The sequence below is a fragment of the Streptomyces sp. A3M-1-3 genome, from assembly GCF_024213665.1.
Classification (GTDB): domain Bacteria; phylum Actinomycetota; class Actinomycetes; order Streptomycetales; family Streptomycetaceae; genus Streptomyces.
On record NZ_JANAVP010000009.1, the window covers coordinates 1 to 57,480 of the forward strand.

Below are 57,480 nucleotides of genomic sequence, written 5' to 3' on the forward strand. Positions count from 1 at the left end.
GACCCAGAAACCTCCCTTTCAGTTCCTCCCGGTTGAACCGGGGATACAACAGAGCGCCTCATGGCGCACCGGCGTTGGTGACCAGCTCCGAGAGGAGCAGTACTGCCGTCTCCGCCGGCTCCTCGGGGATCTTCCAGTCGGTCAGCTGCTGCCGTAAGACAGCGCGTGCACGGCCGACGCTTCGGCGGTGTCGGGGGAACAGGTGACCGGCTTCGCCTGTAGCGGGGGAGTCTTCGGCGGGGTGGGCGGTTTGGTGGGCAGGGGGCATTGGGCCCTCCTTGGCGTGCGGCGGGCATGACCGAACTGGGCGAACCTGTAGTGGTGTTGCTACATGGAGTCGCCTGCTTCGCTAGCATGGCTCTGTCGCTGGACTACTGCAATCGCTTCGGCGGAATGCAATTGCACTTTCACTGTTAGGGGTGAGGCATGGCAGCGAGCCCAACCGTTCGTAGGCGGATCCTCGGCATGGAGCTGCGCAAGCTCCGGGAGGGCCGGGAGCTGACATCGGAGGCCGCCGCGGCGGAAATGGGCTGGCATCCCTCGAAGATGAGTCGGCTCGAGGGTGGACGGAGCGGCCTGCGCGGGCCGGACGTTGGCCGGCTCCTCGACCTGTACGGCATCAGCGATGCCGGTGAGCGGGAGGCGCTGGCCGATCTGGCGCGTGAGGGTCGCAGGCGTGTGTGGTGGCAGCCGTACAACGACGTGCTTGCGAAGCACTACGCGAGCTTTATCAGCTTCGAGGTCGAAGCCTCGGCGATCCGCAACTACCAGGTCAGCGCGGTGCCCGGACTGTTGCAAACCGCTGACTACGCACGGGTGCTGACCCGGTCATCCAACCCTGAATACTCGCCGGAGGATGTCAACGCCCTGGTCGAGGTGAGGTTGGCACGGCAGAACGCGGCCTGGGAGCGGGAAGAGCCTCTGAAGCTTTGGGCGATCTTGGACGAGGCCGTAGTCCATCGAGCCGTCGGGGGGCCTGCCGCGATGGCCAAGCAGTTGCAGCGTCTGATTGCGGCCTCGGAGATGCCCAACATCACTCTGCAGATCTTGCCGTTCACGGCGGGCGCCCATGCGGGCATGCCGGCGCCCTTCCTGATCCTTGGCTTCCCGGTACGTGACGACCTCGATGTGGTGTACCTGGAGAGCCATACCAGTAGCCTCTACCTCGAACGCGAGGAAGACTTGGAGCACTACGGTCGTGCGTTCGACCTGATGCGCGCTGCGGCGCTGGACATCGGACCTTCACGCGACCTCATGGCTCGACTGGTGAGGAAACTCGATTGAAGAATCAGGTCGGTTCGAGGTTGGACGGCGCAGGCGTGGTCTGGCGCAAGAGCAGCTACAGCGGGGCGCAGGGCGACTGCGTCGACGTCGCGCGCTTCGATGATGTCGCCGCGATCCGGGACTCGAAGGACCCCCGTGGTCCCGTCCTCGCCTTCGAGGCCACCACCTGGGACGTGTTCGTCGCCGACGTGAAGCGGGGCGGATTCCCCTCTGTATGACCGTGTACAGGAACAAAGCCCCCGGAGTTCAATGGGGGCTTTCGTGCCACCGGGGTGATCTTTCCACACCACCTGGAGCACAATGGAGCTTCGGATCAAGCCGGAGACGCCGACGCCCCGCACACGGTCGCGAACCTGACGCGCCGCGACGGCACGGGGAGGGGTGCGGACCGTGGCGCGCAGCGAGGTGGAGCGGGACGAGGTCGAGACGCCGTTCGTCCAGCAGCTCAAGGCGATGGGCTGGCAGCACGTCCATGGGCCGGACCTCAAGAGGGAGGGCCGCGCTTACGAGGACGTATTACTCAAGCAGCGGCTGACGACGGCGGTCAAGAAGATCAACCGGCTGCACGGCGGCAACTCCCCGTGGATGACCGACGACCACGCCGCCCGCGCGATCGCCGAACTGCAGGCCGTCTCCGCCGGCAGCGACGGCCGGCGTCTGCTCGACGCCAACTTCACGTCGACCGCACGGCTGTTGAGCGGCACGCAGATGCCCGGCGTCAAGGCGCACCGGGGGCAGGACCCGCACGTCGAGTACATCGACTACCGGCCCGACGAGGAGGCCGGCGGCCGGGAGATCACCGAGCGGAACGACTTCCTCGCCGTCACCCAGCTCGAAGTACGTACGTCCGGCGGGGAGAAGTCCGTCCTGGACATCGTCCTCTTCGTCAACGGCATTCCGCTGGTCGTCGTCGAATGCAAGAGCCCCGACCTCGCCAACCCGATAGGTGACGCGGTCCGGGACCTGCGCGCGTACTCCGGGAACCCCCTCGCGTACGACGAGCGCAAGGACAGACGGGGGGCCGTGCCACCCGGCGTGCCCCCGCTGTTCAAGACGGTGCAGCTAGTGATCGCCGCCGATGGGCGGACCGCCCAGCTCGGCACCATCTCCTCCGACGAGGAGCACTACGCGGCCTGGCGCAGCGTCTCGCCCGAGAGGGACTCGGTGCTGCGGCGCGAACTGCGGGCCGCCGGGCTGCTGAAGGTTCCCAGCGATGACGCGGACAAGGCCCAGCCTGACGGCCGCGTCCCGGCCATCCGCAAGGCGCTGCCCGAGCTGACCGAGCAGCAGAAGCTCATCGGGGTCGTACTGCGCCCGGCCCATCTGCTGAACATCGTCCGCCACTACGTCATAGCTCTGCCGGTCAAGGGCAGCACGAGCGGCGCTCGCCGGATCAAGGTGGTCTGCCGCCACCAGCAGTACCGGGCCGTGGAGAAGATGCTGCTCAAGCTCCGCACCGGCCGTACCCGGCTCGACCTGGGCGCCGTGCGTGATGAGCGCGGTGGTGTCATCTGGCATACGCAGGGCTCCGGCAAGAGCCTGTCGATGGCGTTTCTGACCCGGCGGCTGCACATGCATCCGGACCCGGAGCTCAACCAGTTCACCGTCGTCGTCGTCACGGACCGCACCCAGCTCCAGGACCAGCTGTCCGGCGCGCTGCGCGTCAGCGGCAGCGAGGTGGACATCGCGAAGACGCAGGCTGATGTCGAGGGGATGCTGAAGCGCGGGCGGCGTGGGGTCGTCTTCGCGATGATCCAGAAGTACGGCGGGCGCTTTGCCTTCGAGGGCGATGCGGACGGCGGGGGCGGGGACGACCGGGACCTGGCGGAGGAGTTCCAGGACGAGCAGGCCCGTATCGATGCGGGAGAAGATCCGGCCCGCTTGGGCGAGAAGCCGGAGGAGAAGGGCGAGGGGAACGAGACCGGGGAGAAGTTCCGGCGTCCGACATTCCCGGAGTGCAGCACATCACCCCGGTACCTGGTGATGGTCGATGAGGCGCACCGCTCGCACACGTCCGTACTACACGCCTGCCTGCGCAAGGCGGTGCCGAACGCGGCATACGTCGGCTTCACCGGTACGCCGATCACGAAGGGCAGACTGACGGACACCTTCCGGATCTTTGGCGGCGAGCCCGCCCAGCCCTACATCGACCGCTACTCGATGGACGAGGCCGAGACCGACGGCGTGGTGGTGCGCGTCCGCTACGAAGGGCGTGCCGGGGAAGGGAAGGTCAAGGACGGCAAGAAGCTCGACGCCAAGTTCGACGACCTCATCAAACACCGCAGCGCCGAGGAGAAGCAGGCGTTGGCGCGGCGATGGAGCAACCCCACCGAGCGGGACATCGCCGAGTCGGCGCCGATGATCCGCAAGAAGGCCTTGGACATGCTGGAGCACTACGTGACATCCGTGCTCACGGCGGGATTCAAGGCTCAGGTGGCCGCCGTCAGCCGGGTGGCAACCGTGCGGTACCGGGCGGCGCTCAGGGATGCCCGTGATGAACTCCTTGCGAGGGTTGCGCACTTCACCAGCCAGCCGTTCCCCGGTCGGGGTGTCGAGACGCTGGAGTACGCCGAACTGGTGCTGCTGCGGACCTGGCAGTACCGGAGCCTGCTGCGGCGGATCGCTTTCGTGCCGGTCATCTCGGCCGGCGCGGAGCGCAAGGAACGGCGCTGGCTGGAGTGGACGGATCCCACCCGTCGCGACAGGCACATCGAGCGCTTCCTGCAGGACCTGCCCCAGCTCCGGCCCGCCAAGGCGCCTTATCTGGAGGGCGCACCGGCCAATCCCCGCGTGACCGCGGCCGCCAAGCCTTCGCTCTCGCAGTCCAGCGCGCTGCCGTGGAGCCCGCCGAGCCCGCGCATGGGACAGACCGGGCGAGTCGACCACGGGGACGAGGAGGACACACCCATCGCGTTCCTCATCGTGAAGTCGATGCTGCTGACCGGCTTTGACGCGCCTATCGAACAGGTGCTGTACCTGGACCGGCCGATCCGGGACGCGGAGCTGCTGCAGGCCGTGGCCCGGGTCAACCGGCCGGCTTCCGGGAAGGACGCCGGCTTTGTCGTCGACTATTACGGGGTGTTCGCGAATCTCGCGCAGACGCTGGCCGCGTACCGCGAGGACACCTACGTGATGGGCTCGCTGCTCGACATCGAGGCCGAGCTGCCCGGTCTCCGAGAGGCGGCCGAGAACGTTCAGGAGTGCCTCGACGACCTGGGCATCACCGACCTGGACGCCCCGGGCGGTCTGCCGCGCGCCGTGCTCCTGCTCAACGACGAGAGCGACCGGCACGGCTTCGACGAGGTGTTGGGGACGTTTCTGCGGTCCGTCGACCGGGTGCTGCCGCACGAGGACGCGCTGGACCACATCCCGGACGCCCGCCGGTGGGCCATGCTGCAGAAACGCGTACGCCGCCATTATCGGGACGCGCCCGGCGGCACCTTCACCCTGCGTGCGTACGGGCGCAAGGTGCGCGAAATGATCGCTGACCATCTGGAGCTGGAGTCGGTCGAGCAGAGGATTCCGCCCGTGTCGATCACCGACGCGGCCTTCGACCTGGCGGTCCGTGAGGTCCAGGAGCACTCGCCGCGGGAAGCCGCCGCCGAGATGCAGCATGCTCTGCGCTTCCACCTGGAGGAGCGGGTACGGCGTGAGGATCCTGCCCGGTACAACACGCTCTCCCAGGCTCTTGCGGACGTACTGGAGAGTCTGCGCGACCGCTGGGAAGACCAGATCGAAGAACTCGGCGACCTCATCGAGCAGGCGCGCAGCGAGGTGGCTGATGATCCGCGGCTGGTCGGTCTGAGCCGTATGGAACGACGCGTGTACGGAATTCTGGAGGAGCGGTTTACGGCGGATCCGGCGTTCGACAACCCTGGGGCGGAGCAGCTGAGGGGCTTGGCGACGGGTGTCTGCGAGGTCATCGACGTTGTCGTGGGCCGGGTTTCCTACCGGGGCCGGTCGCAGGACGTCAGCTATCTCGCGGCGCACATCGTGGAGCGGCTGCGGGACGTGGTGCCGATGCCGCACGGTGTGAACTTCGACGCCCTCGAGCGGCTGGGGGAGTACATCGCCGCTTTCGCGGGGGACACGCACGGCTCACGCTGAGCGTGACGGGCAGAATGGCCGCCGTGCCAGTGACCGAGACCGTGCCCGTGACATCCGCCGACCTGCTTCCGGACGGCGGGCTGCTTCAGGTGGACGGGCTCGTCCTGATGGTGCGGATCAGCCCACGCCGTACCCGGCTCGGTCTCACCATTGAGCGGGACGGGTCGGTTGTCGTACGCGCCCCCGAGGGGTGCGTTGCGGCGCGTGCCGAGGAGTTTGTGCGCGGGCACCGTCAGTGGATCGAGAGCAAGCTTCGGCTGCGCGGATCCATGCAGCCTTTGCACACCCCACGGGCACTCGTCGACGGTGAGGTGTTCCGTTATCTCGGGCGGGCTCACAGGCTGCTGCTGGTGGACGAGCCCGGCATGCCGGTGCGGATGGTGGCTGGCCGGCTGAGGCTGGACCGGACCGAGGCGGTGGACCCGGTGCGCGGCGGACGAGCGGTTGTCGACTGGTACACGCGCGTGGGACGGGCTTGGGCGAGCGGGAGGTTCCAGCCGTGGGCAGCGCGGATGGATGTACCCGAACCCGAGCTCAAGGTGAGCGATCTCGGGCTTCGCTGGGGCGCGTTCACCCCCGCGGAAGCCACGCCAGGCGGACGTATGGCACTGAACTGGGCCGTCTTCCAGTTGCCAATGCATCTGGTCGATTACGTCATCGCGCATGAGCTGGCCCATGTGCGCGTCGCCGGGCATGGCGCCGAATATTGGCGTCTGCTGCGCAGGGCCATCCCCGAATGCGAGGAGCTCAAGGCGGAACTCGACGATCTGGGGCGGAGAGTCTGGCTGGGGACCGTTGCGGTCCGTAGAGAGCATTGAGAGGGCGAACGAGAGCTACCTACTGGGCTGGTCTGGCCGAAACGAACACCACAGCTGGTTGGGATTTGCAGCTGCCACCCCTGTGATCCGTGTTGTTAGAGTGGCTGGAGGGATCAAGCCAGCCTGGACGCAGCGGACTTCAAGGGGGGCGGGATGGATCACGCCGATCTCGACGTGTCGGAAGGACAGTTGGCGAAGCTCGTCGATGACCTCGACGAAATGCAGGGCTACCTCGAGCGCCAGACCAAACACATGGACCAGATTGTCGACAGCGTCGCGGCCGGCTGGCGCGGAACGACCGCCTCCGTGTACCGGGAGCTGCACAAGGGTGTCGCCGAGGACGCGGTGCGGATCCGGCAGGTGCTGATCCTGATCGAGGAGGCAACCCGGCTGGGCAAGGACGGCTTCAGCGAGCAGGAGCTGGACACTTTGCAGCGGCTCAGGAAGATGCAGGACTCCGAGGATGTCGCGACCGAGGCACGGGCGATGTCGGAGTCCGGCCCGCCGACGGGAGCCGAGTCGCCGCGCAGCCGCATTCTGGACGTGTGAGTACGGGGGGGAATCATGCCGGACGACGACCACATAACCGTCGACTTCGCCACGCTGCGGAGGCTGTCGGGAGAGCTCGAGGACATCCTCAAGACACTCAACGAGAAGCTGGACGGGCTCTACGACCGGACTGAGAAGGTGGTCCTGAGCTGGGAGGGCGAGGCGCGCGAGGCGTTCGTCGACCAGCTCGACAAGTGGGACAGGTCCGCCCAGGACCTCCAGGCCGCGCAGGCCTGGCTCCATGAGGTGGTGGTCAAGGGCCACCTGAACTACGCGGCCGCGCACCGGTCCGTACTGCACGGCTGGGGCGGAGCCTGATGGGTACGCCCGTTCAGCCGCCGTCCCAGAACGGCACCATCGACGTCAAGCCGTCCGACCTGCACCGGGTCTCAGGAGGTGTGGCCGGCCAGCAGTCGTTCCTGGACCGGGGAGCCAAGGAGCTGATGAAGGCGCTGGGCGAGTACCCCGACGCCGGCGGGTACGGAACGGCTCCGCAGGCCTTCTCCAAGGCGTACATGAAGGTCGGCAGCCGGTTCCTGGAGGTCTGGGCCAAGAGTGTGGTGAGCGTCGGAGGTGCCGCGGTCGGATTCACCACGACGGCCAACAACTACGCGAAGGCGGAGGCCGCCGCCCACCCGACGGGCAAGCAGCAGGCCGTTACCCAGCCTCTGCCGGCTGTGATCGACCAAGCCCCGAACTACGGCTCGGTGCCGGATCTCAAGTGGGGTGACGACGACGGCGGCGACGGCTTCATCCGCTCGCTGCTTGAATGGGTTCCGGAGCCGGTACGGGACGTCCTCCGCCCGGTCGTGAAGCATGCCTTCCGCATGGGGAAAGTGGCGGATGTCTATCCGTATCCGCAGCAGCATTATCTGAATGATGCACACGGTGTGAACGCCGCGGCGGGCGACACGAGATCGGTGCGGGTGGCGCTGAAGTACAAGGAGGGCATCGACCCGCCGTTCGTCGTCGTCACCTCCATGCCGATCCCCTAGTAGCAAAGGGCAGTTGCCACGTGCAGTCATACACAGCGGCCGTATTCAACAGTGGCCCGGTGGTAAGGCTCATCGACCTCGCGATCAGAGTCCAGGAGTCCACAGGAGCGCTGTCCCTGGATGAGGAGATCCGGCGGTACATCCGGGTGGTAAGGAAGTCGGACACAGCGGAGTGGTCCTGCTCCGCTCACGCGGCCGCAGCTCTGCTGGACTTTGTCGGCGACTTCCTTGCGGCCGGCGGACTGGATTCAGCTCCGCCAGAATTCAGACAGAAGTTGGCCCAGGCTTCGGAAGGGATCGAGCCCGCAGAATATCTGCAGACGCTCGCCGGAATTGTCCGAATCCTGGACCGCGATCTTCCGCCCGAATACAGCGAGCTTCCCATGAACACCTGGGAGGTGGGCCTGACCTTTCCTCTGCTCAGAGGTTTCACCGCCGCCCTGACCGACGATCTCGAATCCGTGACTCTTTCGGATTCGGTGCGTGCCTACATTGCTACCGAGCATCCATTCTGTCCTGAATCACTTGCCCCTTGGGCAGCCGAGGCGCACCGCGCGCTGGTTCTTTTCCCGGATGCGGAGTCGCTGCAGGCGAATCTTCTGCAGCCCATTCCGTGGATCTCCGCCGACGCCCTGCGTGAACTGCTCCGAACGGTCGACGAACACATGATGCGGGAGCATCGATGAACATGGAGGGCAGAGCGATGGCCCGGAACCGATCCGCAACGTACCCCGACCGGGAGACCGCCCAGTGGGCTACCCAGCAGGTCGTGACCGGCAATGAGCAGGTCATCCACCGGTGGCTCGCCCAGGGCACCCGGCAGCGGCTCGTCATCGAGGCCGCCTGGCCGTCGTGTCCCGAGCCCGTTGGGCGCGTGTTGTTGCAGGCGATGATGCTCGCCGGGCGGGAGCCCGTCGACGTACGGGCCGCGCGTGTGATCCTCAGGCGCGATGACGCGAGCCCGCACGGTTTCGTCGTGCACGCCACCTTCCCGATCTACCTGTAGAGGCCGACCCACCGTGTCCATGAAGCCGCTCGAACACGACCGCAGATACGGCGAGTTGGATCAGGTGATCCGCGCGTACCTGGGGCAGACCGCAGGCGACGAGGCCGAGGAGCGCAGCGCCGCCCTGGAGGCGTACCTGCGGCACACCTGGCACAGCCGGCCATGGGCGCTTGCCGTGGCCGAGCAGCAAGTGCGTGAGTACGCCCGCAACCCACCCGGCCGGCTCAGGCTGAGACTGGGCGAGTTCTACGCCGTACCGGATGTGGGTCTGACCGACTCCGAGATCCAGGGCTGGCTGCTGAGCATCGCCGACCACCTCAAGCACAGCATCGAGACGGGCGAGGTCCCGCCGCCCGCCGTCCCGGGGACCCACTGGGAGTGGCATGCCCGCTTCCCCGAACTGGGGCAGTTTCTCAGCGGCTGGTTCTCGCAGGACATGCCGGACGAATTCGACGACCACGAAGCGGCGGTCCAGGACTACGTAGACTCGACGGCCCCGAGTCTCGTGGCCCGCCTCGTCGGTGAGCTGTACGAACTGCTGGCCCTGTCCCTGGAGGAGTCGGACTACGCGCTCGCCGTCGCCGAGCTGGGCATGGAAGTCGACCCGCCGGCCCCGTACTCACCCAGCGGCTGGCTCGCCGTGGTGGCCGACCGGCTCGGGTAGTCGCGATGCCTCCCTGAGGCAGGTCATTGCGCAACCGGGCAACCCCGGCACGGCATTCTTCATCTCAGCTCACGTGATGAGTCTGACCGGTACGTCCTTCTTCGTGACCTCGATCGTCCTCGTGTGATCGCCCTGGTGCTGCCGCTCGCGCTGTCGCGACCGTCGACCTCGGGCCCGACGGGACCGGCGGGCGGCAGGCCGCCCTCGAACCGAAGGTGAAGGCGCGCTTCACGCCGGTCCGCGACCCCCGGCTGGGGGAAGGGCTGCAGAAGACCGACCTCCAGGGGCGGATATCGGGTGTGCGGGGCGAGGTGTACGTGTGGCTGCCGCCGCAGTACGACGATCCCGCGTACAAGTACAAGAAGTTCCCCGTGGTCAAGCTGCTGCCCGGCTACCCCGGCTCGGCGAAGACCTGGTTCGGCACGCTCAAGGTGCAGAGGCAGCTGCGGCCGATGATGGAGCAGGGCACGGTCGCGCCGTTCATCCTCGTCTCGCCGCGCACGCACTTGCTCGGTGACACCGACACCGGCTGCGCGAACGTACCGGGCAAGGTCAACGCCGAGACCTGGATCAGCGTTGACGTACGCAAGATGGTCACCGACAACTTCCGCGCCTCGGAGAAGCCGGACGGCTGGGCGGTGGCCGGGTTTTCGGCAGGTGCGCACTGCGCAGTCAAGCTGGCCGTCGCCCACCCGGACCGCTACCGCGCGGCGGTCGGCCTGTCCGGTTACAACGCCCCGGCCGCCGAGCGCACGTCGCTCACCGGACGGGACCCCGAGCTGCGGCGCGCCAACACCCGCTGCTGATGCTCCGGGCGGCCAGGACGCCGCCCCGCACCGCGCTGTTCGTCTCGGGCGAGGGCGCCGACGGATACGCGCCGGGCCTGGCGCTGCGGGACGCGGCCAAGCCGCCGACCACGGTGTACGTGAAGAAGACCCGGGGCGGTCACACCAGCCGGGTGTGGCGCACGGCCCTGCCCGAGGTCTTCACCCGGCTGAGCGGGCAGCTGCGGCCCGGGCAGCTGCGCCCCTGAGGACGGGCCGGGCGGGCCGGGCGGGACTCTGACGACACCCCCCAGCCGGGCCCAGCGAGGCGTTACAAGGGCCGGGTCGCGCCCGCGAACGGCATCTGGTCGATCGGCGCGACCCGCACCGGTGCGCCGGGACGCGGGGCGTGGATCATCTGGCCGCCGCCGATGTAGAGGCCCACATGGCTGATGCCCGAGTAGAAGAAGACCAGGTCGCCGGGTGCGAGCTGGGAGCGGGAGATGCGTTGCCCGGCGTTGATCTGCGTGTATGTGGTCCGAGGAAGCGAGACGCCCGCCGCCCGCCAGGCCGCCTGCGTGAGGCCGGAGCAGTCGAAGGCCGAGGGGCCGGTGGCACCCCAGACGTACGGCTTGCCGAGCGCTCCGTAAGCGAACGAGACGGCCTGCGCGGCACGTGCGTTGGGTGCGCGGACCGCGCCGCGCGGCGTGCCGCGGTCGCTGCGCCCCGCGTCCGCGGCGGTGGCCGAGCCACCCCGGCGGGCGTCTGCCTCGTACGCCGCACGCTGCTGCGCGGTGAGCCGGGTGAGGAGCTGTTCGGCGGTGCCGAGCTTCTTCTGCACGATGGCTTTGTGCTTCGCCAGGTCGGCCTGGTGGGTCCGGAGATCGGCCAGCCGCCCGTCCGCGGTCGCGCGCAGCCGCTTGAGCTCGCCGAGTTGCTTCTCGACGGAGGCGATCTCGACCGCCTGCCGGCTGCCCGCCCGGTCGACGATCGCGGCGCGCTCCAGGTACTGGTCGGGGTCGGACGACAGCGCCAGCTGTACGGCGGGGTCGATCCCCCCGGCGCGGTACTGGGAGGTCGCGAGCGAACCGAGCGCATTGCGGGAGGCGTTCAGCCGGTCGGTCTTGCGCGCCGCCTCGTCGCGCAGTGCGGTCAGGGACCGCTGGGCCTCGCCCGACTTCTCCTTCGCCCCGTTGTACCGCTCGGTGGCGGCCTCCGCCTCCTGGTACAGCTTGTCGACCTTGGCCTTCAGCTGGGCCGGGGTGAGGCGGGGCTCCGCGTGACCGGATCCTTCAAAGGCGGTGGCGGTAGCAGCGCCCGCGAGGGCGAGGGTGGCGGCAGTCCGTGCGGTGTTGCCGGCGAGCGGGCGCTGCTTGGGCTTTCGGTGTGCAGCCACGAGGGCCATCACGTCCTTCCGTCGTCCGGCGGCGGCCCGCACAGGGGGAGCAGGGCCGCCGCCGGATCTCTTGGCGTCAGTGGCCGGCTGCCGCCCGGTACGAGGCGACGGTGGGGACTCGGCCACCTGGGGGAGGACGCTAAACCTGGGTCACGGGAAAGAGTCCCAATGAACGGAACTGGTGCCAATCGGTGCATTGATGACCGTATGGGACCGGCTGATGAGGCACACCTGACTGCGAAGGGGTGGCAAAGGGGTGGTTAGGCTCCGGCCTCATGGACGTACTCATCAATGTCTTCGTCGGCCTGCACATCATCGGCATCGCCTCTCTGCTCGGCGGGTTCCTCACCCAGATGAAGGCGATGAGCGCGGGCACGGCCCGGTTCAACCCGGCGATGCTGCACGGCGCGCTGACGATGCTGGTCACGGGAGTCGCGCTGGTGGGCCTGAACCAGGCCGACGACCAGAGCGTGAACAACCTCAAGGTCGGCATCAAGCTGGCGGTTCTGATCGTGATCCTCGGCCTGGTGTACGTGAAGCGCGACGAGGAGACGGTGGAGAAGGCGTTCTTCGGGGCGGTGGGCGGTCTCACGATCGCGAACATCTTCATCGCGGTCCTCTGGACCTGACCTGACCTGACCTGACCCGACCTGCCCCCACCTGACCTGCTCTCTGCTCGACCTCCTCAGCGGACCTCGGTGAGGCGGGCGAAGGCGACGACGTTGCCGGCGTACCCCGTCTTCCCGGAGAAGCCGCCGCCGCAGGTGATGACGCGCAGCTCCGGCCGGCCCCTGGTCCGGTAGACGCGGTCGGCCGGGAAGTCCTTCTTGGCCACGACCTCGACGGCGTACACGGAGAAGGCGGCCGTACGTCCGTCCTGGCGCGCCACCTCGATGCGCGCGCCCTTCCGGAGAGAGCCGAGGCGGTAGAAGACCGCGGGGCCGTTGGCGTTGTCGACATGGCCGACGACGACGGAGGTGCCCTGTTCGCCGGGGGAGGCGGCGCCCGTGAACCAGCCGGCCACGTCCCTGTGCGCGGCGGGCGGGGTGTCGATCCAGCCGTCGGACGTGAGATCGACTCCGGTGAACGGGGCGTCGACGCCGATCGAGGGAATGACGACGCGGACGGGTGCGGAGTACGGCAGGGACGGCGGCGGGTGCGGGGCGAGTCCGGAAGTGGCTGGGGTGGCTGAGGTGGCTGAGGTGGGCTGCGGGGGTCCTGCGCGGTCCTCCGTGCCGTAGCGCACCAGGAACACGCCGATGAGCAGGACGACGGCGATCGTGCCCCAGGCCCCGCGCGTCTGCGGTTGCTGGGGCATGCCTCCGCTCAGCCCCTGCGGTGCCGGCGCATCAGCTGTACGCCCGCCCCGGCGGCACCTGCGATCAGCGTCGCCCCGGCCGCTGTCGGGACCGGGGCGATGCCGGTGAGGCTGCCGCCGACCCCGGCCTTGACGCCATGCCGGGCACCGGCGGGGATGTCGGGTTCGGGGTGCGTTCCGGCTTCGGGGTGTGTACCGGATTCGGGGTGTGTACCGGCGTCGGCGTGCGTTCCGGCGCCAGGGTGCGTTCCGGTCTCCGCGTACGGTTCGGTCTCCGCGTACGGTTCGGTTTCGGCGTCCGCTTCAGGGTCGGTTTCGACTTCGCTGTGCGTTCCGGTGGGTGCGGCTGTCGGGCTGTCGGCGACGCCGAGTGCGGTCGTCCCCTCCTGGTTGAGCGTGACCGTGCCGCCGCCCGGGGGGTCCGCGGCCGTCGCGGTCGCTGTCGTCGCCGTGGTCGCACCGAGGCAGAGCGCGGCGGCGGCAGCGACACGTATCCCTCGCATGGTGGCTCCTCCGGATCCTCGAGGAGCACCTGTGGACCTTTGTCCGTACATCGCAGGGAATGCGCCTCGACGCAGGAGACGCTAGGCGGGCCTTGCCCCGCCCGCTAGCCGAGGCGTGCGAACGGGGCAAGGGTGTGCGTCGGACTATGCGGGGCGCACGCTGCCGTAGATCGGCATGTAGTAGATCGACTCCTCGCGGACGTTCGTCCCGGGCTTCGGGGCGTGGATCATCTTGCCGTCGCCGATGTAGATGCCGACGTGGCTGATGTCGTCGTAGAAGAAGACGAGGTCACCGGGGAGCAGGTCGTCGGTCGCGACGCGCGTGCCGACCTTCACCTGGTCCCAGGTGGTGCGCGGCAGGTCGACGCCCGCGGTCTTCCAGGCGGCCTGGGTCAGGCCCGAGCAGTCGTACGAACTGGGTCCCGTCGCCCCCCAGACGTACGGCTTGCCGATCTGGCCGCGGGCGAAGGAGAGCACCTTCTCCGCCTGGGCGGCGTACGTACCGGTGCCGGTGCCGGTGCCCGAGCCCGTACCGGTACCAGTGCCCGTACCGGAGTCGGACCCGGAGCCCGTGCCGGGGGCCGGCTGCTGGTCCTGTCGCGCTTCCTCCTGGCGCTGCTTCTCCGCGGCCGCCTGCTTGCGCGCCAGCTCCTCCGCCTTCCGCCTGGCCTCTTCCTCCTTCTTCCGCTCGATCGCGGCGAGCCGCGCCTTCTCCTGCGCCGTCAGCTTCGACAGCAGCTCGCGCGCCTCGGCCAGCTTCCGCTGGACCTCCTGCTTTCCGGCGCTGAGGCCGGCCTGTGACGTGGTGAGCGACTCCAGGCTCTTGGCCGCCTCCGCCCGCTTCTTGGATGCCTCGGCCTGCTGGGCCCGGTAGTCGCTGAGGATCTCCTGCTCGCGGCCGCCGAGCCGGTCCATCAGATGGTCCTGGGCGAAGTAGCCCTGCGGGTCGTCGGCGAGCAGGAGGGTGGCGGTGGGGCTCATGCCGCCCGTGCGGTACTGCGCGGCGGCATAGGTGCCGAGCTCGCGCCGGGTCTCGTTCAGCTTCTCGGTGTTCTGCGCCACCTGGTCGAGCAGGCCGTCGACCTTCTTGCGCTGGGTGTCGGTGCGCTCCTTGGCGGCGTTGTACTTCTGGGTGGCCGTTCCGGCCTGGCGGTACAGCTCGTCGACCTTCTTCTGTACGTCCTCGACGCTCGGCTTCGGCTCGGCCGGCGCACCGGGCGCGGCGCTCGCGCTCTGCGCGAGGATGCTGACGGAGGCGAGTGCTGCGGTTGCTGCGGTCGTGATCCCGACTGCGGGAGCGGTGGTTCGTATCCGGGTGCGCGGCTTGCGATGCGACGCCAAGGCCGGCATCTCCTTCCGTGGACCGCCTACCGGGTTAGCTGTCGGGTTCGGGCGGATGAGGGTCCCCCCGGCCGGAGGCTGGGGGAGGAAGGTCGCCCTACGGTCCGGCGGGGCCGGTCCGATTCACCCCGGTTGTGCATGGTGGGTCCCCGGCTCCGAACTGCCGTACGACAGGCCGGACTCGGCGCGGGGCCATCCGTTCTGGCGCGGTTCGCCGGTGGGGCACGGAGGGCCTTGGCGGAGCACGCTAGCCAATCTGTGTGGCTGGGGGGAAGCCTGATGTTCGATATGTCCGATACATTTTCGTTACCTTCCCCGAACTCGTCGCCGGGCTGTCAGTGCGGCGGCCTAGACTCGGGAGGCGATGAGCAGCCTCTTTGACGACAGTTTCCTGGCGGACCTCCAGCCCTCCGGCGAGGAGCACCCGCCGCCGCCCGAGGAGCACGCCCCGGAAGCGGGCGCGGACGACCTCTTCGGGGGCAGATTCGACGCGCCCGCCGACCGGGACGCGTATTACCGGAACGGGGCCGCCCGGCCCGTGATCGACCCGGCCGTCCTGCTCGACGGGCTGAACGAGCAGCAGCGGGCCGCGGTGGTGCACTCCGGATCGCCGCTGCTCATCGTGGCCGGCGCGGGCTCCGGCAAGACGCGCGTACTGACGCACCGGATCGGGCACCTGCTGTCCGCGCGCAGGGCGCACCCCGGCGAGATCCTGGCGATCACCTTCACCAACAAGGCCGCCGGTGAGATGAAGGAGCGCGTCGAGAGCCTGGTCGGGCCGCGTGCCCATGCGATGTGGGTCATGACCTTCCACAGCGCGTGCGTCCGTATCCTGCGGCGCGAATCGAAGAGGCTCGGCTTCACGTCGTCGTTCTCGATCTACGACGCCGCCGACTCCAAGCGGCTCATGGCTCTGGTCTGCCGTGACCTGGACCTCGACCCGAAGAAGTTCCCGCCGAAGTCCTTCAGCGCGAAGATCTCGAACCTGAAGAACGAGCTGATCGACGAGGAGACCTTCGCGTCGCAGGCTGCCGATGGTTTCGAGAAGACGCTCGCCGAGGCGTACGCGATGTACCAGTCGCGGCTGCGCGAGGCGAACGCGCTCGACTTTGACGACATCATCATGACGACGGTGCACCTGCTCCAGGCGTTCCCGGACGTCGCCGAGCACTACCGGCGCCGGTTCCGGCACGTCCTGGTCGACGAGTACCAGGACACCAACCACGCTCAGTACACGCTCGTACGCGAGCTGGTGGGGCCGGGTACGGAGGAGGTGCCGCCCGCCGAGCTGTGTGTGGTGGGTGACGCCGACCAGTCGATCTACGCGTTCCGCGGGGCCACCATCCGCAACATCCTCCAGTTCGAGGAGGACTACCCGAACGCGACGACGATCCTGCTGGAGCAGAACTACCGCTCGACGCAGACCATCCTCAGCGCTGCGAACGCGGTCATCGAGCGCAACGAGAGCCGTCGCCCCAAGAACCTGTGGACGAATGCGGGGTCGGGCGCGCGGATCACCGGCTATGTCGCGGACACCGAGCACGACGAGGCGCAGTTCGTCGCCGACGAGATCGACCGGCTGACGGACGCGGGTGACGCCAAGGCCGGGGATGTCGCCATCTTCTACCGGACCAACGCCCAGTCCCGTGTCTTCGAAGAGATCTTCATCCGGGTCGGTCTGCCCTACAAGGTCGTCGGCGGCGTGCGCTTCTACGAGCGCAAGGAGGTCCGCGATGTGCTGGCCTACCTGCGGATACTGGCGAACCCGGAGGACGCGGTCCCGCTCCGGCGCATTCTGAACGTACCGAAGCGCGGTATCGGCGACCGCGCCGAAGCCATGATCGAAGCGCTGGCGCTGCGCGAGAAGATCACCTTCCCGCAGGCGCTGAAGCGGGTCGACGAGGCGTACGGGATGGCCTCCCGCTCGACGAACGCGGTCAAGCGATTCAACGTCCTGATGGACGACCTGCGCACGATCGTCGAATCGGGGGCGGGGCCCGCCACCGTGCTCGAAGCGGTACTGGAGCGCACCGGATATCTGGCGGAGCTCCAGGCGTCCACCGACCCGCAGGACGAGACGCGCATCGAGAACCTCCAGGAACTGGCCGCCGTCGCCCTGGAGTTCGAGCAGGAGCGGGACGAGGAGAATCCGGGCACGCTGGCCGATTTCCTGGAGCGGGTGGCGCTCGTCGCCGACTCCGACCAGATCCCGGACGAGGACACGGAGGGCTCGGGCGTCATCACGCTGATGACGCTGCACACCGCAAAGGGCCTCGAGTTCCCGGTGGTCTTCCTGACCGGCATGGAGGACGGGGTCTTCCCGCACATGCGCGCGCTCGGGCAGACCAAGGAGCTGGAGGAGGAGCGGCGGTTGGCGTATGTCGGTATCACCCGTGCCCGCGAGCGGCTCTACCTCACGCGCTCCTCCATGCGCAGTGCGTGGGGGCAGCCGGCGTACAACCCGCCGTCGCGGTTCCTGGAGGAGATTCCGGAGCAGCACCTGGAGTGGAAGCGGAAGGGCGCGCAGCTCCCGGCCGGCCCGACGTCGGGGATTACGTCCTCGCTGACGTCGTCGCTGTCCGCGGCGCGGTCGCGGTCCGGGCCTTCCGGGTTCGCCACGCGGCGGGCGACGGACAAGCCGGTGATCGCGCTGGCGGTCGGCGACCGGGTCACGCACGACCAGTTCGGGCTGGGAACTGTGCAGGAAGTGACCGGGAGCGGCGGGGACGCGCAGGCGACGATCGACTTCGGAGACGCCAAGCCGAAGCGGCTGCTGCTGCGGTACGCGCCGGTGCAGAAGCTGTAGGGGGGACGGGACGGGCTGGGCCTTCGGCTCTGGCCGGCCTTCGGCTCGGGCTCGGGCCGGTTACGTCGGGTCGAGGCCGTGGTTGCGCAGCCACGCCAGCGGGTCGATCGCGGATCCGCCGCCGGGCCGTACCTCGAAGTGCAGGTGCGGGCCGGTGGAGTTGCCCGAGTTGCCGGAGTACGCGATGACGTCGCCGGCCTTGACCGTGCCCGAGCGGAACTTGATGCTGCTGAGGTGGCAGTACCAGGTCTCGGTGCCGTCGCGGGCGGTCACTATCGCCATGTTGCCGTAGGCGCTGTTCCACTGGGTGCGGACGGTGCCGTCGGTCGCGGCCATGACCGGGGTGCCGTACGCGACGGGGAAGTCGATGCCGGTGTGCACCGACATCCAGTTGACGCCGGCCTGACCGTACTGCGCGCTCAGCCCGTTCTGCTTCACCGGCAGCGCGAACTTGGGGCGCAGGAGCTCCTTGCGGCGCGCCTCCTCCTCGCGCTTCTTCTTCTCGGCGGCCTGCCGCTCCTTGAGGTCGATCCGCTCCTGGGTACGGCTGGCGCGGTCGGCGAAGTCGTCGGCGTCGGCGCTGAGCGCGGCGAGCTGCGTGTCCAGCTTGCTGTTCGCGGCGACCGGCTTGACCGAGGCCGGGTCAGGGGCGGCCTGCGTGGTGGTGTCGTCCTGCTTCACGTCGCCGAGTCCGCTGACGGAGGCGGCGGCGATACCGGCGACGCCCATGACGCAGGCGGACGGAACGGCGACGGTGAGGAGTGCGGAGCGCTTCGCGGGCGTACGGCGGCGGGTGCGGTTTCCGGCGGCGCGGCGGGCGGGGCGGGGCGGGGTGGGCGCGGCGGGCGCGGTGGCGAGTTCCGCTTCGAGCAGCGGCTCGGCGTGGTGGTCATCGGGGACAGGCCCGGTCTCGGGTTCGGACTCGGGCTCGTACGTGAAGGCCGCGGTCTCGAACTCGGCGGCGGTGAACTCTGCCGCGGGGGGCGCTTCTTGCTCCGGAATCTCGGCTTCGCCCGAGTTCCATGCTGTCGCGTCGTACGTACCGGTTTCGAAGCCCGGCGCTGTCCACTGCCCCGTGGTGTCGTACCCATACGTGACGTTCTCGAACTGGCCTTTCTCGAACTGGCCCGTCTGGTTCCAGGCGTTGGCGTCCCACTGGCCCGTGGTGTCGTAGCTGACCTGGGCCGGGATCTCCACAGCCGACGGATAACCCTCGGCGGACCACGCGGTGGTGTCGTAACTGCCGCTGTCGTACAGACCGGTTTCGTGCGTGGCCTGCTGCGTGCCGTAGCCGTAGCCGTATCCGCTGTAATCCGCCGACGTGTAGGCGTCGGTGTTCCACTGCGTGCTGTCGTACTGGCCGCTGTGGCCGCCGTCGTAGTCGCTCGGAAGCGCACCGAAGAGGGGGTCGCCGGCGAAGGTTCCCTGGTGCTCGTACGACGCGTATTGCGTGTATGAGGCGTCGGGAGCCGGGGCCGGGGGGGGAGAGAACCCCGACGGGTGACGGTCGTTCACCAACTTCTCTTTCGCCTCGGCAACGGGGGCCTGGGGTCTGGGGTGGGGGTACCCCAGAGGGAGAGCAGTGGCGTGACTGTACCCGGCGGTACGCGACGGCGACAATCTTCGGCAGGTTTCGGGCGCTCAAGAACCGGGCATTCGACCGCCTTTCGGCCGACTGTGGGCAGAGCCTTGGCCCTGTGTTCGATGAACGTTCGATGTCGTGGGGGTGTCCTCAGGCCACCGAGACCGTTCCCGAGGTGTCTGCCGGGGCTTCCGCGGCCTCCAGCGCCTGGCGGATCCCGGCCGCGACCGCCGGATGCACGGGAAGTGCGAGGTGGCCGATGCCGCTGACCCGCACGTTCTGTGCGATCAGGTCGGGGTGGTCGATACAGGCGGTCTCGAGCGGAAGCATCAGCTGGTCGAGGTCGCTCCAGAAGCTGACGAATCGGGTGAGGCAATTCGGGGCCGGCTCGCGCAGCTCCTCGATCACATCGGAGTGGGGGCGCATCTGCCGCACGATGGGGTGCGCGCTCATCAGCGGGGCGATCCGGGTCCCCGCGTGCGGCGTGCCGAGCGTGACCAGGGTGCGGACGTGAGTGTCGCCGCCGAGCCGCTGTACGTAGTAACGGGCGATCAGCCCGCCGAGGCTGTGCCCCACGATGTCGATCTGCGGGTGGCCGGTGCGGGCGCAGATCTCCTCGATGTGCCTGCCGAGCAGGTCGGCAGCGGCCCGTATGTCGCAGGTGAGCGGGGAGTAGTTGAGCGACTCCACATGGTGCCGGCCGTGCGCGGTCAGGGAGCGCCGGAGCAGGACGAAGACGGACCGGTTGTCGACGAATCCGTGCAGCAGGACCACCGGCGTACCGGACGAGCGGTCGGCCGGGAGCTGCACGGCCTCGGTGGCGCCGGCGGGTCCGGTGGCCCCGGTGGATACGGTGGGACTCGGGGGACTCGGGGGACCGGCGGACGACAGGGGACCGGGGGAGCCTTGGCGGCGCTCCTGGCTGATGCCGGTGGGGTAGAGCAGGAGGTGGCCGGCGAGGATCGCCAGCTCAAGGGTGGTGGCCCGGACCAGTGCGGCCGACAGGCGTATATGGCGGAGGCAAGGGGGTAGCAGGAGCTGGATCCTCATGGCCGACCTCCCGAATGGCATGAGGGAGGACGCCTCTGTCCCCCGTATGCCCTCATGGGGCTCCGCGGCGGAGGAGGCCGGCGGGCGGGGTGTGGTCGGTCGAGCGCGCATGCTGCCGTGCCGTGCCCTGCCGTATCAATGCCGGTATGCCGCCCCACCGTGCCGTGCGGCTGCCGGCACGGTGGGGCGGCGCCTTCGTTGCGGCTCCCCTTGCGACCGTCCCCTGCTGGCGGCTCCTGAGCCGGGTGATGCGGGCGCGGCGCAAAGCGAACATGTCCCATGTGTGATTTCCCCCTCGCTATCCCCCGCGAAACGGGGGGTTGCGGGATGCTGTAGATAACGTTCGTTCACATCCCCGGCCCTCGCGGCACCGGGGACCCGTGCCAATGACGGCGCAGTCGGTACATGGAGGCAGTGATGGGTGTGACCGGTCCGATCCGCGTGGTGGTGGCCAAGCCGGGTCTCGACGGGCACGATCGCGGGGCCAAGGTCATCGCGCGGGCCCTGCGCGACGCCGGTATGGAGGTCATCTACACCGGCCTGCACCAGACGCCCGAGCAGATCGTGGACACCGCCATCCAGGAGGACGCCGACGCGATCGGTCTGTCGATCCTTTCGGGCGCGCACAACACGCTCTTCGCGAAGGTGCTCGAGCTGCTGACGGAGCGCGACGCGGAGGACATCAAGGTCTTCGGCGGCGGCATCATTCCGGAGGCGGACATCGCCCCGCTCAAGGAGAAGGGCGTGGCCGAGATCTTCACCCCGGGCGCGACGACCGCGTCGATCGTGGACTGGGTGCGCGCGAACGTGCGCCAGCCCGCCGAGGCCTGACCGCCCCGACCTGCTCCGACCCGCTCAGACCGGCCCCGACCTGCCCCTGTCAGGCGCCGGGGCGGTCCTGGCCGTGGTCCGTCGGGCGTCCAGCTCCGCCAGCATCGCCGCGCGTAGGCGCAGGGTGGAGACCAGCCGCTGGAAGGCCTCCGACCAGTAGCCGCCCGCGCCCGGTGACGCACCCTCCGCCTCGTCCGGTATCGCCGTCAGGATTTCGAGCCGGCTCGCCTCCGCCGGGTCCAGGCAGCGTTCCGCCAGGCCCATCACTCCGCTGAAGCTCCAGGGATAGCTCCCGGCGTCCCGCGCGATGTCGAGCGCGTCGACCACCGCCCGGCCGAGCGGCTCGGCCCACGGGACGGCGCACACCCCGAGCAGCTGGAACGCCTCGGACAGGCCGTGCGCGTCGATGAACTCAGCCACCCAGACGGCACGTTCGTGCCCCGGCAGCGTGGCAAGCAGCTTCGCGCGCTCGGCGAGGGAGGCGGTGCCGGGACCGGCGTCGAGGGGCAGCGCGGGCGCACCGAGCAGGGCCCGCGACCAATCCGCGTCCCGTTGCCGTACCGCCGCCCGGCACCAGGCGGCGTGCAGCTCCTCCTGCCAGCCGTCGGTCACCGGCAGCGCCACGATCTGCTCGGGCGTCCGGCCGCCGAGCCGGCCCGGCCAGCCGGACAGCGGGGCCGCCTCCACCAGCTGGCCCAGCCACCAGGACCGCTCGCCGCGCCCGGCCGGGGGCTTGGGCACCACGCCGTCCCGCTGCATGGCGGCGTCGCACTCGTGCGGTGCCTCCACCCAGATACGTACGTCCCCTTCCGTACGGTCCAGGCTCACGCAGGACTCCGAACGGGCGGCCATCCGCGCGGCCAGGGCGGATCGCGGCAGCGCGGAGAGCAGCTCCGCGGCGGTGGCGCGGACATTGCGGCTGCGGTCCGCGAGGGCCTGTTCGAGGAACGGCTCATCGGCATCGGAGAGCCCGGTGCGCAGGGAGTCGAGGAACATCAGCCGGTCCTCGGCCCGCTCGGTCGCCCAGGTGGTCGCCAGCAGAGCCGGCGCGGCGGCCGGGTCCTGGGCCCGTACGGCGGTGAGCAGGGCGACGCGCTCCGCGAACAGGCCCTCCCGCCACAGGAGTGCCACCTGATCGGTGTCAGCGGGGTCGGGGAGCGCGGAACTGCCGGCCGCGCCGCGCAGCGCGAACTTCCAGTCCGGATTGAGGCGCGCCAGCCAGAGCGCCCTCGGTCCGGCCAGGGTGAGCGCCTGCGGCCGCAGATCGGTCCGGGCGCGGGCCGCGTCCAGCAACGCGGGCAGCAGCGCGTGGGGCGCCCGGAAGCGGCGCCGGTTGGCGGCGGCGAGCCACTGGGGGAGCAGTTCGGTGAGGTCGGGTGAGGCTCCGCGCCGGCCGCCCGTGCCCGCAGGCCCGGACCGGTCGGCCAGCAGCTGGGCGAGCCGGCGACGGGCTGCCGCGGGCAGTGCGGGGCGCGGATCGTGCGGTGCGGGCTCGGGGCGCTGGGCGGCACGCGCGGGAAGCAGCCCCGCCCGGCGCCGCACGCTGTGCAGCGCCGCCGCGTCCAGGAGCGCGGCCGCGGCGTCGTGCCCGGCCGGCACCAAGTCGGCTGCCGGCGGCCGCCGATCGGTGCCCAACAGGGCCGAGGTGACGAGCCCTTCCCAGGACGTCGTGGTGTCGGTCATAGGATCCCTCCGTTGCTCGGGGCGGCCATGAGGCCGGTCGTTTCGGTTCGCGTCGTCGGTCGGTGGTCGTCGGCGGAGCGGTCCTCGGTTGGAGCCCGCCGTTACTGCGCAGTGCCCAGGAGGGCCGAGGTGACGGGCTCTTCCCCCGGCGTGGTGGCGAGTCCCTATGTTGTGCGGGTCGATCGCGAGGCCGGTCGCTCGGGGCGGCTGTATGGCCGGTAGTGCGGCAGCCGGTTGCCGTGGACCGGCAGTCGCCGGCCGAACCGTCCGTGGAGGCCGCGTGTTCGGCCGCCGGTCCGGCTGCCGACGCGGTCGTCCGGTCAGGTCGTGCCGACCGCCGCTGCCGCCGCGGCCGTTGGCCGCCCGGCCGTGGCGCCGGCACAGCGGGCCGGATCATGGCGAGCGCCGCGCCGCCGCACCGCCGGGACCGCCGCACCGCCGGGACCGCCCGCGCCGCCGCGCTGCCGGGACCGCCGCCGCTGTGGCCGCCGGCGCGCCAGCACGGCCGCGCCGGATCGTGGCGAGCGCCGCAGCGGTCGTCGCCGCCGCCCGCCCCGTCATCCGCGCCGGCGTTTCGTCAGGTCAGTGGGACCGGTTCTTCTGCTCCTTCCGGCCAGGCCGTCAGAGGGGTGAAGCCTTGGTGGCCGCATTCGCCGAATACCGTTACCGGGGCGCCGCCGGAGAGGGCTGCCAGTTGCCACAGACCCGGGCGGGAGTGGAAGGCGGGGCTGACTGGCAGGGCGGAGTCGCCGGCCGCGTCGGCCAGTTGCCAGGCTCCTTCGGCCGGGACCGGTATGACCTGGTGCAGCGTCACCGGCCATGAGTCCAGCCACGGGTCGTCGCGCAGGGCCTGTCCGTACAGCTCGAGGGCCGTCCCCGTGTCCGCGCCCGGCGGGCGCCCCGCGAGGGGCGCAGGGGCGGCGAACCGCTCGCCGAGTTCGGCCCGGAGCTGTCCGGCTCCGGCGAAGGAGGTGAGTTCGGCGTCGAGGGCCAGGCCGACCGGGAGGGCGAGTTGTGGCGGCCGGCCCGGTGGGCCGAAGTCGAGGACCAGGGCGGTGCGCCCCGACGTGCGGCCGTGCAGCCAGATGCGGCGCGTGGTGAGTCTGCCGTCCGTGGTGTCGTACTGCGCGAGCACCAGCCAGTGGTCGCGGACCGCCCGGCCGTCCGCCACCGCGGGTAGGCCCACCCTGGTCCGCACCGTCGCGGCCAGTGGCTCCGGCAGCCGGTCCAGGCCCAGCCAGGCCCGGTCCAGCATGTGCAGCAGGGCGCACTCCTCCAGCAGCCGCACCGGCCAGCCCTGGCCCGAGGACGGGATGGCCCCCAACTCCCGTACGCGCCCCGCGAGTCCCGGCGCCTGGGCGTCGACCATGCGGGCCGCCGTCTCCTCCCACAGCCCGTAACCCGTCCGCTCGGCCGCGGCCAGTCCGCCACGCAGCAGGTCCGACAGCCGCTGCTCCAGCTCGGTCGCGCCGGAGGTGATCCGCTCGGCGCGGCGCTCGGCCCGGCGCCTGGCGGCTTCGGGATCGGCGGCCTTCGCCGCGTCCGCTCCCGTCTCCTGCTTCTTCTCGGCGCGTTTGCTGCGGCCTTCGAGCCACTCACCCGCCCAGCCGGGCTCTTCCTCGGCGTCCGGCACCGCCCGGTCGTCCGCCGCCCAGAGCAGCAGCAGCCCCAGCGCGTGTTTGCACGGGAACTTCCGGCTCGGGCAGGAGCACTTGTACGCGACCTCCGCCGTGTCGACCACCGTCTGGTACGGCTTGCTGCCGCTGCCCTTGCACAGTCCCCACACCGCGCCCGCTCCGGAGCTGCCCGCCTCCGACCACGGCCCCGCCGTGCCGAGTTTGTTTCCCGCTTTGCGTGACGCGTCATCAGAAGCCAGTGCCAGCACCTGATCCGCAGTCCATCGCACCCCCTGCTCCGGGGGGTTCGGGGGCTGTCCCCCGTTCGATTGCAGCATGTTCACGAAGGTAGATCCCCGCACTGACAATCGCTCTGACCTGCGGCGATACCCGACCTTGGGTCGATTGTCAGTGGCGTGGTGCACGGTGGAAACCACACCCGGGAGATCTGGAGGGGGATCCATGAACGTGCCCGAAAACGAGGCGATCCGGCCGCACGCCGAGGACGCTTTCGCGGAGGAACTCAAGGCGCTGGCGGCCGCCGACGACCGGCCGAGGCCCGTGCGGTGGCAGCTGTCGCCGTGGGCGGTGGCGACCTATCTGCTCGGCGGCACCCTGCCTGGGGGCACCTCCCGGACGAAGTCTGGGGGAGGGACGGTGATCACCCCCAAGTACGTGGGCCCGCGTCGCATCGTCGAGGTGGCCGTCACCACGCTCGCCACCGACCGGGCGCTGCTGCTGCTCGGTGTGCCCGGCACCGCGAAGACGTGGGTCTCGGAGCATCTCGCGGCAGCCGTCAGCGGCGATTCGACCCTGCTGGTGCAGGGCACCGCGGGGACCCCGGAGGAGGCCATCCGGTACGGCTGGAACTACGCCCAGCTACTCGCCCACGGGCCGAGCCGTGACGCGCTCGTGCCCAGCCCCGTCATGCGGGCCATGGCCGATGGCATGACCGCGCGGGTCGAGGAGCTCACCCGCATCCCGGCGGACGTCCAGGACACGCTCATCACCGTGCTCTCCGAAAAGACGCTGCCCATCCCCGAGTTGGGGCAGGAGGTGCAGGCTGTCCGCGGCTTCAACCTCATCGCCACGGCCAACGACCGCGACCGCGGGGTGAATGAACTCTCCAGCGCCCTGCGCCGCCGCTTCAACACGGTCGTGCTGCCGCTGCCCGCCACGGCCGACGCCGAGGTGGACATCGTGGCCCGGCGCGTCGACCAGATAGGGCGCTCCCTGGACCTGCCGGCCGTGCCCGAGGGCATTGAGGAGATCCGCCGCGTGGTCACCGTCTTCCGCGAGCTGCGGGACGGGGTCACCGGTGACGGCCGTACGAAGGTCAAGTCGCCGAGCGGCACGCTGTCCACGGCCGAGGCCATCTCGGTCGTCACCAGCGGCCTCGCCCTGGCCGCGCACTTCGGCGACGGAGTCCTGCGGCCGGCGGACGTGGCGGCCGGAATCCTCGGTGCGGTGGTCCGCGACCCGGCCGCCGACCGGGTCATCTGGCAGGAGTACCTGGAGGCGGTCGTCCGCGAGCGCGACGGCTGGAAGGACTTCTACCGCGCCTGCCGGGAGGTCTCGGTATGACAGGACCCGCCCTGCTCGGGGTGCGCCATCACGGGCCCGGGTCGGCCCGTGCGGTGCGGGCCGCGCTCGAAGCGGCCGGGCCGCGGGCCGTGCTGGTCGAGGGCCCGCCCGAGGGTGACGCGGTGCTGGCGCTCGCCGCGGACGTGGACATGCGCCCGCCGGTCGCGTTGCTTGCCCATGTCACGGACGATCCGGGGCGGGCGGCGTTCTGGCCGCTGGCGGAGTTCTCCCCGGAGTGGGTGGCCATCCGCTGGGCGCTCGAACAGGGCGTACCGGTCCGCTTCATCGACCTCCCGGCCGCACACTCCCTCGCGCTCACCGAGGGGGAGGAACCGTCCGAGGAACCGTCCGGGGAATCGTCCGAGGAGGCGCTGCGCATCGATCCGATCGCCGTCCTCTCCGAGACCGCCGGATACGACGATCCCGAGCGTTGGTGGGAAGACGTCGTGGAACACCGCGACACTGCCGGCCCGCTGGCCGCGTTCGAGGCACTAGGTGACGCGATGGCCGCGCTGCGCGAGACGTACGGGGACGGCGGGCACGCGCGCGATCTGGTGCGTGAGGCCCATATGCGGCTCCAACTGCGCGCGGCACGACGCGAGTTCGGTGACGAGTTCGCCGTGGTGTGCGGGGCGTGGCATGTGCCGGCGCTCCAGGAGCGGACCACGGCCACCGCCGACCGGGCACTGCTCAAGGGGCTGCCCAAGGCCAGGATCGAGATGACGTGGGTGCCCTGGACGCACCGGCGGCTCTCCCGGGACAGCGGGTACGGGGCGGGGATCGCCTCGCCCGGCTGGTACGGGCATCTGTTCAGCGCCCCGGACCGGCCGGTCGAGCGGTGGATGACCAAGGTCGCGGGACTGCTGCGGGAGGAGGACCGCCCGGTCTCGTCCGCCCATGTCATCGAGGCGGTCCGGCTCGCCGACACCCTCGCCGCCATGCGGGGCCGTCCGCTCGCCGGTCTCTCGGAGACCACCGACGCCGTCCGGGCCGTGATGTGCGAAGGCTCCGACATACCGCTCTCGCTCGTGCAGGACCGGCTGGTCGTCGGCGATGTGCTCGGTGAGGTGCCCGAGTCCGCCCCCGTCGTGCCCCTGCAGCGCGATCTGACCCGCGCGCAGCGCACACTCCGGCTGAAACCGGAGGCGCTGGAGCGGGAGTTGGAGCTCGACCTGCGCAAGGACACGGACTCCGCGCGGAGCCGGCTGCTGCACCGGCTGCGTCTGCTGTCCGTCGGGTGGGGCGAGCCGGCGCGCTCACGCGGCAGTACCGGCACGTTCCGGGAGACCTGGCGGCTGCGGTGGGAACCGGAGCTCTCGGTGCGGGTCGCCGAGGCCGGGATATGGGGGACGACCGTACGGTCCGCCGCCACGGCCAAGGCCGAGTCGGAGGCGGTCGCCGCCACCGCGCTCGGTGAAGTCACCGCGCTCGCCGAGCGATGCCTGCTGGCCGAACTGCCCGACGCGCTGCCCCTGGTGATGAAGGTCCTGGCCGACCGGGCGGCGCTCGACGCGGACGTCGGCCATCTCGCGCAGGCCCTGCCCGCGCTGGCCCGCTCGCTGCGGTACGGGGATGTGCGGGGCACGGACACGGCTGCCCTCGCCGAGGTGGCGGCGGGCCTGGCCGAGCGGGTCTGCGTCGGGCTGCCGCCCGCGTGCGCCGGACTCGACACCGACGGCGCGGCGGAGATGCGCGGCCATGTGGACGCCGTCCATTCGGCGATCGGCCTGCTGGCCGACGACGGGCTGCGCGGTCGCTGGGCGGCGGTACTGCGGACGCTCGCCGGGCGGGACACCGTGCCCGGCGTCATACGCGGCCGGGCCGCCCGGCTGCTGCTGGACGACGGGCGGCTCGAGGAGGACGAGGCGGCGCGGCTCATGGCGCTCGCGCTGTCGGCGGGAACCGCGCCGGGGGACGCCGCGGCCTGGGTCGAGGGTTTCGTCGGTGGCAGTGCCGGCGGGGGAATGCTGCTCGTCCACGACGAGCGGCTGCTCAGCCTGCTCGACAGCTGGCTCACCGCTGTGCCCGCGGACGCGTTCACCGATGTGCTGCCGCTGCTGCGCCGCACGTTCTCGGCGTACGAGCCGGGCGTGCGCCGCACGCTCGGCGAGCTGGTCCGGCGCGGCCCCGCCGGCCGGGCCGGGCCGGCGGCCGGAGCCACCGCGGCGGCCGTCCCCGGCTTCGCCGCGGAGCTGGACCCGCAGCGCGCGGACGCTGTGCTGCCCGTGCTCCGCCTGCTGCTCGACATGCCCGATGTGCCCGTGGAGGTGGCTCAATGACCATGGCCCGTGCCGACCGTACCGACCCTGCCGAGGAGAGGCTCAGGCGGTGGCGGCTGGTGCTCGGCGGAGAGTCGGCCGAAGGGACCGGATGCACCCTCGCCGGGCGGGACGCGGCGATGGACGCCGCGCTCGCCGCGCTCTACGGCAAGGGAGGGAACGGGCAGAGCGGCCGTGACCGTTCGGCCGGGCTCGGGGCGTCGGCGCCATCCGTGGCGCGCTGGCTGGGCGACATCCGTACGTACTTCCCGAGCTCCGTCGTTCAGGTGATGCAGCGCGACGCCATCGACCGGCTCGGCCTGTCCGCCCTGCTGCTGGAGCCGGAGATGCTGGAGGCCGTCGAGGCGGATGTGCACCTGGTGGGCACGCTGCTCTCGCTCAACAAGGCGATGCCGGAGACGACTAAGGAAACGGCCCGCGCGGTGGTGCGCAAGGTCGTCGAGGACCTGGAGAAGCGCCTCGCCACCCGGACGCGCGCCACGCTGTCCGGGGCGCTGGACCGTTCGGCCAGGATCAGCAGGCCGCGGCACCGGGACATCGACTGGGACCGCACCATCCGGGCCAACCTGAAGAACTACCTGCCCGAGTACCGGACCATTGTGCCGGAGCGGCTGATCGGCTACGGCCGGGCCTCGCAGTCCGTGAAGAAGGACGTCGTCCTGTGCATCGACCAGTCGGGGTCGATGGCGGCGTCGGTCGTCTACGCCTCGGTCTTCGGCGCGGTCCTCGCCTCGATGCGCTCCATCGCCACCCGCCTTGTCGTCTTCGACACCGCCGTGGTGGACCTCACCGATCAGCTGGACGATCCGGTTGATGTCCTCTTCGGAACCCAGCTGGGCGGCGGCACCGACATCAACAGGGCGCTCGCGTACTGCCAGTCGCAGATCACCCGGCCCGCGGACACTGTCGTCGTCCTCATCAGCGATCTGTACGAGGGAGGAATCCGGGACGAGATGCTCAAGCGGGTGGCCGCAATGAAGGCTGCGGGCGTGCAGTTCGTGGCGCTGCTCGCGCTCTCCGACGAGGGCGCCCCCGCGTACGACCGCCGGCACGCGGCAGACCTGGCCGCGCTCGGTGCCCCCGCGTTCGCCTGTACGCCCGATCTGTTCCCGGAGGTGATGGCGGCCGCGATCGAGAAACGGCCGCTACCCATACCGGACATGGTGACTCATCAGTAACACGGGACTTGCGTGACCCCGGGAGGCTCGTGCAGCCTTCGTCCTGTTCCCCATGGAATGCCGTGTTCCGCCGCCCTGGGAAGGCTCCCCCATCTTGACCGCAGCGTTTGCTCGTTCCGTTGCCGCCGTGCGCAAGCTGCGCGCCGCGGCCGGGCGGCGTGTGCTGCCGGTCGTGCTCTTCCTCGGGGGCCTGCTGGCGCTCGGTTTCCTCTGCGGAGGGCCGGCCCACGCGGCGGAACTGCCGGTGGCCCCGGTCGCCGAAGTACGGGACCGGATGCGGGAGGTGGTCCCGCGCGAACTGCGCATGGCCGCCGACTCCATAGGCGCGTTGACCCGGCCCGTCGCGGACACCGTGCACCAAGTCGTCCGCCCGGTGGGCGAGGTGGCAGAGGAGGTCACCGGCGCGCTGCCCGCCTCGCTGCCGGATCCGCTGCCCGTTCCGCTGCCGCCTCTCGGCGACCCGGAGGGAGACCGCACACCCCAGGCACCCGAGAACGGGCAAACGCTCCCTGCATCCGACCGGCCTTCGCCCGACGAAGCCCCGGCCCCGCCCCACCAGGCAGGGTCGGACCAGGCGGTGCCGGTGCCCTTTTCCTCGTACCGCCCGGCGGCTTGGGGACAGGTGCCCCCTGACAGCCGGACCGACGCGACGCGCCCCGCGGGCGGGTACGGGAAGAACGAGCAGGCTCCCGTCCACTTCGCGGAGAGTGTGGTGGGCGACGTCCCGCCGTTCGCCTACGGCGTGGCGGGCGAGGCCCAGTGGCTCGCCGGAGGCGTCGTCTCCGAGGTGGAGCCGATCGTGCAGGGCGTCGTCGGCGACACCGTCGCCCCGTTCGCGCAGGGTGTAGTGGGCGAGGTCGAGCCGTTCGCGTACGGCGTGACCTCGGATGTCCAGCCGTTCGCCGGCGGTCTCGTCGCCGGCGTCACCGAGGACGCCCGTCCCGCGGCCGGGAACGCCGTCACCGGCGCCCAGGGCATGACCTCGATCGCCCCGCAGTTCGCGCAGGACGCGTTCTCCGGCTCCTACGGCATCTGAGTACGACGTACGCCACGACGTACGCCACGGCGTACGGACGATCACCGGGCGGCCCCTACGGCGGTGGGGGCCGCCCGGCCTCGCCCGGCCCGTGTCCGCCGCAGGCGGGATCTGTGACAGGTATCACCGCCCCGGTGTGATCTGCGATTTAGGGACCTGTGGCCCACGGGGATAACCTGCGAGACGGACATGCCGCGCTCCCGGACACCGTGTGCGCCTCCCCTGTGACAGCGCAGTCACGTTGCCCTTCGCGGCACGCCCACGCAGATTACGAACCGCGATCACTGCGAATCTTAAAAAGACAAGGGACGGACGCGCGTGGACCTGTTCGAGTACCAGGCGAGGGACCTCTTCGCCAAGCACGGTGTACCGGTGCTGGCCGGTGAAGTCATCGACACGCCTGAGGCGGCGCGCGAGGTGACCGAGCGTCTGGGCGGCCGGTCGGTCGTCAAGGCGCAGGTGAAGGCCGGCGGCCGCGGCAAGGCCGGCGGCGTGAAGCTCGCCTCCGACCCGGCTGACGCGGTCGAGAAGGCCGGGCAGATCCTGGGCATGGACATCAAGGGCCACACGGTCCACAAGGTGATGCTCGCGGAGACCGCGCCGGAGATCGCCGAGGAGTTCTACGTCTCGTACCTCCTCGACCGCACCAACCGCACCTTCCTGGCCATGGCCTCCGTCGAGGGCGGCATGGACATCGAGGAAGTCGCGGCCACCAAGCCCGAGGCCCTGGCGAAGATCCCGGTCGACGCCAACGAGGGTGTCACCGCAGAGAAGGCCGCCGAGATCGTCGCGGCCGCGAAGTTCCCGGCCGACGTCGCCGGCCAGATCGCCGAGATCCTCCAGACGCTGTGGAAGACCTTCATCGCCGAGGACGCGCTCCTCGTCGAGGTCAACCCGCTCGCGAAGGTCGCCGACGGCCGCGTCATCGCGCTCGACGGCAAGGTCTCGCTCGACGAGAACGCCGACTTCCGCCAGCCCGAGCACGAGGCCCTCGAGGACAAGGCAGCAGCCAACCCGCTCGAGGCTGCTGCCAAGGCCAAGAACCTCAACTACGTCAAGCTCGACGGTGAGGTCGGCATCATCGGCAACGGCGCGGGTCTCGTCATGAGCACCCTCGACGTCGTCGCGTACGCCGGTGAGGCCCACGGCGGCGTGAAGCCCGCCAACTTCCTCGACATCGGTGGCGGCGCCTCCGCCGAGGTCATGGCGAACGGCCTCGAGATCATCCTCGGCGACCCCGACGTCAAGTCCGTCTTCGTCAACGTCTTCGGTGGCATCACCGCGTGCGACGAGGTCGCCAACGGCATCGTCCAGGCCCTGGCGCTGCTCAAGTCCAAGGGCGAGGACGTCACCAAGCCGCTGGTCGTGCGCCTCGACGGCAACAACGCGGAGCTGGGTCGCAAGATCCTGTCGGACGCGAACCATCCGCTCGTGCAGCGCGTGGACACCATGGACGGCGCGGCCGACAAGGCCGCCGAGCTCGCGGCTGCGAAGTAAGGAAGAGGGGAACAGAAGCCATGGCTATCTTCCTCACCAAGGACAGCAAGGTCATCGTCCAGGGCATGACCGGCGCCACCGGTATGAAGCACACCAAGCTCATGCTCGGTGACGGCACCAACATCGTCGGCGGCGTGAACCCGCGCAAGGCCGGCACGACGGTCGACTTCGACGGCACCGAGGTACCGGTCTTCGGCTCCGTCGCCGAGGCGATGGAGAAGACCGGAGCCGATGTCTCCGTCCTCTTCGTGCCGCCGGCGTTCGCGAAGGCCGCCGTCGTCGAGGCGATCGACGCCGAGATCGGCCTGGCCGTCGTCATCACCGAGGGCATCGCGGTGCACGACTCCGCGGCGTTCTGGGCGTATGCGACCGCCAACGGCAACAAGACCCGGATCATCGGCCCGAACTGCCCCGGTCTGATCACCCCCGGCCAGTCCAACGCCGGCATCATCCCGGGCGACATCACCAAGCCCGGCCGCATCGGTCTCGTGTCGAAGTCCGGCACGCTGACCTACCAGATGATGTACGAGCTCCGTGACATCGGCTTCTCGTCGGCCGTCGGCATCGGTGGCGACCCGGTCATCGGTACGACGCACATCGACGCGCTGGCCGCGTTCGAGGCCGACCCGGAGACCGAGCTGATCGTGATGATCGGTGAGATCGGTGGCGACGCGGAGGAGCGGGCGGCGGACTTCATCGCGAAGAACGTGACCAAGCCGGTCGTCGGCTACGTCGCGGGCTTCACCGCGCCGGAGGGCAAGACCATGGGTCACGCCGGTGCGATCGTCTCCGGTTCTTCTGGCACCGCACAGGCCAAGAAGGAGGCCCTCGAGGCCGCCGGCGTGAAGGTCGGCAAGACGCCGACCGAGACCGCCAAGCTGGCGCGCGAGATCCTCGGCGCGTGACGCTGGGGCGCTAGCTGCAGAGTTACAAGTTACGCGTTGTGGGCCCGCACCCCGGAGGGGGCGCGGGCCCACACGCGTATGGCCCGGCCGGGTGGGCCGGTCAACGCAGCTCCGGGCGCAGGCGTTCCGGTCCGCTTTCCGCTTCCGATCGGAGCTTCTGGCGCAGTTGCCTGGCCTGCGGGCTCAGCAGCTGCGGGCCCATGTGCGGAGGCGGCACGCCGGGAACGGCCTCGCCGGGGGCCTGCGCCGGTTCGTACCGTGTCGGCGCGGTGGCCAGCGTGAACAGCGTCGCCGCCACAATCGCCGTCGTGAGGCCGATGGCGGCCCGCGTCCACAGCTGTGTCCTGCGCTCGCCCGTCGTCCGTACGTTCCGGGCGGGCGGCGGCACCATCGGTACGACCGGGGCGAGCGCTGTCAGCCGGGCGTGCAGGATCGACGACTGCTCGGCGGGGGAGGTCGCCGCCTTGAGCTCGGGAAGTCGCTCCGCGACCGCCGCCCGCGCGTTCAGCAGCCGGCCCGCCGCCGCGGGGGTGCTCGCCTCGGTCTCCGCTGCCGTCTCGGGCAGGTCGAGCCCCACGCCGTCGTACAGCAGCAGGGTGCGGCGGTACATGGGCGGCAGGTCCAGCAGCGCATCCAGCAGTACGCGGTCCTCGGCCCTGGCCGGCGGCCGGTCGGGCTCCCTGTGGGCGCGGCGCAGCCGGTGCCAGGGCGAGAGCGCGTACTCGTACGCCGCCGCGCGCACCCACCCGACCGGATCCGGGTCCCTGGCGACCTCGGGCCAGCGCTGCCAGGCCTGCTGGAAGGCCCGCTCGACGGCCTCCTGGGAGAGCGCACGCCGGCCGGTGAGCATGTACGCCTGCCGGGCGAGTGCGGGGGCGGCGTACGCGTACAGCGCGTCGAACGCCTCCGCCGGGCTCAGCGGGGCCGCCCAGGGGGCGCGCGAGCCGGCGGCCGCCTCCGGGGCGGGGGCCGGGTACTGCGCGGCCGATGTGTAGGCGGCCGTGGATGCCTGCCGTGCGGTCGCCGGGCGGCGCGTGTCTGCCGCGTACGTCGCGGGGCCGGTGGCCCGGTCCGTGTCCGCGGCCGGTACGGCTGCGGGACCCGGTGGTGTTCGTTCCGGGGCCGGGGCCGGGGCCGGGGCCGGGGCGGGGGCCGCGTCCGAGGCCCGTGCCGGTTCCGCCGGGGCCGGGTCGGGGGGTGGCGGGGGCGCTGCCGTGATCGGGTGCGCCGGAGGGCTGCCGGCCGGGTCCGTCGTGGACGTGCCGGCCGTCGCGGCCGGCGCCGCGCCCTCGTGCCGGGGCGCCGCCGCGTTCGACGGCGGCTTCGCCGCGCGCTTGGCCGTGGCCCGGGGGCGGGTGTGCGCCGCGGCGGGCTTCGGCGGCGGGGCCGGGCTGGTCCGGGCCGGTGGTTCGGACTGCGGCGGCTCGCCCGCGAGGCGGTCCGACGGGCTGCCCTCGCGAGGCTGCGCGCCGGTCGTCGCGTCCAGGTCCGCCCGGAGACCGGCCAGCAGCTTCGCGTACGCCTGACGCTTGCGCCCGCGCGGGGACGTCTTGCCCGTCTCCCACGCCCGAACCGTCGAGGCGGTGACACCTACCGCCGCCGCGATCTCCTCATGGCTCATCGCCTTCGCCTCACGCAGCCTCCGGCGCTCCTTGGGGGCGGGCAGTGACAGGCCGGAAGCGGACTCGGTGCTCCGTGTCATGACGGACTCCACACAGCACGACGCTGGGCGAAAAAGTACATAACCGTATATTGAGCGACACAACGGCCATTCGCCTGTTACATGGATAAACCGCGTGTCGTTGGGACCATTGCGGCGTGACTCAAGTGACCGAACACCGCCCGTCGTTGCCGCCGATGCCGCCCTCCGCGCGCGCCCGCGCCTCGGCGACCGTCGCCTGCGCCCTGGGCGGCGCGATCGCGGCCGGGCTCGGGCTCGGCGCACTCGCCGTCCTCGTCATCGTGCTGTGGATCAGTTCCCCCTACCCCGACAGCGGCCCCGCCGGGGCGATGCACGTCGCGGCCGGACTGTGGCTGCTGGCGCACGGTACGGAGCTGGTCCGGGCCGACGCCCTGTCCGGCGTGCCGGCGCCCGTCGGGCTCACGCCGCTACTGCTTGTCGCGCTGCCGGTGGGGCTCGTGCACCGCGCCGCGCGGCACGCGCTCGAACCCGGCGAGGCTCCGGAGACTCCGGAAGGCGCGTCGCTCATCGGCTCGCTGCTCGTCGCGTCGACGCCCGTGGTCACGCCGCGCATCGCCTTCTACGGGGTGACGGCCGGCTATCTGCTGGTCGGTGCCGCCGTCGCCGTCTACGCGGCGGGCGGACCGCTGCCGGCCGCCCCGCTGAGTGCCGTACTGCATCTGCCGCTCGTCGCGGCCGGGGCGGCCGCGACGGGGGTGTGGACGGCGAGCGGTTGCCCGCGCGGACCGCTCCCGGCCTGGGTGCCCCGGGGTGTACGGAAGGCCATCGCGCGCCCCCGGTTCACCGTCGTCCTCCGGTCCGCAGCGGCGGGTGTCCTGGTGCTGCTCGGGGGTGGCGCGCTGCTGACCGCCGCCTCCCTGGTCGGCCACGCGGGCCCTGCGCAGGAGTCGTTCCTCCAGCTCAGCGGCGTGTGGTCCGGCCGGTTCGCGGTGCTGCTGCTGGCCCTCGCGCTGGTTCCGAACGCCGCCGTTTGGGGGGCCGCCTACGGCCTCGGCCCCGGATTCGCCCTGGGTACGTCGGCCACCGCGGGCCCGCTCGCCCTGGTGGGCGCCCCTGCCCTGCCCCAGTTCCCGCTGCTCGCCGCGCTGCCGGCCGAGGGGCCCGGGACGCCGCTGACCTGGTCCGCCGCGGCCGTGCCGGTGGCCGCGGGCGCTGCGGTGGCCTGGTTCACCGTACGTACGGCCGCCCCTGTCTTCGCCCTACAGGAGGAGGCCTGGAGCCGCCGGGCGACCGCGCTGGCGGCGGCCTGCGCCTCGGTGGTGTGCGCGCTGGCGGTCGCGGTACTGGCGGCGGCGTCCGGCGGCCCGCTGGGAACGGGCCGGCTGGCGGACTTCGGCCCCGTCTGGTGGCAGGCGGGCGCGGCGGCGCTGGCGTGGACGCTGGTCCTGAGCGTTCCGCTGTCGCTCACCCTGCGCGCATGGCGGCTGCGCGAAGGTACGTCGCGCGCCTGGCGGCGGACGGCGGAGCAGGAGCGAGCTGCGGAACCGGCCCCGGCCCCCAGCCCGCCGCCCGCGTCTCCCGCAGCCCCCGCGTCCGGGCGGCTGCGCTGGTGGCGTCGGCCGCGGCAGGCTACTGCCGCCCCGGCGAACGACCCGGGCGAGCTGCGTGACCGGGATGATCCGGACGGCGACGACGGCTTCGATCCGTACGACTTCCTGCCCCCCAAGGGCCCGGCGGCGGATCCGGACCCGGGCGGCTGGCACTCCACCGGCGCACGCGAGGTGCGCTGGGCGGCGATCAGGGCGGCGTCGGGCGGCCTGATGCCGGACCTGCGGGAGGAACGGGACCACAAGCCGGCGGAGTCCCCGGAGGCTCCGCACCCCGCCGAGCCACCGAGAGACGACGAGAGCGAGAGAGGGGCTACTCCTTGACGCCGATCATTTTCTCGACCAACGGCGGCAGCATGTCGTTGCACTTGAGCTGGGACGACTTCGTCAGCGCATCATTCGTGCACGCGTAGAAGTCGCGGTAGACGATCTGCGTGGTGAACGTCCCGGCCACGATCAGCAGCGCCAGCGACGCGGTGACCAGTCCGCTCACCGCCGCCGTCTTCTGCGGCTTGCCGCCGCTGCCGCTCGCGGCCGTCGGCGCCGGCGCCTGCGCGGTCGGGTCAGGTACCCGCGGCTCGGCGCGCAGCGAGCTGATGCCCCAGTACAGGGCGAGCGCACCGAGCATCAGGCCGATCTCGGGCTGACCGAACAGCGCGAAGAAGAAGGCCCACATGCCGGAGAGCAGCGCGTAACGGGCGCGCCGCTGTGCCGGGTCGGTCGGGTCCCAGCGCAACCCGCCGCCGGGGCCGCCCTGACCCTCGTCCTGGCCGCCCCCACGGGGCCTGCGGCCGAACTCGCCGCCCTCGCGCCCCGGCTGGCGGCTGCTCCAGCGGCCGCCCCACGGCGAAGGCCGTGAGTCGTCGCCGTCGCGGCCCTCCCCGCCCTCCTCACCGTCGCGCTCGCCCTCGCCGTTCGCCGGGCGGCGCGGCTGCCACGGCTGGTCCGGTCTGCCCTCGGGCGGCGGGGCGAAGGGGTTGTCGTCCCCTTCCGGAGCCGACGGCGGGGTCGGGGACTGGCGATCTCGCAGCAGCATCGATGAGCCACGCTCCGCGTCGAAGGTGTCGGACAGCGGAAGGCGGAGAGTCGTGCGGCGGCGTCGGTCCGGCATCAGGTGAGCGTCTTCCCCTTGTGTCGTCTGTTCCCCGTACGGGGGACGGATCCTCCCCAGACGCTACCTCGCGGCCATCCCCCCGTCCCGTGGGGGCCGCTCGGTGTGCCGGTATCGTTGCTGACGGTCGACCGCTTCGTAGGGTTCCCCGTATCGCGGGGCCGGAAGCTTTCGTACGACCGTACAAACGGCAGCACCGCGAGAAAGGGCCCCGCTGTGGCCTCCCCTCCCTCCCTCCCGGCAGCCAAGCGCCTTGTGGTGCTGGTGTCGGGGTCCGGTACGAATCTCCAGGCCCTGCTCGACGCCATCGCCGCCGATCCGGCGGGGTACGGGGCCGAGATCGTGGCTGTCGGCGCCGACCGCGCGGGCATCGCCGGGCTGGAGCGCGCGGAGCGGGCCGGGCTGCCGACGTTCGTGTGCCCGGTGAAGGCGTACGGCTCGCGCGAGGAGTGGGACGCGGCGCTGGCCGCCGCCACGGCCGCGTACGAACCGGACCTGGTGGTGTCGGCCGGCTTTATGAAGATCGTGGGGAAGGAGTTCCTCGCGCGCTTCGGCGGGCGGTTCGTGAACACCCACCCCGCCCTGCTGCCGAGCTTTGCCGGCGCCCACGGCGTGCGCGACGCGCTCGCGTACGGGGCGAAGGTCACCGGCTGCACCGTCCACTTCGTGGACGACGGCGTCGACACCGGCCCGATCATCGCCCAGGGCGTGGTCGAGGTCCGGGACGAAGACGACGAAACCGCGCTGCATGAGCGCATCAAGGAAGTCGAGCGCAGGCTGCTCGTCGATGTCGTGGGGCGTCTGGCCCGGCACGGCTACCGCATTGAGGGACGAAAGGTGACAATCCAGTGACCGCCGAAGGTACCAAGCGGCCCATCCGCCGCGCACTGGTCAGCGTCTACGACAAGACGGGGCTGGAAGACCTCGCCCGCGGACTGCACGAGGCGGGTGTCACGCTGGTCTCCACCGGTTCGACGGCCTCGAAGATCGCCGCGGCCGGGGTGCCCGTCACCAAGGTCGAGGAGCTCACCGGCTTCCCCGAGTGCCTGGACGGCCGGGTCAAGACCCTGCACCCGCGCGTGCACGCCGGCATCCTCGCCGACCTGCGGCTCGACTCGCACCGCGAGCAGCTGGCCGAGCTGGGCGTGGAGCCGTTCGACCTCGTGGTCGTCAACCTCTACCCCTTCCGGGAGACCGTCGCCTCCGGCGCCACCCCCGACGAGTGTGTCGAGCAGATCGACATCGGCGGCCCCTCGATGGTCCGCGCCGCCGCCAAGAACCACCCCTCCGTCGCGGTTGTCACCAGCCCCGAGCAGTACGCGGATGTGCTCGCGGCGGCCAAGGGCGGCGGCTTCGACCTGACCGCCCGTAAGCGTCTGGCGGCGCAGGCGTTCCAGCACACGGCCGCGTACGACGTCGCCGTGGCCTCCTGGTTCACCGACTCGTACGCCCCCGACGAGGGCGCCGTCCTCCCCGAGTTCCTCGCGGGTGCGTGGGAGCGCAAGGCCACCCTCCGGTACGGCGAGAACCCCCACCAGGCCGCCGCGCTCTACACCGACGGCCGGCCGGGCGGCCTCGCCAACGCCGAGCAGCTGCACGGCAAGGAGATGTCCTTCAACAACTACGTGGACACCGAGGCCGCGCGCCGCGCCGCCTTCGACCACGACGAGCCGTGCGTCGCGATCATCAAGCACGCCAACCCGTGCGGCATCGCGGTCGGCGCGAACGTCGCCGAGGCGCACCGCAAGGCGCACGCCTGCGACCCGCTGTCCGCGTTCGGCGGCGTCATCGCCGTCAACCGCCCGGTGAGCGTGGCCATGGCCGAGCAGGTCGCGGAGATCTTCACCGAGGTCATCGCCGCCCCGGGGTACGAGGACGGGGCCGTCGAGGTCCTGGCCCGCAAGAAGAACATCCGGGTCCTGAAGGTCGACGGCTCCCCGCTGCAGCCGTGGGATCTCAAGCCGGTCTCGGGCGGCGCGCTGCTCCAGGACTCAGACACCTTCCAGGCGGAGGGGGACGACCCCGCCAACTGGACCCTGGCGACGGGCGAGGCGCTCTCCGCCGAGGAGCTCGCCGAGCTGGCCTTCGCGTGGAAGGCGTGCCGCGCCGTGAAGTCCAACGCGATCCTGCTGGCCAAGGACGGCGCGTCCGTCGGTGTCGGCATGGGCCAGGTCAACCGGGTGGACTCCGCGAAGCTCGCGGTGGAGCGCGCGGGCGAGGAGCGGGCGCGGGGGGCGTACGCCGCGTCCGACGCGTTCTTCCCGTTCCCCGACGGGCTGGAGATCCTGCTCGAGGCGGGCATCAAGGCCGTGGTGCAGCCGGGCGGTTCGGTCCGCGACGAGCAGGTGGTGGAGGCGGCGAAGAAGGCGGGCGCGACGATGTACCTCACCGGTACGCGGCACTTCTTCCACTGACCGGAAGCAGGACGCGCCCGAAGGCCGTACCTCCTTGGAGGGTACGGCCTTCGGGCTTGCGGGCGCGGTGCGTCAGAACTTCTTGACGACGACGGATCCCGTGATCTTGTCGGTGAAGTGCTGCTTCTTGGCGTCCCACGCCGGCCACAGGTAACCGAGGTAGCAGGGCAGGGCGTTGATGAAGTCCAGCAGGTAGCGGACGAACGCCATGCCGAAGCCGAGCGGCTGCCCGGTGGACTCCTTGAGCACCTGGATGCTCAGGGCCTTGCGGCCGGGGGTCTGACCGGTGCTGCCGAGGAGATAGGCGAAGTAGACCCAGCCGACGATCATCAGAAGCACGCCGACGTAGTAGAGACCGCCTATCTCACCGGTCGTCGAGTCGATGCTCGCGAACATCAGGATTCCGGGTACGAGGCCCAGGATCAGGCCGTCCAGGATGCGGGCGACGAATCGCGCGCCCCAGCCGGCGTACGCCTGCTGAACGCCGGCCTGACCCTGGCCGTAGCCCTGCTGCGGGTACGCGCCGTACGGCTGCGCGGGCTGCGGGGCGCCCTGCGGGTAGCCGTAACCCTGCTGCGGGGGGACGCCCTGCGGGGCCTGCTGCGGGTAGCCGTAGCCGGGCTGGCCCTGCGGCTGGCCGTACGGGTTGGGCTGACCCTGCGGGGGCTGCTGCCCGTAGGGGTTGTTCGGGTCGCCGAAGCTCATGGGGGAGTTCCTCCGTTAAATGTGCGGGGACGGCGCGGCCCGCGCGGAGGAGAGTTATACGACTGAAGCGGTCCGCCCCCCGGCACTGCCCGCGGTACTGCGCGGATCATCGTTGTAGGACTGTCCTCTTTTTGTCCAGTCGGTGTCTCCAGGAGTTGTGCAAGTGCAACCTTCCGGGCGGGCCGCGCGCCCGGATTGGAACCCCGGCGGGTACATCCGCGAGGATGGGTACATGACTGCCCAGATTCTCGATGGCAAGGCCACCGCAGCTGCGATCAAGTCCGACCTGACCGCCCGTGTGGCGGCCCTGAAGGCGAAGGGTGTGACGCCGGGCCTCGGGACTCTGCTGGTCGGCGACGATCCGGGAAGCCGCTGGTACGTCAACGGAAAGCACCGGGACTGCGCCGAGGTCGGGCTCGCCTCGATCCAGCGCGAACTGCCCGGCACCGCCACGCAGGAGGAGATCGAGGCGGTGGTCCGCGAGCTGAACGAGAACCCGGAGTGCACGGGGTACATCGTCCAACTCCCACTGCCGAAGGGCATCGACACCAACCGGGTCCTGGAGCTGATGGATCCGGCCAAGGACGCCGACGGGCTGCACCCGATGAGCCTCGGCCGGCTGGTGCTGAACGAGACCGGCCCGCTGCCGTGCACCCCGTACGGCATCGTGCAGTTGCTGCGGCACCACGGGGTCGAGATCAGCGGGGCGCATGTCGTGGTCGTCGGCCGCGGCATCACCATCGGCCGCCCGATGCCGCTGGTGCTGACCCGCAAGTCCGAGAACGCGACCGTGACGCAGTGCCACACGGGTACCCGTGATCTGTCCGCGCAGCTCAGGCGCGCCGACATCATCGTCGCCGCGGCCGGTGTCCCGCACCTGATCAAGCCGGAGGACGTCAAGCCGGGGGCCGCCGTCCTCGATGTCGGCGTCAGCCGCGACGAGAACGGCAAGATCGTCGGAGACGTCCACCCCGGCGTCGCGGAGGTGGCCGGCTGGGTCGCCCCGAACCCGGGCGGTGTCGGCCCGATGACGCGGGCGCAGCTGCTGGTCAACGTCGTCGAGGCGGCCGAGCGGGCGGCGCTTGCCGGCAGCTGACCGGGAAGCGCACAGGGACGAGAGGGCGAGACATGGCGGCAGAAGCACAGCCGGAAGACAGTGCGGCGGCCCACCCCAAGGGCGTCGCCGGCCGCCCCGGGCCCACGCCGGACGCCGGGCGCGTGCCCGAGGGCGGCCCTACGTCGGAGGGCCGGCCCGAGCGCGGTCCAGTACGCGAGCCCCAGGGCGGTGCGGAGGCCGAGGCCGCGCAAAAGCCCGAGGGAAGCCCCGCGGCCAAGCCCTCGGCGAAGCCGGAGTCACAGCCCGAGCAGGGCCAGGCCGAGCCCGGCCAGCCCGAGCCCAGCCCGGCGGCTGAGTCCCGGCCGCAGGCCGAGTCCCGGCCGCAGCCCGAGTCCCGGCCGCAGGCCGAGCCCCAGCCCCAGGCCGAGCCCCAGCCCCAGCCCGTGCCCCAGCCCGAGGTCAACGGGGTGGTGAGTGCTCCCGGGGCTGATGGGGTTGCTGTGCGGGCCTCGCGGCGGTTTCCTCCTGTCACCCGGGACACCGCCCGGCCCGAGGGCGGCGGCCGGGCCGCTCCCAGTGACGCGCCTGCCCCCGCGCGGCAGTGGCCGATGCTCGCCGTGCTCGGCGCGACCGCCGCCGGGCTGGTCGTCACCGCCGTCGGCTACGCCCGCATCGGCTGCCTGGTCATCGGCCTCGCGCTGATCGCCGGCGCCGTACTGCGCCGCGTACTGCCCTCGGTGGGCATGCTCGCGGTGCGCTCCCGGTTCACGGACATGGTCACGTACGGACTCCTCGGCGTGGCGATCACGCTGCTGGCGCTGGTGGCGCAGCCCAAGCCGTGGCTGGAGCTGCCGTTCCTGGAGGACGCCGTGCACTTCACGATCCGGTAGCCGGACACTTCTCCCGACGTCGAGTATCTTGATGGCGAGATAAATTCGGCAGATGCGTGAGGGGGATGTTCCGCCTCATGGCCAAGATCAAGGTAGTCAACCCCGTCGTTGAGCTCGACGGCGACGAGATGACCCGCATCATCTGGTCCTTCATCAAGGACAAGCTGATCCTTCCGTACCTCGATGTCGAGCTGAAGTACTTCGACCTGGGGATCGAGCACCGCGACGCCACCAAGGACCAGGTGACGACCGACGCGGCCAACGCCATCAACGAGTACGGCGTCGGCGTCAAGTGCGCCACGATCACGCCGGACGAGGCGCGCGTCGAGGAGTTCAACCTCAAGGCGATGTACCGCTCGCCGAACGGAACGATCCGTAACATCCTCGGCGGCGTGATCTTCCGTGAGCCGGTCATCATGGGGAACGTGCCGCGGCTCGTCCCCGGCTGGACCAAGCCGATCGTCGTCGGCCGTCACGCCTTCGGCGACCAGTACCGCGCCACCGACCTCAAGGTCCCCGGCCCGGGCACCCTCACCATGACCTTCACGCCGAAGGACGGTTCCGAGCCCATCGAGCTCGAGGTCCACGAGTTCCCCGGCGCCGGCGTCGCGCTGTCGATGTACAACCACGACGAGTCGATCCGCGACTTCGCGCGGGCCTCGTTCCGCTACGGCCTGGCCCGCAACTTCCCGGTGTACATGTCCACGAAGAACACGATCCTCAAGAAGTACGACGGTCGCTTCAAGGACATCTTCCAGGAGGTCTTCGACGCCGAGTTCAAGGCGGACTTCGAGAAGGCCGGCCTCACCTACGAGCACCGCCTGATCGACGACATGGTCGCCTCGGCCCTGAAGTGGGAGGGCGGCTACGTCTGGGCCTGCAAGAACTACGACGGCGACGTCCAGTCCGACATCGTCGCGCAGGGCTTCGGCTCGCTCGGACTGATGACCTCGGTCCTGATGTCCCCCGACGGAAGGACCGTCGAGGCCGAGGCGGCGCACGGCACGGTCACCCGCCACTACCGCCGGCACCAGCAGGGCAAGGCGACCTCGACCAACCCGATTGCGTCGATCTTCGCCTGGACCCGGGGCCTGGCCCACCGCGGCAGGCTGGACGGCACCCCCGAGGTCACCAGGTTCGCCGAGACGCTCGAACAGGTCTGCATCGAGACCGTGGAGGGCGGCCAGATGACGAAGGACCTCGCGCTGCTCCTCTCGAAGGACGCCCCGTGGCTGACCACGGAGCAGTTCCTGGACGCGCTGGACGTCAACCTGCAGAAGAAGATGGCCTCCTTCTGATCCGCTCCTGAAAGCACCGACCGCCGCCCGTCCGACTCCTCCGGGAGCGGGCGGGCGGCGTCGTCCCCGCGGGGTGGGACACTGGTCCCGGCTACGGGACATCCGGCGCGCAAGGGGGCGCATCGCTGTCCCGAATGCCCCCGTGCGCCCCGGCCCAAGGAACTGACATCCTGGCCCGGCGCATCCCTCTGGGTAGCCGGCCAGAGGTCGCAGGGGGCACAGCAGGGCGCATATCAGGCACGTACGGGGGGACAAGGGGGGAAGCAATGCCTCGTTGGAGGGCGCTACCGGAGGAACTCGACCCGCAGGTCAGGGAGTTCGCCAGCCAGCTGCGCAGGCTCGTCGACCGCAGTGGGCTCAGCATCGCCGCGGTGGCGGACCGAACCGGCTACAGCAAGACGTCCTGGGAGCGGTATCTGGGCGGCCGGCTGCTCGCACCCAAGGGCGCGGTTGTCGCACTGGCCGAGGTGACCGGCACCAATCCGGCCCACCTGACCACCATGTGGGAGCTCGCGGAGCGTGCGTGGAGCCGGTCCGAGATGCGGCACGACATGACCATGGAGGCGATCCGGATCTCCCAGGCGCGTGCCGCGCTCGGCGAGTTCGGGTCGGCGGGCGCGGGTGCGGGCACGGCCGGGGGAGCCAGGAACGGCCGCGCGGGCGCGGCCGGTCACGCCGCTGCGCCACGGGCCGGCGGCGGCTCCGCCAGGGGAGCTGCCGACGGTGGTACGGGGCGCGGTCCCGCGGCGCCGCAGGGGCACGGCCGCCAGGACCAGCCCGCACGCCGCCGGGAGCCGGCGCCCGGCAAGCCGAAGCGCAAGGCGACCATGTTCCTCGCGGGGCTGGTCGGTGCGCTGTTGGTGATCGCGGCCGCCGTACTGCTCACCGACCTGGGCGGCGACGGCGACGGCGGCAAGGTCGCCGAGAAGCCGACGGTCACACCCACCACCAGCGCTCCCGCGCTGCCCGCCGGGGTGAAGTGCACGGGTGCCGACTGCACCGGCAAGGACCCGGAGGTCATGGGCTGCGGCGGCACGCTGGCCACGACCACTGCCAAGGCCACGGTCGGCACGGCCCTCGTCGAGGTGCGCTACAGCAAGACGTGCGGCGCGGCATGGGCCCGTATCACCCAGGCCACGCCGGGCGACACGGTGCGGATAACGTCCGGCGGCTCCGCCGCGCAGAACGGCACGGTGAACGCCGACAGGGACGCGTACACGCCCATGACGGCGGCGGCCGAGGCCACCGAGGCCAAGGCCTGCGCGACCCTCACGACCGGCGTCAAGGGGTGCACCGAGGAGCAGTAGGCAGGCCGGTGGGACGGAGCACGCGCGTTCCACCCGGGGGTGGGGGTGCGCGGTATCCCGGGTCCGATAGCCTGGCCGCTGGAAGTCTCTTCACGTCAAGATTCGTCGGGAGACATCCAGCACCAGGGGCAGGGAGCCCCACCGCCAGCTGTCTACGGAGATCGCCATGACCCGCACTCCCGTGAATGTCACCGTCACCGGCGCGGCCGGCCAGATCGGCTACGCGCTGCTCTTCCGCATCGCCTCCGGCCACCTGCTCGGCGCGGATGTGCCGGTCCGGCTCCGTCTGCTCGAGATCCCGCAGGGTCTCAAGGCCGCCGAGGGCACCGCCATGGAGCTCGACGACTGCGCCTTCCCGCTGCTGCAGGGCATCGACATCACCGACGACCCGAACGTCGCCTTCGACGGCGCGAACGTGGCCCTCCTGGTGGGCGCCCGCCCGCGTACGAAGGGCATGGAGCGCGGCGACCTCCTCTCCGCCAACGGCGGCATCTTCAAGCCGCAGGGCAAGGCCATCAACGACCACGCCGCGGACGACATCAAGGTCCTCGTCGTCGGCAACCCGGCCAACACCAACGCGCTCATCGCGCAGGCCGCGGCCCCGGACGTACCGGCCGAGCGCTTCACCGCGATGACCCGGCTGGACCACAACCGCGCGATCTCGCAGCTCGCCCAGAAGACCGGTGTGGCGGTCTCCGAGATCAAGCGCCTCACCATCTGGGGCAACCACTCGGCCACCCAGTACCCGGACGTCTTCCACGCCGAGATCGCCGGCAAGAACGCCGCCGAGGTCGTGAACGACGAGGCCTGGCTCGCCGACACCTTCATTCCGACCGTCGCCAAGCGCGGTGCGGCGATCATCGAGGCCCGTGGCGCGTCCTCGGCCGCCTCGGCCGCCAACGCCGCGATCGACCACGTCCACACCTGGGTCAACGGCACCGCCGCCGGCAACTGGACCTCGATGGGTATCCCGTCGGACGGCTCGTACGGCGTGCCCGAGGGCCTCATCTCCTCCTTCCCGGTCACCACGAAGGACGGCAAGTACGAGATCGTGCAGGGCCTGGAGATCAACGACTTCTCCCGCGCCCGCATCGACGCCTCCGTCAAGGAGCTCGAGGAGGAGCGCGACGCGGTCCGTGAGCTCGGCCTGATCTGAGCTCGGCCCGATCTGAGCTCGGCCCGATCTGAGCTCGGCCCGATCTGGGGTCGCCTCCTCAGTTCGCTTCCTTATTTCGCCGCTTTACCGACAAAGCGCCCCGCAGTGACCGCTGCCGGGGCGCTTTGCGTTGTCCCGGCAGTGACACCGGACACTTGTGGCCACTGATTGCGCATGCTTCCCCGACTTCAGGGGAGGGGTCCCGTTCTCCAACGGAAGGCAATCGGAACGTGTCGGCACAGCAGACCATTCATGTGGGCGGGGTGTGGCGCGCCGCCGCCTCCGGTGCCACGCGCGAAATCCTCGACCCTGCCAACGGCAGGCCGTTCGCGGTCGTGGCCGAAGGCGCGGCCGAGGACGTGGACGCCGCGGTGTCCGCCGCGCGCGAGGCATTCGACGCGGGGGAGTGGCCCCGTACGCCCGTCGCCGAACGGGCGGCTCTGCTGCGGCGGGTCGCCGGACTGCTCCAGCGCGACCGCGAGGAGATCGGGCTGCTGGAGAGCCGGGACGCCGGCAAGACCCTGGAGGAAGGCCGTGTCGACGTCGACTGCGTGACCGATGCCTTCCGCTACTTCGCCGACCTCGTGATGAACGAGAGCGGCGGACGGGTCGTGGACGCCGGCTCGGAGAAGATCCACAGTGTGGTGGTGCACGAGCCCGTCGGTGTCTGTGCGCTCATCACCCCCTGGAATTATCCGCTCCTCCAGGCGAGTTGGAAGATTGCCCCGGCGCTGGCCGCGGGCAATACTTTTGTGCTCAAGCCGAGTGAGATCACCCCGCTGACGACGATCGCCCTGATCGGACTGCTCGCGGAGGCCGGACTGCCGGCCGGCGTCGCCAACCTGGTCACCGGCGCAGGGGACCCGGTCGGCGCGCGGATGGCCGAGCACCCGGACGTCGACCTCGTCTCGTTCACCGGCGGGCTCGCCAGCGGCACCAAGGTGATGCAGGCGGCCGCCGTCACCGTGAAGAAGGTCGCCCTGGAGCTGGGCGGCAAGAACCCCAACGTCGTCTTCGCGGACGCCTGCGCGACCGACGAGGGCTTCGACACCGCCGTCGACCAGGCGCTCAACGCCGCCTTCATCCACAGCGGCCAGGTCTGTTCCGCGGGCTCCCGTCTCATCGTCGAGGAGTCCGTACGGGAACGTTTCGTCGCGGAACTGGCCCGCCGTGCCGGGCGGATCCGGCTCGGCCGGGGCACCGAGAAGGACGTCGAGTGCGGTCCCCTCGTCTCCGCCGCGCAACTCGCCAGGACCGAGGCGTACGTCGCCTCCGCGCTGGCCGAGGGCGCGGTCCTGCGCGCCGGCGGGGAACGACCCGAGCCCTGCGAAGTCCGCCCCGAGGGCGGCTACTTCTACGCGCCCACCGTGCTGGACCTGTGCCACGGCGACATGCGGGTCGTACGGGAGGAGGTCTTCGGGCCGGTCCTGACCGTGGAGACCTTCCACACCGAGGACCAGGCCGTCGCCCTCGCCAACGACACCGAGTACGGGCTGGCCGGCGCGGTATGGACCGCGGACCCCGGGCGGGCGCGGCGCGTAGCCGGGCGGCTCCGGCACGGGACCGTGTGGATCAACGACTTCCACCCGTACCTTCCGCAGGCCGAATGGGGCGGCTTCGGGAAGTCCGGCATCGGACGCGAGCTGGGGCCGAGCGGGCTCGCCGAGTACCGCGAGGCCAAGCACATCTACCAGAACCTCGACCCGCGCCCGGTGCGCTGGTTCGCGGGCTGACCACCCGTACGTATGCAGGAAAGCAAGAGATCAGAGGGGCAGTTGCTCATGGCCGAATACGACTATGTCGTCGTCGGGGGCGGTACCGCGGGATCCGTCATCGCATCCCGGCTCACCGAGGACCCCGGCATCCGGGTCGCCGTCATCGAGGGCGGGCCCTCCGACGTCGACCGCCCCGAGGTCCTGACGCTGCGGCGCTGGATGGGACTGCTCGGCGGCGACCTGGACTACGACTACCCCACCACCGAGCAGCCACGCGGCAATTCGCACATCCGGCACAGCCGGGCCCGCGTTCTCGGCGGCTGCTCCTCGCACAACACGCTGATCGCGTTCCGGCCGCTGCCGTCCGACTGGGACGAATGGGCCGCCGCCGGGGCCGACGGCTGGGACGCGGCGGCCATGGACCCGTACTTCGACCGGCTGCGGAACAACATCGTCCCGGTCGACGAGAAGGACCGCAACGCCATCGCCCGCGACTTCGTCGACGCGGCGCAGGCGGCGCTCGGCGTGCCGCGCGTCGAGGGCTTCAACCGCACGCCGTTCCACGAGGGCGCCGGGTTCTTCGACCTCGCGTACCACCCGGAGGACAACAAGCGCTCCAGCGCCTCGGTCGCCTACCTGCATCCCTTCCTGGACCGGCCCAATCTGCATATCGCGCTGGAGACGTGGGCGTACCGGCTGGAGTTCGACGGCAGCCGGGCGAGCGGCGTGCGCGTCCGTACCAAGGACGGCGAGGAGCTGCTTGTCGAGGCGGCACGCGAAGTCATCGTGTGCGCCGGCGCGGTGGACACCCCGCGACTGCTGCTGCACTCCGGCATCGGCCCGAAGGCGGATCTGGAGGCGCTCGGCATACCGGTCGTCCACGACCTGCCGGGTGTGGGGGAGAACCTCCTCGACCACCCCGAGTCGGTCATCGTCTGGGAGACGGACGGGCCGATACCCGAGAACTCCGCGATGGACAGCGACGCCGGGCTGTTCGTGCGGCGCGACCCGCACAGCGCCGGGCCGGACCTGATGTTCCACTTCTACCAGATCCCCTTCACCGACAATCCTGAGCGGCTGGGGTACGAACGGCCCGCGCACGGGGTGTCGATGACCCCCAACATCCCCAAGCCGCGCAGCCGCGGCCGGCTGTATCTGACCAGCGCCGATCCCGCCGTGAAGCCCGCGCTGGACTTCCGTTACTTCACCGACCCGGACGACTACGACGGCCGGACGCTCGTCGACGGCATCCGCATCGCCCGCGAGATCGCCGCGACCGCGCCGCTCGCCGGCTGGCTGAAGCATGAGGTCTGCCCGGGCCCCGAGGTGACCTCCGACGAGGCCCTGAGCGAGTACGCGCGCAAGGTCGCGCACACTGTCTACCACCCCGCGGGCACCTGCCGAATGGGTTCCTCCGCTGATGAACTTGCCGTAGTGACCCCGGACTTGAGGGTCCGGGGCCTTGACGGCATCCGTATCGCCGACGCGTCCGTCTTCCCGACGATGCCCGCGGTGAACCCGATGATCGGCGTCCTGATGGTCGGGGAGAAATGCGCGGAACTGCTGTCCGCAGCCAGCCCGACCGATGCCCGCCCGACCGATGGAGGTGACCCGCGATGACCCAGGATCCCCACGTTCCCGTCTTCGCCGTCCGCAACCTGTGGAAGGTCTTCGGGCCCAAGGCCGACCGCGTCCCCGGCAACCCGGAGTACGCGGACCTGTCCGCCGACGAACTGCGCGGCCGCACCAAGTGCACCGCCGCCGTCCGCGACGTCTCCTTCGACGTGCGCAAGGGCGAGGTCTTCGTCGTCATGGGCCTGTCCGGCTCCGGCAAGTCCACCCTCGTACGAACCCTGACCCGGCTCATCGAACCCACCGCCGGATCGATCGCCATCGACGGCGAGGACGTCCTGTCGATGGACCGGGCGCGCCTGCGCGAACTGCGCAGACACCGCGCCGCGATGGTCTTCCAGCACTTCGGGCTGCTGCCGCACCGGTCGGTCATCGACAACGTCGCGTACGGACTGGAGATCCAGGGCGTCGGCAAGGCGGAGCGCCGGGCGCGGGCCGCGGACGTGGTCGCGAAGGTGGGGCTCGCGGGGCTGGAACACCGCCGCCCCGGTCAGCTCTCGGGCGGCCAGCAGCAGCGCGTCGGGCTCGCCCGCGCGCTCGCCGTCGACCCCGAGGTGCTGCTCTTCGACGAGCCGTTCAGCGCGCTCGACCCGCTGATCCGTCGGGACATGCAGGAGGAGGTCATCCGGCTGCACCGCGAGGAGGGCCGCACGATGGTCTTCATCACCCACGACCTGAACGAGGCGCTGCGCCTCGGCGACCGGATCGCGCTGATGCGGGACGGGCGGATCGTGCAGCTCGGCACGCCCGAGGAGATCGTGGGCGCGCCGGCCGACGACTACGTACGGGACTTCGTCCGCGACGTACCGCGCGAGCAGGTGCTCACCGCCCGCACGGCGATGCGCCCGCCCGCCGCGGGCGAGGCCGACGCAGGACCGGCGATCGCCCCGGACGCGACCTGCGTCGAGGCGATCGAGGCGGTGGCCCGCACCGGCGGCCCGGTCCGGGTCGTCGACAACGGCCGCTGCGTCGGCGTCGTCGACCACGAGGCCCTGCTAGCGGTGGTCGCGGGCCTGCCCAAGGACAAGGCGGTCGCGGCATGACCGTGCCGACGCCCCCGCGCGGGGGCCTGTCCCACCCACCCGCCCTTGAAGTGGTGGGGGTCTGCGCCCCCCACCGTCCCCCGCACGCGCCCGCTCCGCGGGCGGGCCGTGTTCGCGCTCGCAGGGCAGCTGGGGACCGTCAGCCGTGGGCCGGCGTCGACAACCGGACCGCCCCGTGGGGCGGGGCCGGTGCCGGGGTGCGTCGGACCCTGCTTGTGCCCGCTCCGCGGCGCGCGGGGGCTGCCCGCTGCGCGCGTACCGGCCTGCGGGCGGGCCGAGTGCTCGAGCTCATGGGCGGCGTTGCCGCCCCGGGCGGCGCCCTCGCCGGGGGGTGGCGCGTGTGACCGCCACCGTTCCTGCCTCCGTCACGGCGGACAAGTCGGCCCCCGCGCCGGGCGCGGCGCGGGCGCGCCTTCGGGTGCCCGTCGTCCGGAAGCTGCTCGCGCTCGCCGTCGCCGCCGTCGTGCTTGTTCCCCTCGGGGTCGGTCTGTGGGGCAGTGGGACCTGGCCCGACGCGCTGAGCGTCGATGTGTCCGGGCCCCTCGACGACCTCAACCAGTGGGTCGTCGACAACCGCGAGACGCATCCGCTCTTCCTGTACTTCCTGCTGCACCTGTCCAACACCGCCACCGACGCCGTCGACGCCGTGTACCAACTGCTCGACGCGCTCGGCTGGGCCGGGGTCACCGTCGCCGCCGTACTGGCCGGATGGCGGGCCGGCGGCCTGCGCGTCGCGGGCACCGCGCTCGGCGCGTTCGCCGTGTGCGGCCTGCTCGGGATGTGGGACCCGACCCTCGTCACCATCGCCCTGATGGTCGTCGCGGTCGCCGTGTCCGCGCTGCTCGGAGTGGCCCTCGGTCTCGCCGCCGGGCTGTCCGACCGGTTCGACCGGGCACTGCGGCCGGTCCTGGACACCATGCAGGTGCTGCCGGCGTTCGCGTATCTCCTGCCATTCGTGCTGGTCTTCGGCACCGGCACGCCCGCCGCGCTCTTCTGTACGGTCATCTACGCCGCCCCGCCGATGGCCCGGCTCACCGCGCTCGGGCTGCGGGGCGCCGACCCCGGCGTGCTCGAGGCGTCCGCCTCGCTCGGGGCGAGCGGGGTGCAGCGGCTGTGGACGGCCCGGCTGCCGCTGGCCCGCAAGGAGATGCTGCTCGGCCTCAACCAGACGATCATGATGGCCCTGTCGATGGTGGTCATCGCCGCCCTCGTCGGCGCCGGCGGCCTCGGCGAAGAGGTCTACGAGGCGCTGTCGACCGTCGACGTCGGCGGCGCGCTCGCCGCGGGTATCCCGATCGTGCTGATCGCCGTGTGGCTGGACCGTACGACCGCCGCCGCCGGCGACCGCATCGGCGCCGCCGTCCCGGGTGACGGCGTCCGGTGGCTGCGCGGATGGCGCGGCTGGGGCCTGGTCGCCGTCGCGACCGGCGCCGCGGCCGCCGTGCGCTCCGGGTCCTGGCCGGACGCGTGGACGTACGCGATCTCGACACCCGTCAACCGCGCCCAGGACTGGATCACCGAGAACCTCGCCTCCGGCGTCCCCGTCCTCGGCGGCACCGAGGTGTGGTCCGACCACTTCACCGCCTGGCTGCTCAACCCGCTGCGGGACGGCCTGGAGTGGCTGCCGTGGTGGTCGCTGCTCCTGCTGGTGGCCGCCCTCGCGTGGCTGGTGGGCACTTGGCGTACCGCGCTCACCGCGACCCTCGCCATGGCCGCGGTCGGCGTGCTCGGCGTGTGGACGGTCTCCCTCGACACCCTCTCCCAGGTGATCGCGGCCGTCGCGCTCACCCTGCTCGCCGGGGTCGCGATCGGCGTACTCGCCGCACGCGCCGGCTGGGTCGAGCGGGGGCTGCGACCGGTCCTGGACGTGCTCCAGACCATGCCGCAGTTCGTGTACCTGATCCCGGTCGTCGCCCTCTTCGGCGTCACCAGGGTCTCGGCGATCATCGCGGCCGTCGTGTACGCGCTGCCCGCCGTCGTCCGGATCACCACACAGGGCGTCAAGGAGGTCGACCCGGCGGCGCTGGAGGCCGCCCGCTCGATGGGAGCGGGAACCCGGCAGCAACTCCTCCAGGTGCAGCTGCCGCTGGCCCGCCCCGCGCTGCTGCTCGCCGTCAACCAGGGCGTCGTGCTCGTCCTGGCGATGGTCATCATCGGCGGCCTCGTGGGCGGCGGCGCCCTCGGCTACGACGTCGTCAAGGGCCTCTCCAAGGGTGAACTCGGCCTCGGTCTGACCGCCGGCGCGGCGATCGTATGCCTCGGCCTGGTGCTGGACCGGATCACGCAGCCCGCCGCCCGTACCCGTAAGGACAACCACTCATGAAAAGAGACCTGTTCCCCATGCGCAGAAGCCACGTCCTCACCGCCGCCGTCTCCGCCCTCGGCATCCTCACCCTCAGCGCCTGCGGCGCCGCCGAGACCGGCAAGAAGGACGACGTGGGCGGGAAGAAAACGGTCCGGCTGACCGTCCCGTCGTGGGTCGGCGCCGAGGCCAACACCGCCGTGGCGAAGCACATCATGGAGAAGGAGCTCGGCTACCAGGTCAAGACCCAGCAGATGGGCGAGGTGCTGGCCTGGGACGCGCTCGCCAAGGGCGACATCGACGCGATCCTTGAGGACTGGGGCCACCCCAAGCAGGAGAAGAGCTACGTCGAGAACAAGAAGACCGTCGTCAAGGGCGGCGACCTCGGTGTCACCGGGCACATCGGCTGGTTCGTGCCGAAGTACTGGGCCGACAAGAACCCCGACGTCACCGACTGGAAGAACCTCAACAAGTACGCCAAGGACCTGCAGACCGGGGAGAGCGGCGGCAAGGGACAGCTGCTGGAGGGCTCGCCCGACTATGTCACGCACGACGACGCGATCATCAGCAACCTGAAGCTGAACCTGAAGACGAAGTACGCGGGCTCCGAGGCCGCCCAGATCACCGAGATCAAGAAGAACGCCAAGGCCAAGAAGCCCTTCCTGACCTACTGGTGGACTCCGCAGTGGCTGAACGCGCAGGTGGAGATGGTGGAGGTGAAGCTGCCCGAGTACAAGGAGGGCTGTGACGCCGACCCGAAGAAGGTCGCCTGCGCCTACCCGAACACGCCGCTGCAGAAGTTCTTCAACGCGGACTTCGCGAAGGACGGCGGCGAGGCCGCGGAGTTCCTGAAGAACTTCAAGTGGACCACCGAGCAGCAGAACGAGGTCGCTGTGATGATCGCGGGCGAGAAGCTGTCGCCGGAGGCCGCGGCCGAGAAGTGGGTCAAGGAGAACGAGTCCACGTGGAAGGCCTGGCTGCCCAAGAAGTAGCCGGTTGAGCGGGTGGTTCGGGGAGTGGGGCGCGGCCCACTCCCCGAACCGGGCGGGCTCCCTGCTCAGCGCTTGTAGGTGCCGGGGGTGTAGTGGCCCGGGACCAGCCGGGTGGTCACGGCGAAGCGGTTCCAGGCGTTGATGACGGTGATGGCCGCGATCAGCTGGGCCATTTCGGCGTCGCCGAAGTGCTTGGCGGCCCTCTCGTACACGTCGTCCGGCACGAAGCCGTCGGTGAGGACGGTGACCGCCTCGGTGAGCTCGATCGCCGCGATCTCCTTCGCGGTGTAGAAGTGCCGCGACTCCTCCCACGCGCTGAGCTGGATGACGCGCTCGACCGTCTCGCCGGCCGCGAAGGCGTCCTTGGTGTGCATGTCGAGGCAGAACGCGCAGTGGTTGAGCTGCGAGGCGCGGATCTTCACCAGTTCGAGTAGGACCGGGTCCAGGCTCCCCTTCCTGGCGGCCGCGTCGAGGCTGATCATGGCCTTGTAGGCCTCGGGGGCGAGCTTCGCCCACTGGAGCCGGGGCGTGTGCTCGGGCGCGTATGCGGTGTTCTCGTTCGTCGTCATGGAGATCACCTTACGGACCAAGTCACCCAGGGGTATGGTCCATTTCCATGATGGATTCCTGGGCCACTTTCGGCGCCGACCTGCATCTGGAGCTGTCCGGTTCCGGGGTGCGCGCGGGGCTCATGGACGCGCTGCGCGAGGCCGTCCGTACCGGGCGGCTGGCGCCCGGCACCCGGCTGCCGTCGTCCCGCTCGCTCGCGGCTGACCTGGGCATCGCCCGCAACACCGTCGCCGACGCGTACGCCGAACTGGTCGCCGAGGGCTGGCTGACCGCCCGGCAGGGCTCGGGGACCCGGGTCGCCCCGCGCTCCGCCCCGCGCCGGGCGGCCGCCCCGCAGTCCGGCCCGCGCCGCTCTGCCCGCCGCCGGCCCACGTACAGCCTGATGCCCGGCTCGCCCGATCTGGCCGCCTTTCCGCGCACGGCCTGGCTGGCGGCCGCCCGCCGGGCGCTGACCGCCGCGCCCAACGACGCCTTCGGATACGGCGATCCGCGCGGGCGCATCGAGCTGCGCGAGGTGCTGGCCGGCTATCTGGCGCGTGCCCGCGGGGTGTACGCGGAGCCGGAACGCATCGTCATCTGCTCGGGGTTCGTGCACGGGCTGATGCTGATCGGCAAGGTCCTGCGGCAGCGGCGGGTGCGGGACGTCGCCGTCGAGTCGTACGGCCTGGACATCCACTGGAACCTGCTCACCGACGCGGGCCTGCGCACCCCCGCGCTGCCCTTCGACGCCACCGGCACCCGGACCGGGGAGCTGGGCGCTCTGCGGCACGCGGGCGCGGTGCTGATGGCACCGGCGCACCAGTTCCCGGTCGGGGTACCGCTGCCGCCGGACCGGCGTGCCGCCGCGGTGGACTGGGCGCGGGCGACGGGCGGGGTGATCCTGGAGGACGACTACGACGGCGAGTTCCGCTACGACCGCCAGCCGGTGGGCGCGCTCCAGGGACTCGACCCCGACCGCGTGGTCTACCTCGGCACGGCCAGCAAGTCCCTCGCGCCCGGCCTGCGACTCGGCTGGATGGTGCTGCCCGCGCAGCTGGCCGGCGAGGTGGCCGAGGCCAAGGGCCAGGCCGACTGGGTGTGCAGCGCGCTGGACCAGCTGACGCTGGCGGAGTTCATCGGCTCCGGCGCGTACGACCGTCATGTCCGCGGTATGCGGCTGCGCTACCGGCGCCGCCGCGACCAGCTCGTCGCGGCCCTCGCCGAACGGGCTCCGGGCGTGCCGGTCACCGGTATCGCCGCAGGCATGCACGCCGTACTCGAACTGCCGCCGGGCACCGAGCGGTCGGTGACCCAGGCCGCGGCCTGGCAGGGGCTCGCGCTGGAGGGCCTGTCCCGCTTCCGCCACCGCGAATCGACGGCGCCGGCGCGAGACGCGCTGGTCGTCGGGTACGGGACACCGCCGGACAGCGCGTGGACGGGCGCCCTGGACGCCCTGTGCCGGGCGCTGCCGTAGGGGGTGTCAGAGGCCGAGGTACCGCAGGACGGCGTGCTCGACCTCGGCCAGTTCCTGGCGGTCCAGGTAGTGCACGGGATCGCCGTGGATAAACGTGACATCGATGGTGCGGATCTGGTCCACCAGGAGCCGCGTCGTCGTGCCGTCGATCTCCAGTTCCGGCCGGAAGACCGATGGCTGGGCGCTGGTGGACGTCGGGATGACGGTGGCCACGCTCCAGGGCATGGAGAACGGGCTGATGACGAGCCCGTACCGGCGACCACGCTGTTCGTGACCCCGCTTGGCGTCGCCGAGGTCGATTCGGTAGACCGCGCCCCGGATCACCAGGCGTCTTCTTCCGCCGAGAGATCCTCGTCGGCCAGTCGCTCCGCGTCGGCGCGGGCTTCGGTGAGAAACGTTTGTGCAACGCCCCAAGCGCGTGGATGGGGATCGAGCGCAGGGCGATGATCTGCCGCGCAACTCATCCCAAGGAGCACGAAGCGGCTGTAGATGAGGAGGGTTTGCGCAGCCGGATTCCGGCGGAGCGAGGGACCCCTCTAGTCTGAGCGGCGGCCGAACAGGCCATGTACATGTACGGGTACACGAAAAGACGGGGACGCCGAAGCATGGCTGTGCGGAAGAAGTTCAGGTCGGGCACGGTCGTGCTCGGCGGCATGGGGGTGCTCGCGGCGATGCTCACGTCCTGCGGCTCCGAGCCGGACGAGCGCTGCGTGGACCCGGTGACCCAGGAAGAACTGCCCGACTACGAGTGTGAGGACAGCGACGGCTCGGGCCGCTACTACTACGGCGGTTCGGTCAGCAACGGCAAGGTCTCGGGCGGCAGTTACGACAAGTCGGCCGTCGACCGCGGGGGCTTCGGCAGCTCCGGTTCCGGCGGCGGCTGAGCCGGCTGAGACGTACGACGTGATGAAGCGCCACACCATCGAACCCCGGCCCGGCTGGCAGCAGACCGTCGAGGAGCAGGGGCTCATCTACCCCCTCACCCGTTTCCCGGACGGCTCGCTGCGACCGTACTGGGACGAGAGCGCGTACTACTCCTTCTCGCTGCCCGAGGTCGAGGCGCTGGAGGAGGTCGTCGAGGAGCTGCATGCGATGTGCCTGGCCGCGGCCGCGCACATCGTCGCGCACGACCGCTTCGCCGACCTGGGCATCACCGATGCACGCCTCGCCCGCCGGATCGCCGAATCCTGGCGGCGGCGCGCGGAACTGCCGTCCCTCTACGGGCGGTTCGATCTCCGGTACGACGGCCAGGGCCCGGCCAAGATGCTGGAGTACAACGCCGACACCCCCACCTCACTGGTGGAGGCGGCGAGTCCGCAGTGGTTCTGGATGGAGGAACGGTTCCCCGGCGCCGACCAGTGGAACTCCCTCCACGAGCGGATGGTCGACGCGTGGAAGCGGCAGGCACACCTGTTGCCGCCCGGTCCCGTGCACTTCGTGCACTCGGACGGGGACGAGCTCGGCGAGGACCTGATGACGGTCGCCTACCTGCGCGAGACGGCCCAGCAGGCCGGGATCACCACCGAGGCCCTCTCCGTCGAACGGATCGGCTGGGACCGGCTGTCCGGCCGCTTCGTCGACGAACGGCTGCGGTTCATCCGCAGCTGCTTCAAGCTCTACCCGTGGGAGTGGCTGACCACCGACCGCTTTGGTCCCTACGTCCTGGACACCCTCGACAACGGCGGCTCCACCGGCACCACCTGCTGGATCGAGCCGGCCTGGAAGATGCTGCTGTCCAACAAGGCGCTGCTCGCCGTGCTGTGGGAGCTCTACCCCGGACACCCGAATCTGCTG

The 57,480-nt window shown here is 71.0% G+C and carries 51 protein-coding genes and 1 riboswitch (1 of these 52 only partly in view); of the genes, 37 read left to right on the forward strand and 14 right to left on the reverse strand.

Features of this window, described 5'->3' with window-relative positions; translation table 11 throughout:
• Positions 1–58 precede the first annotated feature (58 nt).
• A complete protein-coding gene (locus tag NLX86_RS12220) occupies positions 59–268 on the reverse strand; it encodes a hypothetical protein (protein ID WP_308409579.1) in 210 nt (69 codons plus the stop codon).
• Positions 269–465: 197 nt separating this feature from the next.
• Between NLX86_RS12220 and NLX86_RS12225 the strand changes: the two genes are divergently transcribed.
• From NLX86_RS12225 to NLX86_RS34710, 12 genes are all read left to right on the forward strand, one after another.
• On the forward strand, positions 466–1,284 hold the full coding sequence (locus tag NLX86_RS12225) for a helix-turn-helix transcriptional regulator (RefSeq protein WP_308409580.1): 819 nt from the start codon (positions 466–468) through the stop codon (positions 1,282–1,284).
• Complete coding sequence (locus NLX86_RS12230; RefSeq protein ID WP_254371676.1) at positions 1,281–1,502, forward strand: DUF397 domain-containing protein; 222 nt, start codon at positions 1,281–1,283, stop codon at positions 1,500–1,502. The genes NLX86_RS12225 and NLX86_RS12230 overlap by 4 nt, the downstream gene beginning before the upstream one ends.
• 172 nt (positions 1,503–1,674) lie before the next feature.
• The gene (locus NLX86_RS12235; RefSeq protein WP_254371677.1) at positions 1,675–5,391 is read left to right on the forward strand and encodes a type I restriction endonuclease; all 3,717 of its coding nucleotides are present in this window, start codon (positions 1,675–1,677) and stop codon (positions 5,389–5,391) included.
• Between the two features lie 29 nt (positions 5,392–5,420).
• Positions 5,421–6,209 carry a SprT family zinc-dependent metalloprotease gene (locus NLX86_RS12240; protein ID WP_254371678.1) on the forward strand — a complete coding sequence of 263 codons (789 nt, stop codon included), beginning with the start codon at positions 5,421–5,423 and terminating at the stop codon, positions 6,207–6,209.
• 153 nt (positions 6,210–6,362) lie between these two features.
• On the forward strand, positions 6,363–6,758 hold the full coding sequence (locus NLX86_RS12245; protein WP_254371679.1) for a WXG100 family type VII secretion target: 396 nt from the start codon (positions 6,363–6,365) through the stop codon (positions 6,756–6,758).
• 15 nt (positions 6,759–6,773) lie between these two features.
• Complete coding sequence (locus NLX86_RS12250; RefSeq protein WP_254371680.1) at positions 6,774–7,076, forward strand: WXG100 family type VII secretion target; 303 nt, start codon at positions 6,774–6,776, stop codon at positions 7,074–7,076.
• On the forward strand, positions 7,076–7,753 hold the full coding sequence (locus NLX86_RS12255; protein ID WP_254371681.1) for a hypothetical protein: 678 nt from the start codon (positions 7,076–7,078) through the stop codon (positions 7,751–7,753). The genes NLX86_RS12250 and NLX86_RS12255 overlap by 1 nt, the downstream gene beginning before the upstream one ends.
• A gap of 59 nt (positions 7,754–7,812) precedes the next feature.
• On the forward strand, positions 7,813–8,439 hold the full coding sequence (locus NLX86_RS12260) for a hypothetical protein (RefSeq protein ID WP_254371682.1): 627 nt from the start codon (positions 7,813–7,815) through the stop codon (positions 8,437–8,439).
• A 17-nt stretch (positions 8,440–8,456) separates the two neighbouring features.
• Positions 8,457–8,759 (forward strand): RNase A-like domain-containing protein, encoded by a 303-nt coding sequence (locus NLX86_RS12265; RefSeq protein WP_254371683.1) that lies wholly within the window; start codon positions 8,457–8,459, stop codon positions 8,757–8,759.
• 13 nt (positions 8,760–8,772) lie between these two features.
• Positions 8,773–9,423: a contact-dependent growth inhibition system immunity protein gene (locus NLX86_RS12270; protein WP_254371684.1), complete on the forward strand. Its 651-nt coding sequence runs from the start codon at positions 8,773–8,775 to the stop codon at positions 9,421–9,423.
• Between the two features lie 215 nt (positions 9,424–9,638).
• The gene (locus NLX86_RS12275) at positions 9,639–10,229 is read left to right on the forward strand and encodes an alpha/beta hydrolase-fold protein (protein WP_308409581.1); all 591 of its coding nucleotides are present in this window, start codon (positions 9,639–9,641) and stop codon (positions 10,227–10,229) included.
• Positions 10,229–10,456 carry a hypothetical protein gene (locus NLX86_RS34710; RefSeq protein WP_308409582.1) on the forward strand — a complete coding sequence of 76 codons (228 nt, stop codon included), beginning with the start codon at positions 10,229–10,231 and terminating at the stop codon, positions 10,454–10,456. The genes NLX86_RS12275 and NLX86_RS34710 overlap by 1 nt, the downstream gene beginning before the upstream one ends.
• Positions 10,457–10,518: 62 nt before the next feature.
• On the opposite strand, the gene NLX86_RS12280 is transcribed toward NLX86_RS34710, so the two are convergent.
• The gene (locus tag NLX86_RS12280; protein WP_254371685.1) at positions 10,519–11,583 is read right to left on the reverse strand and encodes a C40 family peptidase; all 1,065 of its coding nucleotides are present in this window, start codon (positions 11,581–11,583) and stop codon (positions 10,519–10,521) included.
• Positions 11,584–11,858: 275 nt separating this feature from the next.
• Here NLX86_RS12280 and NLX86_RS12285 point away from each other — a divergent pair, with 275 nt between their 5' ends.
• Positions 11,859–12,212: a hypothetical protein gene (locus NLX86_RS12285; RefSeq protein ID WP_254371686.1), complete on the forward strand. Its 354-nt coding sequence runs from the start codon at positions 11,859–11,861 to the stop codon at positions 12,210–12,212.
• 56 nt (positions 12,213–12,268) lie between these two features.
• Here the strand turns inward: NLX86_RS12285 and NLX86_RS12290 are convergent, their stop codons facing one another.
• The 3 genes from NLX86_RS12290 to NLX86_RS12300 form a co-directional block, all read right to left on the reverse strand.
• Positions 12,269–12,901: a class F sortase gene (locus NLX86_RS12290; protein WP_254371687.1), complete on the reverse strand. Its 633-nt coding sequence runs from the start codon at positions 12,899–12,901 to the stop codon at positions 12,269–12,271.
• Positions 12,902–12,909: 8 nt separating this feature from the next.
• Positions 12,910–13,404: a hypothetical protein gene (locus NLX86_RS12295; protein ID WP_254371688.1), complete on the reverse strand. Its 495-nt coding sequence runs from the start codon at positions 13,402–13,404 to the stop codon at positions 12,910–12,912.
• Positions 13,405–13,548: 144 nt separating this feature from the next.
• Positions 13,549–14,754, reverse strand: a complete 1,206-nt coding sequence (locus tag NLX86_RS12300; RefSeq protein WP_374213869.1) for an NlpC/P60 family protein — start codon at positions 14,752–14,754, stop codon at positions 13,549–13,551.
• A riboswitch (cyclic di-AMP (ydaO/yuaA leader) is annotated at positions 14,753–14,942 on the reverse strand. Its footprint overlaps the gene before it by 2 nt.
• Positions 14,943–15,109: 167 nt before the next feature.
• Here NLX86_RS12300 and pcrA point away from each other — a divergent pair.
• Positions 15,110–17,551, forward strand: a complete 2,442-nt coding sequence (pcrA, locus tag NLX86_RS12305) for a DNA helicase PcrA (protein ID WP_254371690.1) — start codon at positions 15,110–15,112, stop codon at positions 17,549–17,551.
• A 60-nt stretch (positions 17,552–17,611) separates the two neighbouring features.
• Here the strand turns inward: pcrA and NLX86_RS12310 are convergent, their stop codons facing one another.
• Complete coding sequence (locus tag NLX86_RS12310; protein ID WP_254371691.1) at positions 17,612–19,066, reverse strand: M23 family metallopeptidase; 1,455 nt, start codon at positions 19,064–19,066, stop codon at positions 17,612–17,614.
• Between the two features lie 217 nt (positions 19,067–19,283).
• Positions 19,284–20,183, reverse strand: coding sequence for a triacylglycerol lipase (locus tag NLX86_RS12315; RefSeq protein WP_254371692.1), 900 nt, complete (start codon positions 20,181–20,183; stop codon positions 19,284–19,286).
• Positions 20,184–20,600: 417 nt separating this feature from the next.
• On the opposite strand from NLX86_RS12315, the gene NLX86_RS12320 reads away from it, so the two are divergent.
• Positions 20,601–21,014: a cobalamin B12-binding domain-containing protein gene (locus NLX86_RS12320; protein WP_254371693.1), complete on the forward strand. Its 414-nt coding sequence runs from the start codon at positions 20,601–20,603 to the stop codon at positions 21,012–21,014.
• 24 nt (positions 21,015–21,038) lie between these two features.
• On the opposite strand, the gene NLX86_RS12325 is transcribed toward NLX86_RS12320, so the two are convergent.
• The gene (locus NLX86_RS12325; protein WP_254371694.1) at positions 21,039–22,697 is read right to left on the reverse strand and encodes a DUF5691 domain-containing protein; all 1,659 of its coding nucleotides are present in this window, start codon (positions 22,695–22,697) and stop codon (positions 21,039–21,041) included.
• 577 nt (positions 22,698–23,274) lie between these two features.
• A complete protein-coding gene (locus NLX86_RS12330; RefSeq protein WP_254371695.1) occupies positions 23,275–24,603 on the reverse strand; it encodes an SWIM zinc finger family protein in 1,329 nt (442 codons plus the stop codon).
• Positions 24,604–24,775: 172 nt separating this feature from the next.
• On the opposite strand from NLX86_RS12330, the gene NLX86_RS12335 reads away from it, so the two are divergent.
• The 6 genes from NLX86_RS12335 (at position 24,776) to sucD (ending at position 32,792) form a co-directional block, all read left to right on the forward strand.
• A complete protein-coding gene (locus NLX86_RS12335) occupies positions 24,776–25,897 on the forward strand; it encodes an AAA family ATPase (RefSeq protein WP_254371696.1) in 1,122 nt (373 codons plus the stop codon).
• Positions 25,894–28,176: a DUF5682 family protein gene (locus NLX86_RS12340; protein ID WP_254371697.1), complete on the forward strand. Its 2,283-nt coding sequence runs from the start codon at positions 25,894–25,896 to the stop codon at positions 28,174–28,176. Before NLX86_RS12335 ends, NLX86_RS12340 begins: the two co-directional genes overlap by 4 nt.
• On the forward strand, positions 28,173–29,354 hold the full coding sequence (locus NLX86_RS12345) for a VWA domain-containing protein (RefSeq protein ID WP_254371698.1): 1,182 nt from the start codon (positions 28,173–28,175) through the stop codon (positions 29,352–29,354). Before NLX86_RS12340 ends, NLX86_RS12345 begins: the two co-directional genes overlap by 4 nt.
• Positions 29,355–29,481: 127 nt before the next feature.
• Positions 29,482–30,390: a hypothetical protein gene (locus tag NLX86_RS12350; protein WP_254371699.1), complete on the forward strand. Its 909-nt coding sequence runs from the start codon at positions 29,482–29,484 to the stop codon at positions 30,388–30,390.
• Between the two features lie 318 nt (positions 30,391–30,708).
• On the forward strand, positions 30,709–31,887 hold the full coding sequence (gene sucC, locus NLX86_RS12355) for an ADP-forming succinate--CoA ligase subunit beta (RefSeq protein WP_254371700.1): 1,179 nt from the start codon (positions 30,709–30,711) through the stop codon (positions 31,885–31,887).
• Between the two features lie 20 nt (positions 31,888–31,907).
• The gene (sucD, locus tag NLX86_RS12360) at positions 31,908–32,792 is read left to right on the forward strand and encodes a succinate--CoA ligase subunit alpha (RefSeq protein WP_254371701.1); all 885 of its coding nucleotides are present in this window, start codon (positions 31,908–31,910) and stop codon (positions 32,790–32,792) included.
• A gap of 100 nt (positions 32,793–32,892) precedes the next feature.
• Here sucD and NLX86_RS12365 read toward each other — a convergent pair whose 3' ends face one another.
• Positions 32,893–34,494 carry a helix-turn-helix domain-containing protein gene (locus NLX86_RS12365; protein ID WP_254371702.1) on the reverse strand — a complete coding sequence of 534 codons (1,602 nt, stop codon included), beginning with the start codon at positions 34,492–34,494 and terminating at the stop codon, positions 32,893–32,895.
• 116 nt (positions 34,495–34,610) lie between these two features.
• Here NLX86_RS12365 and NLX86_RS12370 point away from each other — a divergent pair, with 116 nt between their 5' ends.
• A complete protein-coding gene (locus NLX86_RS12370) occupies positions 34,611–36,365 on the forward strand; it encodes a DUF6350 family protein (protein WP_254371703.1) in 1,755 nt (584 codons plus the stop codon).
• On the opposite strand, the gene NLX86_RS12375 is transcribed toward NLX86_RS12370, so the two are convergent.
• The gene (locus NLX86_RS12375; protein WP_254371704.1) at positions 36,355–37,152 is read right to left on the reverse strand and encodes a hypothetical protein; all 798 of its coding nucleotides are present in this window, start codon (positions 37,150–37,152) and stop codon (positions 36,355–36,357) included. The two genes, NLX86_RS12370 and NLX86_RS12375, sit on opposite strands and share 11 nt — an antisense overlap.
• 216 nt (positions 37,153–37,368) lie before the next feature.
• On the opposite strand from NLX86_RS12375, the gene purN reads away from it, so the two are divergent.
• The gene (gene purN, locus NLX86_RS12380; protein ID WP_254371705.1) at positions 37,369–38,004 is read left to right on the forward strand and encodes a phosphoribosylglycinamide formyltransferase; all 636 of its coding nucleotides are present in this window, start codon (positions 37,369–37,371) and stop codon (positions 38,002–38,004) included.
• Complete coding sequence (purH, locus tag NLX86_RS12385; RefSeq protein WP_254371706.1) at positions 38,001–39,566, forward strand: bifunctional phosphoribosylaminoimidazolecarboxamide formyltransferase/IMP cyclohydrolase; 1,566 nt, start codon at positions 38,001–38,003, stop codon at positions 39,564–39,566. The genes purN and purH overlap by 4 nt, the downstream gene beginning before the upstream one ends.
• A 72-nt stretch (positions 39,567–39,638) precedes the next feature.
• On the opposite strand, the gene NLX86_RS12390 is transcribed toward purH, so the two are convergent.
• Positions 39,639–40,271, reverse strand: a complete 633-nt coding sequence (locus tag NLX86_RS12390) for an RDD family protein (RefSeq protein ID WP_254371707.1) — start codon at positions 40,269–40,271, stop codon at positions 39,639–39,641.
• Positions 40,272–40,503: 232 nt separating this feature from the next.
• Here NLX86_RS12390 and NLX86_RS12395 point away from each other — a divergent pair, with 232 nt between their 5' ends.
• The 10 genes from NLX86_RS12395 to NLX86_RS12440 all read left to right on the forward strand — a co-directional run bounded on the left by NLX86_RS12395 (position 40,504) and on the right by NLX86_RS12440 (position 53,663).
• On the forward strand, positions 40,504–41,367 hold the full coding sequence (locus NLX86_RS12395) for a bifunctional methylenetetrahydrofolate dehydrogenase/methenyltetrahydrofolate cyclohydrolase (protein ID WP_254371708.1): 864 nt from the start codon (positions 40,504–40,506) through the stop codon (positions 41,365–41,367).
• A 32-nt stretch (positions 41,368–41,399) separates the two neighbouring features.
• Positions 41,400–42,218 carry a DUF3017 domain-containing protein gene (locus NLX86_RS12400; protein ID WP_254371709.1) on the forward strand — a complete coding sequence of 273 codons (819 nt, stop codon included), beginning with the start codon at positions 41,400–41,402 and terminating at the stop codon, positions 42,216–42,218.
• A gap of 77 nt (positions 42,219–42,295) precedes the next feature.
• Positions 42,296–43,516 carry an NADP-dependent isocitrate dehydrogenase gene (locus NLX86_RS12405; protein ID WP_254371710.1) on the forward strand — a complete coding sequence of 407 codons (1,221 nt, stop codon included), beginning with the start codon at positions 42,296–42,298 and terminating at the stop codon, positions 43,514–43,516.
• A 266-nt stretch (positions 43,517–43,782) separates the two neighbouring features.
• Entirely contained in the window at positions 43,783–44,823 is a 1,041-nt protein-coding gene (locus NLX86_RS12410) for an XRE family transcriptional regulator (protein ID WP_254371711.1), read from the forward strand.
• A 166-nt stretch (positions 44,824–44,989) separates the two neighbouring features.
• Positions 44,990–45,979, forward strand: coding sequence for a malate dehydrogenase (locus NLX86_RS12415; RefSeq protein WP_254371712.1), 990 nt, complete (start codon positions 44,990–44,992; stop codon positions 45,977–45,979).
• A 230-nt stretch (positions 45,980–46,209) separates the two neighbouring features.
• Entirely contained in the window at positions 46,210–47,712 is a 1,503-nt protein-coding gene (locus tag NLX86_RS12420) for an aldehyde dehydrogenase family protein (protein ID WP_254371713.1), read from the forward strand.
• A gap of 48 nt (positions 47,713–47,760) precedes the next feature.
• Entirely contained in the window at positions 47,761–49,314 is a 1,554-nt protein-coding gene (locus tag NLX86_RS12425; protein WP_254371714.1) for a GMC family oxidoreductase, read from the forward strand.
• Positions 49,311–50,369: a glycine betaine/L-proline ABC transporter ATP-binding protein gene (locus NLX86_RS12430; protein WP_254371715.1), complete on the forward strand. Its 1,059-nt coding sequence runs from the start codon at positions 49,311–49,313 to the stop codon at positions 50,367–50,369. Before NLX86_RS12425 ends, NLX86_RS12430 begins: the two co-directional genes overlap by 4 nt.
• Positions 50,370–50,709: 340 nt before the next feature.
• Positions 50,710–52,692: an ABC transporter permease subunit gene (locus NLX86_RS12435; protein ID WP_374213870.1), complete on the forward strand. Its 1,983-nt coding sequence runs from the start codon at positions 50,710–50,712 to the stop codon at positions 52,690–52,692.
• A complete protein-coding gene (locus tag NLX86_RS12440) occupies positions 52,689–53,663 on the forward strand; it encodes an ABC transporter substrate-binding protein (protein WP_374213871.1) in 975 nt (324 codons plus the stop codon). Before NLX86_RS12435 ends, NLX86_RS12440 begins: the two co-directional genes overlap by 4 nt.
• Before the next feature lie 65 nt (positions 53,664–53,728).
• Here NLX86_RS12440 and NLX86_RS12445 read toward each other — a convergent pair whose 3' ends face one another.
• Entirely contained in the window at positions 53,729–54,232 is a 504-nt protein-coding gene (locus NLX86_RS12445) for a carboxymuconolactone decarboxylase family protein (RefSeq protein ID WP_254371716.1), read from the reverse strand.
• A gap of 47 nt (positions 54,233–54,279) precedes the next feature.
• Here NLX86_RS12445 and NLX86_RS12450 point away from each other — a divergent pair, with 47 nt between their 5' ends.
• A complete protein-coding gene (locus NLX86_RS12450; protein WP_254371717.1) occupies positions 54,280–55,686 on the forward strand; it encodes a PLP-dependent aminotransferase family protein in 1,407 nt (468 codons plus the stop codon).
• 6 nt (positions 55,687–55,692) lie between these two features.
• On the opposite strand, the gene NLX86_RS12455 is transcribed toward NLX86_RS12450, so the two are convergent.
• Positions 55,693–56,010: a type II toxin-antitoxin system PemK/MazF family toxin gene (locus tag NLX86_RS12455; RefSeq protein WP_374213872.1), complete on the reverse strand. Its 318-nt coding sequence runs from the start codon at positions 56,008–56,010 to the stop codon at positions 55,693–55,695.
• 281 nt (positions 56,011–56,291) lie between these two features.
• Between NLX86_RS12455 and NLX86_RS12460 the strand changes: the two genes are divergently transcribed.
• Together NLX86_RS12460 and NLX86_RS12465 are read left to right on the forward strand one after the other, a co-directional pair.
• Positions 56,292–56,570 carry a hypothetical protein gene (locus NLX86_RS12460; RefSeq protein WP_254371718.1) on the forward strand — a complete coding sequence of 93 codons (279 nt, stop codon included), beginning with the start codon at positions 56,292–56,294 and terminating at the stop codon, positions 56,568–56,570.
• Between the two features lie 22 nt (positions 56,571–56,592).
• On the forward strand, positions 56,593–57,480 hold the 5' portion of the coding sequence (locus tag NLX86_RS12465; protein WP_254371719.1) for a glutathionylspermidine synthase family protein. Its footprint extends 294 nt past the window's final position; the window shows 888 of its 1,182 coding nt (coding positions 1–888); it begins with the start codon at positions 56,593–56,595; its stop codon lies beyond the right edge, outside the window.

Coding starts and splice junctions, on each gene's coding strand:
- NLX86_RS12265 (WP_254371683.1), top strand. CDS start 8,457: ATGGCCCGGAACCGATCCGCAACGTACCCCGACCGGGAGACCGCCCAG.
- NLX86_RS12320 (WP_254371693.1), top strand. CDS start 20,601: ATGGGTGTGACCGGTCCGATCCGCGTGGTGGTGGCCAAGCCGGGTCTC.
- NLX86_RS34710 (WP_308409582.1), top strand. CDS start 10,229: ATGCTCCGGGCGGCCAGGACGCCGCCCCGCACCGCGCTGTTCGTCTCG.
- NLX86_RS12345 (WP_254371698.1), top strand. CDS start 28,173: ATGACCATGGCCCGTGCCGACCGTACCGACCCTGCCGAGGAGAGGCTC.
- pcrA (WP_254371690.1), top strand. CDS start 15,110: ATGAGCAGCCTCTTTGACGACAGTTTCCTGGCGGACCTCCAGCCCTCC.
- NLX86_RS12425 (WP_254371714.1), top strand. CDS start 47,761: ATGGCCGAATACGACTATGTCGTCGTCGGGGGCGGTACCGCGGGATCC.
- NLX86_RS12255 (WP_254371681.1), top strand. CDS start 7,076: ATGGGTACGCCCGTTCAGCCGCCGTCCCAGAACGGCACCATCGACGTC.
- NLX86_RS12395 (WP_254371708.1), top strand. CDS start 40,504: ATGACTGCCCAGATTCTCGATGGCAAGGCCACCGCAGCTGCGATCAAG.
- NLX86_RS12365 (WP_254371702.1), bottom strand. CDS start 34,494: ATGACACGGAGCACCGAGTCCGCTTCCGGCCTGTCACTGCCCGCCCCC.
- NLX86_RS12335 (WP_254371696.1), top strand. CDS start 24,776: ATGAACGTGCCCGAAAACGAGGCGATCCGGCCGCACGCCGAGGACGCT.
- NLX86_RS12245 (WP_254371679.1), top strand. CDS start 6,363: ATGGATCACGCCGATCTCGACGTGTCGGAAGGACAGTTGGCGAAGCTC.
- NLX86_RS12445 (WP_254371716.1), bottom strand. CDS start 54,232: ATGACGACGAACGAGAACACCGCATACGCGCCCGAGCACACGCCCCGG.
- NLX86_RS12405 (WP_254371710.1), top strand. CDS start 42,296: ATGGCCAAGATCAAGGTAGTCAACCCCGTCGTTGAGCTCGACGGCGAC.
- NLX86_RS12220 (WP_308409579.1), bottom strand. CDS start 268: ATGCCCCCTGCCCACCAAACCGCCCACCCCGCCGAAGACTCCCCCGCT.
- NLX86_RS12390 (WP_254371707.1), bottom strand. CDS start 40,271: ATGAGCTTCGGCGACCCGAACAACCCCTACGGGCAGCAGCCCCCGCAG.
- NLX86_RS12325 (WP_254371694.1), bottom strand. CDS start 22,697: ATGACCGACACCACGACGTCCTGGGAAGGGCTCGTCACCTCGGCCCTG.
- NLX86_RS12440 (WP_374213871.1), top strand. CDS start 52,689: ATGAAAAGAGACCTGTTCCCCATGCGCAGAAGCCACGTCCTCACCGCC.
- NLX86_RS12340 (WP_254371697.1), top strand. CDS start 25,894: ATGACAGGACCCGCCCTGCTCGGGGTGCGCCATCACGGGCCCGGGTCG.
- NLX86_RS12250 (WP_254371680.1), top strand. CDS start 6,774: ATGCCGGACGACGACCACATAACCGTCGACTTCGCCACGCTGCGGAGG.
- NLX86_RS12225 (WP_308409580.1), top strand. CDS start 466: ATGGAGCTGCGCAAGCTCCGGGAGGGCCGGGAGCTGACATCGGAGGCC.
- NLX86_RS12300 (WP_374213869.1), bottom strand. CDS start 14,754: ATGCCGGCCTTGGCGTCGCATCGCAAGCCGCGCACCCGGATACGAACC.
- NLX86_RS12400 (WP_254371709.1), top strand. CDS start 41,400: ATGGCGGCAGAAGCACAGCCGGAAGACAGTGCGGCGGCCCACCCCAAG.
- NLX86_RS12450 (WP_254371717.1), top strand. CDS start 54,280: ATGATGGATTCCTGGGCCACTTTCGGCGCCGACCTGCATCTGGAGCTG.
- sucD (WP_254371701.1), top strand. CDS start 31,908: ATGGCTATCTTCCTCACCAAGGACAGCAAGGTCATCGTCCAGGGCATG.
- NLX86_RS12430 (WP_254371715.1), top strand. CDS start 49,311: ATGACCCAGGATCCCCACGTTCCCGTCTTCGCCGTCCGCAACCTGTGG.
- NLX86_RS12415 (WP_254371712.1), top strand. CDS start 44,990: ATGACCCGCACTCCCGTGAATGTCACCGTCACCGGCGCGGCCGGCCAG.
- NLX86_RS12315 (WP_254371692.1), bottom strand. CDS start 20,183: ATGAGGATCCAGCTCCTGCTACCCCCTTGCCTCCGCCATATACGCCTG.
- NLX86_RS12460 (WP_254371718.1), top strand. CDS start 56,292: ATGGCTGTGCGGAAGAAGTTCAGGTCGGGCACGGTCGTGCTCGGCGGC.
- NLX86_RS12285 (WP_254371686.1), top strand. CDS start 11,859: ATGGACGTACTCATCAATGTCTTCGTCGGCCTGCACATCATCGGCATC.
- NLX86_RS12410 (WP_254371711.1), top strand. CDS start 43,783: ATGCCTCGTTGGAGGGCGCTACCGGAGGAACTCGACCCGCAGGTCAGG.
- NLX86_RS12295 (WP_254371688.1), bottom strand. CDS start 13,404: ATGCGAGGGATACGTGTCGCTGCCGCCGCCGCGCTCTGCCTCGGTGCG.
- NLX86_RS12375 (WP_254371704.1), bottom strand. CDS start 37,152: ATGCCGGACCGACGCCGCCGCACGACTCTCCGCCTTCCGCTGTCCGAC.
- NLX86_RS12290 (WP_254371687.1), bottom strand. CDS start 12,901: ATGCCCCAGCAACCGCAGACGCGCGGGGCCTGGGGCACGATCGCCGTC.